The 56,161-nt window shown below is 66.4% G+C and carries 56 protein-coding genes and 1 riboswitch (2 of these 57 running past the window's edge); of the genes, 29 read left to right on the forward strand and 27 right to left on the reverse strand.

From position 1 onward, the window contains the following. Positions 1-674: the 5' portion of an IF2 family translation initiation factor gene (locus J3S28_RS17685; RefSeq protein ID WP_207842029.1), read on the reverse strand. The gene continues 4 nt to the left of window position 1, outside the view; only the first 674 of its 678 coding nucleotides appear in the window; it begins with the start codon at positions 672-674; its stop codon lies off the left edge, out of view. A 26-nt stretch (positions 675-700) separates the two neighbouring features. Continuing rightward, a complete protein-coding gene (locus J3S28_RS17690; RefSeq protein ID WP_207842030.1) occupies positions 701-1,258 on the reverse strand; it encodes a CsbD family protein in 558 nt (185 codons plus the stop codon). A gap of 368 nt (positions 1,259-1,626) precedes the next feature. Here J3S28_RS17690 and J3S28_RS17695 point away from each other — a divergent pair, with 368 nt between their 5' ends. Next, the gene (locus tag J3S28_RS17695) at positions 1,627-3,132 is read left to right on the forward strand and encodes an aldehyde dehydrogenase family protein (protein WP_207842031.1); all 1,506 of its coding nucleotides are present in this window, start codon (positions 1,627-1,629) and stop codon (positions 3,130-3,132) included. Then, on the forward strand, positions 3,132-4,703 hold the full coding sequence (locus J3S28_RS17700) for a GMC family oxidoreductase (RefSeq protein WP_207842032.1): 1,572 nt from the start codon (positions 3,132-3,134) through the stop codon (positions 4,701-4,703). The genes J3S28_RS17695 and J3S28_RS17700 overlap by 1 nt, the downstream gene beginning before the upstream one ends. Here the strand turns inward: J3S28_RS17700 and J3S28_RS17705 are convergent. Further along, on the reverse strand, positions 4,700-5,866 hold the full coding sequence (locus J3S28_RS17705) for an alpha/beta fold hydrolase (protein WP_207842033.1): 1,167 nt from the start codon (positions 5,864-5,866) through the stop codon (positions 4,700-4,702). The two genes, J3S28_RS17700 and J3S28_RS17705, sit on opposite strands and share 4 nt — an antisense overlap. Before the next feature lie 136 nt (positions 5,867-6,002). Here J3S28_RS17705 and J3S28_RS17710 point away from each other — a divergent pair, with 136 nt between their 5' ends. Continuing rightward, positions 6,003-6,938, forward strand: coding sequence for a formylglycine-generating enzyme family protein (locus J3S28_RS17710; protein ID WP_207842034.1), 936 nt, complete (start codon positions 6,003-6,005; stop codon positions 6,936-6,938). Between the two features lie 5 nt (positions 6,939-6,943). Here J3S28_RS17710 and J3S28_RS17715 read toward each other — a convergent pair whose 3' ends face one another. Next, the gene (locus tag J3S28_RS17715) at positions 6,944-7,513 is read right to left on the reverse strand and encodes a hypothetical protein (RefSeq protein WP_207842035.1); all 570 of its coding nucleotides are present in this window, start codon (positions 7,511-7,513) and stop codon (positions 6,944-6,946) included. 197 nt (positions 7,514-7,710) lie between these two features. On the opposite strand from J3S28_RS17715, the gene J3S28_RS17720 reads away from it, so the two are divergent. The 3 genes from J3S28_RS17720 to J3S28_RS17730 are packed head-to-tail and all read left to right on the forward strand — an operon-like array spanning position 7,711 to position 8,981. Further along, entirely contained in the window at positions 7,711-8,085 is a 375-nt protein-coding gene (locus tag J3S28_RS17720) for a TraR/DksA family transcriptional regulator (RefSeq protein WP_207842036.1), read from the forward strand. A gap of 54 nt (positions 8,086-8,139) precedes the next feature. Beyond that, positions 8,140-8,487, forward strand: coding sequence for a PNPOx family protein (locus J3S28_RS17725; protein WP_207842037.1), 348 nt, complete (start codon positions 8,140-8,142; stop codon positions 8,485-8,487). 59 nt (positions 8,488-8,546) lie between these two features. Further along, a complete protein-coding gene (locus J3S28_RS17730) occupies positions 8,547-8,981 on the forward strand; it encodes a hypothetical protein (protein ID WP_207842038.1) in 435 nt (144 codons plus the stop codon). 76 nt (positions 8,982-9,057) lie between these two features. On the opposite strand, the gene J3S28_RS17735 is transcribed toward J3S28_RS17730, so the two are convergent. The 3 genes from J3S28_RS17735 to J3S28_RS17745 all read right to left on the reverse strand — a co-directional run bounded on the left by J3S28_RS17735 (position 9,058) and on the right by J3S28_RS17745 (position 12,738). Next, entirely contained in the window at positions 9,058-10,395 is a 1,338-nt protein-coding gene (locus J3S28_RS17735; protein WP_207842039.1) for a lipase family protein, read from the reverse strand. A 55-nt stretch (positions 10,396-10,450) separates the two neighbouring features. Beyond that, positions 10,451-12,037 carry a GMC oxidoreductase gene (locus tag J3S28_RS17740; RefSeq protein ID WP_207842175.1) on the reverse strand — a complete coding sequence of 529 codons (1,587 nt, stop codon included), beginning with the start codon at positions 12,035-12,037 and terminating at the stop codon, positions 10,451-10,453. 149 nt (positions 12,038-12,186) lie between these two features. After that, on the reverse strand, positions 12,187-12,738 hold the full coding sequence (locus J3S28_RS17745) for a TetR/AcrR family transcriptional regulator (protein ID WP_207842040.1): 552 nt from the start codon (positions 12,736-12,738) through the stop codon (positions 12,187-12,189). A gap of 44 nt (positions 12,739-12,782) precedes the next feature. On the opposite strand from J3S28_RS17745, the gene J3S28_RS17750 reads away from it, so the two are divergent. The 6 genes from J3S28_RS17750 (at position 12,783) to J3S28_RS17775 (ending at position 18,555) form a co-directional block, all read left to right on the forward strand. Then, positions 12,783-13,577 (forward strand): alpha/beta fold hydrolase, encoded by a 795-nt coding sequence (locus J3S28_RS17750; protein ID WP_207842041.1) that lies wholly within the window; start codon positions 12,783-12,785, stop codon positions 13,575-13,577. Then, entirely contained in the window at positions 13,574-14,767 is a 1,194-nt protein-coding gene (locus tag J3S28_RS17755) for a PP2C family protein-serine/threonine phosphatase (protein WP_372436024.1), read from the forward strand. The genes J3S28_RS17750 and J3S28_RS17755 overlap by 4 nt, the downstream gene beginning before the upstream one ends. A gap of 53 nt (positions 14,768-14,820) precedes the next feature. Further along, the gene (locus tag J3S28_RS17760) at positions 14,821-14,973 is read left to right on the forward strand and encodes a hypothetical protein (RefSeq protein ID WP_207842042.1); all 153 of its coding nucleotides are present in this window, start codon (positions 14,821-14,823) and stop codon (positions 14,971-14,973) included. 52 nt (positions 14,974-15,025) lie between these two features. Further along, positions 15,026-15,907 (forward strand): hypothetical protein, encoded by an 882-nt coding sequence (locus tag J3S28_RS17765; protein ID WP_207842043.1) that lies wholly within the window; start codon positions 15,026-15,028, stop codon positions 15,905-15,907. Between the two features lie 311 nt (positions 15,908-16,218). After that, on the forward strand, positions 16,219-17,190 hold the full coding sequence (locus tag J3S28_RS17770) for a dioxygenase family protein (RefSeq protein ID WP_237341719.1): 972 nt from the start codon (positions 16,219-16,221) through the stop codon (positions 17,188-17,190). 246 nt (positions 17,191-17,436) lie between these two features. Continuing rightward, positions 17,437-18,555 carry an XdhC family protein gene (locus J3S28_RS17775; RefSeq protein ID WP_207842178.1) on the forward strand — a complete coding sequence of 373 codons (1,119 nt, stop codon included), beginning with the start codon at positions 17,437-17,439 and terminating at the stop codon, positions 18,553-18,555. A gap of 81 nt (positions 18,556-18,636) precedes the next feature. Here the strand turns inward: J3S28_RS17775 and J3S28_RS17780 are convergent, their stop codons facing one another. Together J3S28_RS17780 and J3S28_RS17785 are read right to left on the reverse strand one after the other, a co-directional pair. Next, the gene (locus tag J3S28_RS17780) at positions 18,637-19,884 is read right to left on the reverse strand and encodes an alkane 1-monooxygenase (RefSeq protein WP_207842044.1); all 1,248 of its coding nucleotides are present in this window, start codon (positions 19,882-19,884) and stop codon (positions 18,637-18,639) included. A gap of 366 nt (positions 19,885-20,250) precedes the next feature. Next, positions 20,251-21,864, reverse strand: a complete 1,614-nt coding sequence (locus J3S28_RS17785) for an FAD-dependent monooxygenase (RefSeq protein ID WP_207842045.1) — start codon at positions 21,862-21,864, stop codon at positions 20,251-20,253. 212 nt (positions 21,865-22,076) lie between these two features. On the opposite strand from J3S28_RS17785, the gene J3S28_RS17790 reads away from it, so the two are divergent. After that, the gene (locus J3S28_RS17790) at positions 22,077-22,628 is read left to right on the forward strand and encodes a YceI family protein (protein WP_207842046.1); all 552 of its coding nucleotides are present in this window, start codon (positions 22,077-22,079) and stop codon (positions 22,626-22,628) included. Between the two features lie 113 nt (positions 22,629-22,741). On the opposite strand, the gene J3S28_RS17795 is transcribed toward J3S28_RS17790, so the two are convergent. Next, positions 22,742-23,356 (reverse strand): TetR/AcrR family transcriptional regulator, encoded by a 615-nt coding sequence (locus tag J3S28_RS17795; protein WP_207842047.1) that lies wholly within the window; start codon positions 23,354-23,356, stop codon positions 22,742-22,744. Positions 23,357-23,468: 112 nt separating this feature from the next. Here J3S28_RS17795 and J3S28_RS17800 point away from each other — a divergent pair, with 112 nt between their 5' ends. Together J3S28_RS17800 and J3S28_RS17805 are read left to right on the forward strand one after the other, a co-directional pair. Then, a complete protein-coding gene (locus J3S28_RS17800; RefSeq protein ID WP_207842048.1) occupies positions 23,469-25,151 on the forward strand; it encodes an adenylate/guanylate cyclase domain-containing protein in 1,683 nt (560 codons plus the stop codon). Between the two features lie 51 nt (positions 25,152-25,202). Further along, positions 25,203-26,087 carry an oxidoreductase gene (locus tag J3S28_RS17805; RefSeq protein WP_207842049.1) on the forward strand — a complete coding sequence of 295 codons (885 nt, stop codon included), beginning with the start codon at positions 25,203-25,205 and terminating at the stop codon, positions 26,085-26,087. A gap of 32 nt (positions 26,088-26,119) precedes the next feature. Here J3S28_RS17805 and J3S28_RS17810 read toward each other — a convergent pair whose 3' ends face one another. Continuing rightward, complete coding sequence (locus tag J3S28_RS17810) at positions 26,120-26,785, reverse strand: alpha-ketoglutarate-dependent dioxygenase AlkB (protein WP_207842050.1); 666 nt, start codon at positions 26,783-26,785, stop codon at positions 26,120-26,122. 234 nt (positions 26,786-27,019) lie between these two features. Here J3S28_RS17810 and J3S28_RS17815 point away from each other — a divergent pair, with 234 nt between their 5' ends. Then, the gene (locus tag J3S28_RS17815) at positions 27,020-28,381 is read left to right on the forward strand and encodes a hemolysin family protein (RefSeq protein WP_207842051.1); all 1,362 of its coding nucleotides are present in this window, start codon (positions 27,020-27,022) and stop codon (positions 28,379-28,381) included. After that, positions 28,374-29,387 (forward strand): hemolysin family protein, encoded by a 1,014-nt coding sequence (locus J3S28_RS17820; protein ID WP_207842052.1) that lies wholly within the window; start codon positions 28,374-28,376, stop codon positions 29,385-29,387. Before J3S28_RS17815 ends, J3S28_RS17820 begins: the two co-directional genes overlap by 8 nt. 71 nt (positions 29,388-29,458) lie before the next feature. Here J3S28_RS17820 and J3S28_RS17825 read toward each other — a convergent pair whose 3' ends face one another. Continuing rightward, on the reverse strand, positions 29,459-30,634 hold the full coding sequence (locus tag J3S28_RS17825) for a pyridoxal phosphate-dependent aminotransferase (protein ID WP_207842053.1): 1,176 nt from the start codon (positions 30,632-30,634) through the stop codon (positions 29,459-29,461). Between the two features lie 143 nt (positions 30,635-30,777). Between J3S28_RS17825 and J3S28_RS17830 the strand changes: the two genes are divergently transcribed. Then, positions 30,778-31,602: an LppU/SCO3897 family protein gene (locus J3S28_RS17830; protein ID WP_207842054.1), complete on the forward strand. Its 825-nt coding sequence runs from the start codon at positions 30,778-30,780 to the stop codon at positions 31,600-31,602. A gap of 15 nt (positions 31,603-31,617) precedes the next feature. On the opposite strand, the gene J3S28_RS17835 is transcribed toward J3S28_RS17830, so the two are convergent. Together J3S28_RS17835 and J3S28_RS17840 are read right to left on the reverse strand one after the other, a co-directional pair. Continuing rightward, the gene (locus J3S28_RS17835) at positions 31,618-33,270 is read right to left on the reverse strand and encodes a DNA repair helicase XPB (protein ID WP_207842055.1); all 1,653 of its coding nucleotides are present in this window, start codon (positions 33,268-33,270) and stop codon (positions 31,618-31,620) included. 91 nt (positions 33,271-33,361) lie between these two features. Beyond that, positions 33,362-35,665 carry a helicase-associated domain-containing protein gene (locus J3S28_RS17840; RefSeq protein ID WP_207842056.1) on the reverse strand — a complete coding sequence of 768 codons (2,304 nt, stop codon included), beginning with the start codon at positions 35,663-35,665 and terminating at the stop codon, positions 33,362-33,364. Positions 35,666-35,698: 33 nt separating this feature from the next. On the opposite strand from J3S28_RS17840, the gene J3S28_RS17845 reads away from it, so the two are divergent. The 5 genes from J3S28_RS17845 to J3S28_RS17865 all read left to right on the forward strand — a co-directional run bounded on the left by J3S28_RS17845 (position 35,699) and on the right by J3S28_RS17865 (position 38,118). Beyond that, complete coding sequence (locus J3S28_RS17845; RefSeq protein ID WP_110469776.1) at positions 35,699-35,887, forward strand: hypothetical protein; 189 nt, start codon at positions 35,699-35,701, stop codon at positions 35,885-35,887. Between the two features lie 64 nt (positions 35,888-35,951). Further along, a complete protein-coding gene (moaC, locus tag J3S28_RS17850; protein WP_237341761.1) occupies positions 35,952-36,398 on the forward strand; it encodes a cyclic pyranopterin monophosphate synthase MoaC in 447 nt (148 codons plus the stop codon). Further along, entirely contained in the window at positions 36,391-36,867 is a 477-nt protein-coding gene (locus J3S28_RS17855) for a MogA/MoaB family molybdenum cofactor biosynthesis protein (protein ID WP_207842058.1), read from the forward strand. The genes moaC and J3S28_RS17855 overlap by 8 nt, the downstream gene beginning before the upstream one ends. Next, positions 36,867-37,304 carry a molybdenum cofactor biosynthesis protein MoaE gene (locus J3S28_RS17860; RefSeq protein ID WP_207842059.1) on the forward strand — a complete coding sequence of 146 codons (438 nt, stop codon included), beginning with the start codon at positions 36,867-36,869 and terminating at the stop codon, positions 37,302-37,304. The genes J3S28_RS17855 and J3S28_RS17860 overlap by 1 nt, the downstream gene beginning before the upstream one ends. Before the next feature lie 52 nt (positions 37,305-37,356). Then, on the forward strand, positions 37,357-38,118 hold the full coding sequence (locus J3S28_RS17865; protein ID WP_207842060.1) for a PGAP1-like alpha/beta domain-containing protein: 762 nt from the start codon (positions 37,357-37,359) through the stop codon (positions 38,116-38,118). Positions 38,119-38,219: 101 nt separating this feature from the next. Here J3S28_RS17865 and J3S28_RS17870 read toward each other — a convergent pair whose 3' ends face one another. From J3S28_RS17870 to J3S28_RS17890, 5 genes are all read right to left on the reverse strand, one after another. Continuing rightward, entirely contained in the window at positions 38,220-38,828 is a 609-nt protein-coding gene (locus J3S28_RS17870) for a transglycosylase family protein (protein ID WP_207842061.1), read from the reverse strand. Positions 38,829-38,834: 6 nt separating this feature from the next. Beyond that, a riboswitch (cyclic di-AMP (ydaO/yuaA leader) is annotated at positions 38,835-39,022 on the reverse strand. Between the two features lie 310 nt (positions 39,023-39,332). Further along, a complete protein-coding gene (locus J3S28_RS17875; protein ID WP_207842062.1) occupies positions 39,333-39,581 on the reverse strand; it encodes a MoaD/ThiS family protein in 249 nt (82 codons plus the stop codon). A gap of 1 nt (position 39,582) precedes the next feature. After that, the gene (gene moaA, locus J3S28_RS17880) at positions 39,583-40,605 is read right to left on the reverse strand and encodes a GTP 3',8-cyclase MoaA (protein ID WP_237341762.1); all 1,023 of its coding nucleotides are present in this window, start codon (positions 40,603-40,605) and stop codon (positions 39,583-39,585) included. A gap of 169 nt (positions 40,606-40,774) precedes the next feature. Next, positions 40,775-41,302 (reverse strand): flavin reductase family protein, encoded by a 528-nt coding sequence (locus J3S28_RS17885; RefSeq protein WP_207842063.1) that lies wholly within the window; start codon positions 41,300-41,302, stop codon positions 40,775-40,777. A gap of 13 nt (positions 41,303-41,315) precedes the next feature. Beyond that, positions 41,316-41,561, reverse strand: coding sequence for a hypothetical protein (locus J3S28_RS17890; protein WP_207842064.1), 246 nt, complete (start codon positions 41,559-41,561; stop codon positions 41,316-41,318). 156 nt (positions 41,562-41,717) lie between these two features. On the opposite strand from J3S28_RS17890, the gene J3S28_RS17895 reads away from it, so the two are divergent. Then, positions 41,718-42,134: a cold-shock protein gene (locus J3S28_RS17895; protein ID WP_084893485.1), complete on the forward strand. Its 417-nt coding sequence runs from the start codon at positions 41,718-41,720 to the stop codon at positions 42,132-42,134. Between the two features lie 11 nt (positions 42,135-42,145). Here J3S28_RS17895 and J3S28_RS17900 read toward each other — a convergent pair whose 3' ends face one another. Together J3S28_RS17900 and J3S28_RS17905 are read right to left on the reverse strand one after the other, a co-directional pair. Continuing rightward, on the reverse strand, positions 42,146-42,676 hold the full coding sequence (locus J3S28_RS17900; RefSeq protein ID WP_207842065.1) for a DUF2771 family protein: 531 nt from the start codon (positions 42,674-42,676) through the stop codon (positions 42,146-42,148). Continuing rightward, positions 42,673-44,622, reverse strand: a complete 1,950-nt coding sequence (locus J3S28_RS17905) for an MFS transporter (RefSeq protein ID WP_307797232.1) — start codon at positions 44,620-44,622, stop codon at positions 42,673-42,675. The genes J3S28_RS17900 and J3S28_RS17905 overlap by 4 nt, the downstream gene beginning before the upstream one ends. An 81-nt stretch (positions 44,623-44,703) precedes the next feature. Here J3S28_RS17905 and J3S28_RS17910 point away from each other — a divergent pair, with 81 nt between their 5' ends. From J3S28_RS17910 to J3S28_RS17920, 3 genes are read left to right on the forward strand one after another with little or no spacing between them, the layout of a single operon-like run. Next, positions 44,704-45,495 (forward strand): DUF3027 domain-containing protein, encoded by a 792-nt coding sequence (locus J3S28_RS17910; protein WP_372436025.1) that lies wholly within the window; start codon positions 44,704-44,706, stop codon positions 45,493-45,495. Positions 45,496-45,500: 5 nt separating this feature from the next. Beyond that, the gene (locus J3S28_RS17915; protein WP_207842066.1) at positions 45,501-48,239 is read left to right on the forward strand and encodes a sacsin N-terminal ATP-binding-like domain-containing protein; all 2,739 of its coding nucleotides are present in this window, start codon (positions 45,501-45,503) and stop codon (positions 48,237-48,239) included. After that, a complete protein-coding gene (locus tag J3S28_RS17920; protein ID WP_237341720.1) occupies positions 48,223-48,888 on the forward strand; it encodes a phosphatase PAP2 family protein in 666 nt (221 codons plus the stop codon). The genes J3S28_RS17915 and J3S28_RS17920 overlap by 17 nt, the downstream gene beginning before the upstream one ends. Here J3S28_RS17920 and J3S28_RS17925 read toward each other — a convergent pair. Continuing rightward, positions 48,776-49,096, reverse strand: coding sequence for a DUF2530 domain-containing protein (locus J3S28_RS17925; protein ID WP_372436026.1), 321 nt, complete (start codon positions 49,094-49,096; stop codon positions 48,776-48,778). The genes J3S28_RS17920 and J3S28_RS17925 overlap by 113 nt on opposite strands. 145 nt (positions 49,097-49,241) lie before the next feature. Here J3S28_RS17925 and J3S28_RS17930 point away from each other — a divergent pair, with 145 nt between their 5' ends. Then, positions 49,242-49,673 (forward strand): Rv0880 family HTH-type transcriptional regulator, encoded by a 432-nt coding sequence (locus tag J3S28_RS17930; RefSeq protein WP_307797233.1) that lies wholly within the window; start codon positions 49,242-49,244, stop codon positions 49,671-49,673. Between the two features lie 77 nt (positions 49,674-49,750). Here the strand turns inward: J3S28_RS17930 and J3S28_RS17935 are convergent, their stop codons facing one another. Next, the gene (locus tag J3S28_RS17935; RefSeq protein ID WP_207842067.1) at positions 49,751-50,977 is read right to left on the reverse strand and encodes a GNAT family N-acetyltransferase; all 1,227 of its coding nucleotides are present in this window, start codon (positions 50,975-50,977) and stop codon (positions 49,751-49,753) included. Positions 50,978-51,051: 74 nt separating this feature from the next. On the opposite strand from J3S28_RS17935, the gene J3S28_RS17940 reads away from it, so the two are divergent. Next, positions 51,052-51,888, forward strand: coding sequence for a TrmH family RNA methyltransferase (locus J3S28_RS17940; RefSeq protein ID WP_207842185.1), 837 nt, complete (start codon positions 51,052-51,054; stop codon positions 51,886-51,888). Here the strand turns inward: J3S28_RS17940 and J3S28_RS17945 are convergent. The 4 genes from J3S28_RS17945 to J3S28_RS17960 form a co-directional block, all read right to left on the reverse strand. Beyond that, positions 51,885-52,643 (reverse strand): DUF6928 family protein, encoded by a 759-nt coding sequence (locus J3S28_RS17945; RefSeq protein WP_207842068.1) that lies wholly within the window; start codon positions 52,641-52,643, stop codon positions 51,885-51,887. The genes J3S28_RS17940 and J3S28_RS17945 overlap by 4 nt on opposite strands. Positions 52,644-52,719: 76 nt before the next feature. Further along, positions 52,720-53,745: a septation protein SepH gene (gene sepH / locus J3S28_RS17950; protein ID WP_207842069.1), complete on the reverse strand. Its 1,026-nt coding sequence runs from the start codon at positions 53,743-53,745 to the stop codon at positions 52,720-52,722. Positions 53,746-53,890: 145 nt separating this feature from the next. Beyond that, positions 53,891-55,024 (reverse strand): phosphoserine transaminase, encoded by a 1,134-nt coding sequence (serC, locus tag J3S28_RS17955; RefSeq protein ID WP_207842070.1) that lies wholly within the window; start codon positions 55,022-55,024, stop codon positions 53,891-53,893. Positions 55,025-55,121: 97 nt separating this feature from the next. Beyond that, positions 55,122-56,161 carry the 3' portion of a citrate synthase 2 gene (locus J3S28_RS17960; protein ID WP_207842071.1) on the reverse strand. It continues 88 nt past the right edge of the window, so the window shows 1,040 of its 1,128 coding nt (coding positions 89-1,128); the start codon falls outside the window, past its right edge; the stop codon is at positions 55,122-55,124.

The raw sequence follows: 56,161 nt of genomic DNA on the forward strand, positions 1-56,161 counted from the left end.
GCCTTGTCGGCGCGTTCGGCCTGACGCTTTTCCTTCTCCGCGTCGGCGAGCTTTTCCACCCGATCGGCCTGCGCCCGGGTAGCCGCCGCGTCATCGCGCTTGGCGGCGGCGTCCTTTTGCTTGGACGCAGCTGCAGCGGTTGCCTGATGCTCGGCGGCACGGATCTTCGCCTGCTCGTCGCGCTTGGCGGCGTCGACCGACTTCTTGCGCTGGGCCGCGACTTCGTCAGCTTGCTTCTTGGCGGCAGCGGTGCGCTCGGCCGCAGTCTTCTCGGCTTCCTGCTGGCGCTGCTCGGCGGTCTGGCGTGCTTCGGCGACTTCCTGCTCTTTCGCCTCGCGTGCCTCTTTCTGCTCTGCGACAGCCTTCTCGCGCTTCGCCTTCAGTTCGGCGTCGGCGGCCTGACGTTTGGCTTCCGCCTCGGCATCGAGCTCTGCGGCCGCGGCCAGGGCATCACTGCGTTCGGTGAGCGCGGTCCCGCGCTTGGCCAGTGTGGAGTCGCCGAGGACGCCTCCAACAGTGGCATCGAGCGTTCCCAGCGAACGCTCGTAGAACAACCGGGCGGGAGCCTCGGGATCCCACTTGGATACGACTTGATCTTCGATGAACTGCAGCGGGAAGCGGGCAATCCGGTAGTTGAAACGTAGAACTGCGAACGGAATAGCGGTGACACTCATCAGTGGCTCCTGGTGGTTGTGGTTGGTCAGGGCAGGTCGGCTTCGTTGGACAGGCGTTCGGTCTGACGCCTGATCCGGTCGGCCTCGGCCTGGGCGCTGGTTGCTTCCGCCGTGGTCTCTCGGTGTTCGTCCGCCGCTTCGGCGACCTCCCGCGCCGCGTCGGTGACCTCTTCGCGTTCAGCCGCCTGCGCCTGAGCAACCTCGCGCTCGGCGTCGATCTCGGCCTGGGTCTTCTTGCGCGCGGCTTCCTGGACGCCGGCCTGTTCCGCAGCGTGCTTCTGGGCGGCCGCGCGCGCGTCCACCTCGTTCTTCACGCCCCCGGCTTCGACGCTGACCTCGGTGCGTTCCTTGGCGCTCTCGAGCTTTGCCTCGTTCTCCTCGGCACGCGCTTGCGCGGCCTCGGCATCGGCGACGGCTTCGACGCTGTTGGCCTTCTTCCGCTCGCTCGCCTGTGTCTGTTCGAGCTGTCCCTCGGCGGTCAGGGAATCATTGCCGATCACGGCACCGGCGACTTCTTTGGCCTTGCCCTTCACCGAATCGATCAAGCCCTTGCGTGCCTGGTCAGCCTTGTTGTGCTCCGTCATGTTCAGTCCCCTCTCGACAGCAATCTCGTCAGCTCGCGTTGAGCGCGCAGTTCTGATGTCTGACCCAGTGGTTCCACCGGTAGAACGTGTTCAAACGCAGATGTGACGGGCAACTCCGCCGCCGCCGACCTGCAGAACGTCCGTTGTGCGATCTGCGAGTAGGCAGGGCTGCCGATCGGTGATGGGTTCATCGGGTGGGGCGTCCGCATCGTGGGATCATCGTCTGGGCGGTGATCCCAGGACTTCCGGCTTCGTCTCGTAGGTGCCGATTCGACCGCGGTCGACGCCGGGCCTGTGCTCGACTGGTCACGGGACTTCGAGTCCATCCCCGCCGAGGACGTTGACGTCACAGCACGGAAAGAGGACGCATGACTGCTCAGACCCTGTTCATCGACGGAACGTGGGAGGCTGCGGCCGACGGTGGCACCCGAGACATCGAGTGCCCGGCAGATCGAACTCTTGTGGGAACCGTCAGCGAGGCCTCCCGCGGCGACACCGAACGTGCCATCGCCGCGGCGCGCAGAGCCTTCGATGACGGCCGCTGGTCGTCGGTGCCTGCACCCGACCGCGGGGCCTTCCTCCTGCGGGTGGCCGGTGCCCTGCGTGAACGCAAGGCCGAGTTCGCGCGTGCGGAATCGTTGGATACCGGTAAGCGTCTGGTGGAGTCGGAGATAGACATCGACGACATCACCGCGTGCTTCGAGTACTTCGGTCGCGCGGCCGCCCAGGACGCCGGCCGCCTGGTGGATGCGGGCAGCGACACCGTCATCAGCCGCGTTCAGTACGAACCGGTCGGCGTCTGCGGCATGATCACGCCCTGGAACTATCCACTGCTACAAGCCGCCTGGAAAATGGCGCCCGCGCTGGCCGCCGGGTGCTCGTTCGTTCTCAAACCCGCGGAATTGACCCCGCACACCGCGATCCTGATGATGCAGGTCTTCGACGACCTCGGTCTGCCTGCCGGGGTGGCGAACCTCGTCACCGGCGCGGGCCCGGGCGCGGGCGCGCCGCTCTCGGAACACCGCGACATCGACATGGTCTCGTTCACCGGGGGACTGGTCACCGGAAAGGTCATCGCCGCGGCGGCAGCGGCCACCGTGAAGAAGGTGGCTCTCGAACTCGGAGGCAAGAATCCGAACGTCATCTTCGCCGACGCAGACTTCGACGCCGCGGTGGACAACGCCCTCAACGGAGCTTTCGTGCATTCCGGGCAGGTGTGTTCGGCAGGCGCCCGAATCGTGGTGCAGGACAGCATCGCCGAGAAGTTCACCGACGCACTCGTCGCCCGGGCCGAGCAGATTCGGCTCGGCGGGCCGTTCGACGACAACGCCGAGACGGGTCCACTGATCTCGGCTGCACACCGCGACAAGGTGGACGCCTATATCCGTAAGGGCGTCGCCGAAGGTGCCCGCCTGCGGTGTGGCGGCACATTCGGTACCGGTATATCCGGGGATTCCGACCTCGACGCGGGGTATTACTACACGCCGACGATCCTCGACCAGGTCCGCGGCGGGATGTCGGTGGTCGTCGACGAGGCGTTCGGTCCGGTGGTCACCATCGAGACGTTCACCGACGAAGAAGACGCCGTCGCGATCGCGAACGACACCGACTACGGCCTCGCCGGGGCGGTGTGGAGCCAGGACGCCGGCAAAGCCCAACGCGTCGCGAATCGGTTGCGGCACGGCACGATCTGGATCAACGATTATCACCCCTACCTGCCTCAGGCCGAGTGGGGAGGCTTCGGTCACTCCGGTGTCGGTCGCGAACTCGGCCCGACCGGTCTCGACGAGTATCGCGAGGCCAAGCACGTCTACCAAAACATCGCACCCGCGGTCACCGGTTGGTTCGACAACAACTCTCAGGAGAGCATCTGATGAGCACCGAGCAGACATACGACTATGTGGTGATCGGCGGCGGGTCTGCCGGATGCGCTGTCGCCGCGAGATTGTCGGAGGACCCATCGGTCAGCGTGGCGCTGATCGAGGCCGGGCCGGACGACCGCGACGTCCCGGAGGTCCTGCAGCTCGACCGCTGGATGGAATTGCTCGAATCCGGTTACGACTGGGACTATGTCGTCGAACCGCAGGAGAACGGGAACTCGTTTCTGCGACATGCGCGGGCCAAGGTGATGGGCGGATGTTCGTCGCACAATTCGTGTATCGCGTTCTGGCCGCCCGCCGAGGACATCGACGACTGGGAATCGGTCCACGGCGCCACGGGCTGGAACAAGGCGGCGGTCTGGCCGCTGGTCAAGCGTTTGGAAACCAATGAGGACGCCGGACCCGATCACCCGCACCACGGGGACAGCGGCCCCGTGCACCTGATGAACGTCCCTCCGGCCGATCCCTGCGGCGTGGCCCTGCTCGAGGCCTGCGCGCAGGCAGGCCTGCCCACCACCAAGTTCAACACCGGCTCCACAGTGGTGCAGGGCGCCAACTTCTTTCAGATCAACAGGCGAGGCGACGGGACCCGCTCGTCGTCGTCCGTCTCCTACATCCATCCGATCTCCGACCGTCCGAACTTCACCCTGCTCACCGGACTGCGGGCCAAGAAGCTGATCTTCGACGAGCGACGGTGTGTCGGCGTCGAGGTGGTGGACGGACAGTTCGGTCGCACGCACGTCGTCCGGGCGAACGCCGAAGTGGTGCTCTCGGCGGGCGCGGTCGACTCCCCGAAGTTGTTGATGCTCTCCGGAATAGGGCCGGCAGAACACCTACGGGAGATCGGGATCGACGTACTCGTCGACTCGCCCGGCGTCGGGTCGAACCTGCAGGATCACCCCGAGGGGGTCATCTCATGGGAGGCGAAGCGGCCGATGACCGAGACCTCCACGCAGTGGTGGGAGATCGGGATCTTCGACACCGTCGACGCGGGCCGTGATCGCCCCGACCTGATGATGCACTACGGCTCGGTGCCGTTCGACATGCATACGGTGCGGCAGGGTTATCCGACCTCGGAGAACGTGTTCGTGCTCACCCCGAACGTCACGCACGCCCGGTCTCGTGGCACTATCCGGTTGCGCACCAGAGACTTTCGGGACAAGCCTCTTGTCGATCCGAAGTACTTCACGGACCCGGATGGCTACGACATGCGCATCATGATCGCCGGGATCCGGCGTGCACGTGAGATCGTGGCGCAACCTGCGATGGCGGAATGGGCCGGCGACGAACTCTTCCCCGGCATTGGCGTGCAGTCCGACGAGGACCTCGCCGAGTACATCCGGCTGACCCACAACACCGTCTATCACGTCGCGGGGAGTGTTCGGATGGGCGCGGTCTACGACGACGAGTCACCGCTTGACCCCGAACTCCGGGTCAAAGGCGTCGACGGCCTCCGCGTCGCCGACGCCTCCGTGTTTCCCGAGCACACCACCGTCAACCCGAACATCACGGTCATGATGGTCGGCGAGCGGTGCGCCGATCTGATCAAGGCCACGCGAGACTAGGGAGTTCCGCGCTCACGTCCGGAGGCGGCGTCGGCAACGGCCGAATCACCGTCGCGCAGTTCGAGCTCTGCGAGAAACGGATCGACCGCGTCCTCGATCGCCCGGTTGTACCGCTCCGGCTGCTGCCCAGGATTCGCGTGCCCGGTCCCGGGCATACGAACAACCAGCAGGCGTCCGTCGGGGCCGCCGGTGAGGTCGAAGAGCGCCCGTTGGCTGTAGTCGACGTCGACCACCGGATCAGCTTTGCCGAAGGCCGGCCGGAGGAAGATGAACGCGGGATTGTTTGTGTCGTCGGAGGTCAGGGTCTCGAGGTCGTCCTGAGCGCCGGAGGCGACGATCGCCCGGAACTGGGATTCGATCAGACCGTTGCTGGCGGTGTTCTTCGAGAGGATCTTCTTGTGCAGCACCTCGTCGACAACCCGGGTGAGCTCGCCCACGTCCACGAAGCGATTGTGGCCGGACGACGGGAACAGGTAGCGATCCTTGCGTGCCACGGTCTCGACCAACAGGCGCAGTGATCGACTCTCTCGGGCTCCGGGTAGCCAGCCCATCCAGCGCAGCATGTCTTCCCCGGCATCTCGGCTCCGCGCGCGGACGGCGTGCAGATTGATCGGAGTGCAGTCGAGCACCACGGCCTGCAATTCGAGGTCGGTGTCTTCGGCGATGTGCTCGGCGACCTCGAGGGCGATGATCCCGCCCATACTGTGGCCGGCCAGCACAATTCGATCGACTCCTTCACGCAGGGCGTGCTGGGCGATGATCCTGCTGATCACCGCGGTGTCCAGACCGGAGTTGTCGTACTGCACCGCCCAGACCTGACCGATCCTGGTGAACGAGGGCAACGCTGTGGCGGTGGCGCTTGCGTCGAGATTGCCGAGACCGACGAGATCGACGACTGCGGTGTCCTGATCCAGCGGGTCCTGCGCGTCGTAGATGTGGTGTACCTGCGGCCGCGTCGACGCCAGCCGGGCGCGCTCGGGTGCGACGTCGTACACCCAATACTGAGTGCACACGATCGCCACGGCCAGCAGCGCGACACCGAGCCGCAACACTGAGCGGCGAGGTCCGCCTTTGTTCACTCGGGACTCGCGCAGCCGTTCTTTGCGGCGGTCATCGTCCCATTCGGTGACCGGCCGCTGAGCAGGGCGCAGGTCGGAAGCCATTGCCTCCAGTCTAGGCGCGCGTGGGCTCCACCGAGGTGGGCGTCGAATCGTCTGATGGCCAACACATCACGCTCACCGGCTTCGCGGGTGACCTTCGGCAACCGGCAGATTTGGCCGCTGCCAATACAGTGGCCCCATGACAGATGGTTGCTGTTCGCCGAGCCGCGGCCCGGCCGAGGGTGAATCCGCCGCTGCTCTGCCCCCGCGCGCGAACCCGATGGTGTCCGATTCACTGACCACCGTGCCGGCACAGACGTTCCGGATGGGCGATGACTCGCAGTGGGCGTATCCCGCGGACGGGGAGGGGCCCGTGCACGAGGTGTCGCTGTCTGCGTTCCGGCTCGACCGGTACGCGGTGTCCAATGCGCGCTTCGCCGAGTTCATCGCCGCGACCGGATGGCGTACCGACGCGGAGAAGTACGAGTGGTCGTTCGTCTTCGCCGGCTTCTTACCCGCTGACTTCCCGCCCACCCGCGGGGTCGAGGGCACCCCGTGGTGGCGGCAGGTGTTCGGTGCGGATTGGAAACACCCAGAGGGTCCACAGTCCGACATCGACGGCCGGCCGGATCATCCGGTGGTCCACGTCTCGTGGAACGATGCCCGCGCGTTCTGTGCCTGGTCGGGGACCCGGTTGGCGACCGAGGCCGAGTGGGAAGCGGGCGCGCGCGGCGGGCTGCGCGGCATGCCGTTTCCGTGGGGTGACGAACTCGAACCCGCGGGTACGCACCGGATGAATGTCTTCCAGGGCGTGTTCCCCGGCGAGAACACCGCGGCGGACGGGTTCCTCGGCACCGCTCCGGTCGACGCGTATGAGCCGAACGGGTACGGGCTGCACAACATGACGGGCAACGTGTGGGAGTGGTGTGCCGATTGGCGCGACCTCGCGTACTACGCGACCTCGCCCGCGCAGAATCCCACCGGACCGGCCACCGGGTCGGAGCGTATCCAGCGCGGGGGGTCGTACCTGTGCCACGCGTCGTACTGCCGGCGATACCGGGTGTCGGCGCGGATCGGCAGTGCGCCCGACAGCTCGTCGGGCAACGTCGGGTTCCGGGTCGCTGCCGACGTCTGACCCGGTCAGTGGGTGAGGTACACCTTGATGATGGTGATGATCGTCGCCACGGCCGCCACGCCGACCCCGGATGCGATGGTGCGCCAGGACACTGTGCTCGACTGCAATCGCTCGACCACCAGGCCGAGAAATCCGATCCGGAGGATGATGACCGCCGCCGCGCACAGCTGGGCGCCGGGTGGGTCGAACAACTCGATCACCTCGAACGACCCGATCAGCAGGATGATGAACGGCAGCGTCCCGGACGTGATGATGGGCAGCGCGTCGCGTAGTGCCGCAGCGAAATCCATCTTCGACGGCCCCGGGCCTTCGGCCTCGCCGGGCCGTCGTGCGGTGACACCGTGGGACAACCACTCGGCGAAGAGATGGGCGAAGAACGTCGACAACGTGGTTCCGAGTACGAGCCATGCCGCCTCGCGTTCCTCGACTGCGCGTGACTCGGACACCACCACGACCGACAGCACGAGGATGTTGCCGTAGGCGAACGCCGATATCCGGCGGGCGGCGCGAGCGGGTGGCAATCTGCGGCCACCGTCGCGGCGGGTCAACGACGTGAAAAACCCGGGTTCTCTCACGATCTGGTGGTCCTTCTCGTCCGAGTGCTGCTGTGGCGAGGACGCGTACTGCCGCCCCGGTTGATGTCGACACATCCTACAAAGGCCGGGCCGGTACCCGCGCAGTATTGTCGGTGCGCGGCGCCCCGTGTTGTTCGTGCGAGCTTGTGTTGTTCGTGCGAGCCCGTGTTGTCGCAGGGTGTCCGTATCATCGCGCCATGGACCCCGATGTCGCTCGCGAAGCTCTATCGACCGAGCGTTCCGAGGCCGCGGAGCTGATCGAGACGATGTCGGTTCGCCTCCGGTCGGTGGTCGAGGCCGGTGCCGGCGAGAGCTCTGACGACGAGCATGATCCGGAAGGATCGACTTTGGCGTTCGAGCGTGGCCAGCTCGTCGCGCAGATCGAGAGATCGAAGGCACTGGTTCTCGACATCGACGCTGCCCTGCTCCGGGTGGACGGCGGGACGTACGGAATCTGTGAACGGTGTGGATCCGCGATCGCCGAGGCCCGACTGGAGGCACTTCCCGCAGCGCGGCTGTGCATCATCTGCGCTTCAGCGGCGGACTCATCGCGGCGCTGGGGGATACGCTGACGCCCGGAGCCTTGCGGCGACGCGCCGCGACACCATCCGCGGAAAAGGGGGATCATGAGCACGTATCAGAAAATTGCAGCAGTGGTGAACACGGGATTCGGGGTCGTCGCGCGTATTCCCGTGCTCGACAAGATCATCGGCAAAGCGATCACCACCATCACCTACACCGGTCGCAAATCGGGCAAGACCTTCTCCATCCCGGTCGCGTACAAACGTTCCGGCGACGACGTGATCATCGGGGTCGCGATGCCCGACAAGAAGACCTGGTGGCGCAACTTCTCAGGCGATGGCGCACCGATCTCGATCGAGCTCGACGGCGTCGACCGCCCGGGGCACGGGGTGAGCCGCCGCAACGACAAAGGCCAGGTGTCGGTGAAGGTGACACTGGATTCGTCCGTCTGAGAAAAGCTTTACCCGCCAGGTAATCGCCGAGCTGGGCTCGGGCGGGGCAGCCTTGTCTCATGGACTACGGGGTGCAGGAGCTCAGACCAGATCCGAGACAGCCGGCGCTGCTGCGACACGCGTATGTTGTCGCGGCCGCCGGACGTATCGCGTGGGGCGGTGCCGCGCTCGTGTCGCCGGGAGCGAATCTACGCGCTGCCGGGGTCGGCGAACTCCAGACGCCGGAGGTGATCTACCTGACGAGGGTGTTCGGCGCCCGTGCACTGGCCATCGGAGTCGGTTACCTCCGGGGAGATCCACCGGCGCGAGCGCGGTGGCAACGGCTCGGGCTTCTGGTCGATTCTCTCGACACGATCAGCGGGCTCACTGCTCTGCGAACAATTGACGACGCACCGCGGCGCCGTGCGGCTTCGCTCCTGGTGGCCATCACCGGCGCTTATGCGGCACTAGGGGTTGCCGGTTCGGTCTACGCATTGCTGTCCGAACGCCCCTGAAAACCGGCCTATACGAAGGCTTCGAGGGAAGATATCCCCCGGAGCTCCCGTATAGACCGGTTTTCAGGGCGCCGGATCAGTTGAACGTGCAGCCGTTGAGCGGCTTGTCTGCGAAACGGTCCAGCAGGTAGTCGATCACCCCGTTGGTGACGATGCCGTCGATGACCTCGGGCCCGAAGTGGTTGGGAATGACCAATCCCGGTCCTATCGGGGGTAGTTCGTTGGTACGGAAGGTGACGTCGGCGCCGTCCTCGCACCAGCCCGTGGCGAGTGCCTTCACCTGGTTGTGAGGAATGGTGTCGTCGTTGATGCCGGCGGTGAGCAAGACGGGTGTGCTCGGCGTCAGCGTTCCGATTCGTTGCTGCTCGAAAATGGGTGCGGCCTCGGGGATGGTCTCGAGATTCGCCAGTAATGATCGGCCGTCTCTGGTCAGCGAGCTGGTCCGCAGGAAGGGATGTTTGATGATCACATCGCCTATGCACTCCGTGCTGAGTTGATCCAGCATCACCTGACCCGCCGGTGATGTGCGTTCGCGCAGGGGCTCTTCCAGGTTCGGATGCCGAGCGACGAATCCGTTGATGGCGAAGCCGATCGCACCCCCGATCAGGTTTCCATCGATCTTGGTCAGCACGGCGAGTAGATCGGCAGGCGGCGCGCCCGACCAGGTCCCCTTGAGGTTCAGCTCGGGTGCGTACGTCGGCTGTAGTTCGGCTGCGGCGGCTGTGGCACCACCACCCTGCGAGTAGCCCCAGAACGCGATCGGCGTCTGCGGTCCGGTGCCGCTGATCGCGTTCGCGGCCCGTGCTGCGTCGAGGACCGCGTGGGCCTCTTCGATGCGGTTGACGTACGTGTGAACGCCCGGGGTGCCCAGCCCGATGTAGTCGGTGACAAAGACCCTTGCTCCCAACGCGTTCCACCTCGCCGCCGCGGGGGCTTCCTGATTCGCGGACAGGGACAGCTGATCGGGGTCCAGGAGCAGGCCGGTGGAAAATGCCAGGGAGGGCGCGCAGTGGTCGCCTTGGCCCATGGTGCCGGGTGCGATCACGATGGTGGGCCGCTCGCCTGAGCCCTGCCACGGTTGGGTCGAGTCGATGAATGTTCCGGTCACCACGGTGGGATCCCCGGTCTCCAGCTGCGAGGTGTACATCACCCGCTTCGCCGAGCCCGGCCACGGACCGTTGAGTCCGGGGACGGACACGAGCAGCGGCATCGGTTCGGTGCGAACCACCGAACCGGGTGTGCTCGAGACTGCCGTGGGCGGTTGATAGAACTCGGTCACCGGTGCCGCGGTCGCCTGCGGGACTGCGGCGTTGAGACCGACAGCGGTCGCGACCGAGAGCAACACGGCGAGTGCGCCTGCTCGGCCGCGCCGGCGACGTGGCGACCGGTTGTAGTTCGAATCATCGTTGGTCATGGTGCTTCCTGTCCGCGGTCAGCTGGTGCAGATGGTGCTCGATCACGCAGGGCCGTCATATCGCGACACCTACGTCGCGGACGACGATCTGGTCGAGTGCACGTTCGGCCACCGCAGCGATGGTCATCGAGGGGTTGCAGGCCGCAGAGTTCCCAGGCATCAGGGCGCCGTCGAGAACGTACAACCCGGGTTGGCCCTGTACCCGGCCCTCGAGGTCGCAGACCGATCCCATGCTCGCGCCACCGAGGGGATGCCAGGTGGAGGGGAACGCCAGGTTGGTATCGGTGAGAATGCCCGCGGGTCCGGCGATCTTGCGCACGGCGGGTCCGATGTGACCGTTCTGGATGGCCGAATCGGCGTCCGTCGGCCAGCGCAGGCGGGCGTCGTCGGCGGCGGAGTCGTAGTAGAACCGGCCACGCCCTCGGCTGACCCCGTATCCGACCATCATCGTGCTCCGGGCGTCGAACGACAGCGGTGGCACGGAGGCCTGGATGACGGTGAACGCGGATTCCGGGTCGTCCCAGTTCTTGCTGCCGTAGACGACCGGACCGCCCTGTGGTGCACCGAATTCGGTCTCCAGGTTGGTCCAGACATAGATCCGGTCGGCGTTGGAACCCCAGTTGCCGCCCAGATCGTCCGGCATGTCGGGGATCTGACCTTTGGCGGCGGCGCGCATCAGCAGTTTGGTGGTGTTCATGCTGCCCGCGGCCATGATCAGCGCCTTGGTGGTCAGGATCTTGTTCTCGAGCACCTGTCCGGAGGTGTCCGTCCGTTCGACGTGGACGATCCATCGGCCGTCCTTGGCCCGCTCGACATCGGTGACCTGATGCAGCGTCTGCACCGTCGCGAGACCGGTCGCCTCCGCTGCGGCGATGTAGGTGACGTCCACCGAGTGCTTGCCGCCGTTGTTGACCCCGAGTGCACCGGACCCGTTCGAATACGACGGCTTCATCTTGCCCGCCACCTCGTCGAGGGCGAAGTTCCAGTCGATCGGCATCGGGATCTTCGACACCGGGAGCCCGGCTCGCCTGACGTTGTCGGCGAACACTCTCGGCGCCCGATAGTTCGGGCTGGCGATCAACTCGTCCGGAGCGACCTGCAGCTGCAGCATGCGGGCGACACGCGGGTAGTGGACCCGGTTCATCAGCGCCCAGTCGAGCTCCTGAGGGAAGTGTGCGTTGAACACGGCTTCCGCGGGTTGCAACGTCATTCCCTGATAGACCAGGGACCCGCCACCGACGCCTGCTGCGCACAACGTCGTCATGTTGTCGCCGACAACAGCTTCGAGGAGCCCGACGTAGGGGTCGAACACCGCGGGCCTGCCGAAGAGCTGCGGGGCGGACTTGTGCCAGAGAATGCGCTTGTCCGGGGCGGTGGCGTCGGGGAAGGTGTTGGCGTTCGGGCCAGTGCGCCAGCGCTTTCCGCGCTCGAGGACCGTCACCGGAACACCGGCCTCGGCCAGGCGCAGCGCCGCGACACCGCCGCCGAAGCCGGACCCGATGACCACCGCACGGTGGTCTTCGCGGGTCAACGGGATCGTGGCGGGATTCGGCGCCGCCTGTGCAAGCACCCGGGACCCGGCCAGCGCAACCCCCGCGGCGGCCGCACCGGTCAGAAAGGTGCGGCGTTTGATGACAGAAATGACATGACCCCCATTGGCTGTCGCGATTCGCTGCGTTCGGAGACCCCTGCGGCCCCGACCCTCACAGCGTGCTCAAACCTAGACACTCTGGGTGGACAGTGTCAAGAATTACTCGACGAACCTGTTGTGCCCGGTGTCACGGCAAGCGGTTACGGATATGAGGGCAGCGCAGGCCCGAGCCAGCGCGTCAGGAAGCGTCGTAGATCGTCATCGGAATGGATCGCCTCGTCGTCGAACAGCACGACGGACAGTCCCAGTCGCAGCGCGATCTCGACGATGTCGTCGAGATCCGCCTTCACTGCGGCGTTGCGTTCGGCCAGGGGTGAGAGGAGTTCGTGCGCAATGGGTCTTGCGCGGGTCATCATCCCGGTGTCGAAGACGGGATTGCCCTCACCGGCCGTCCAGAGCGTGGCGAGGAGTTGATCGTCGCGGACGAGCGCGCGACCGCTGACGATCAGTTCGACGACGTATTCGACCGGTGACTCGATCGATTCCATTCGAGACCGGATGGCGGACAGGATCTCCAGCGCGACTCCGGCGATCGCCTGCGACACCAGGTCCTCACGCGACCCGAAGATCGAGTAGACGGTCTGTCGTGAGACCCCGGCGGCCGACGCGACCGCCGCAATGTTCACCGCCTCGAATCCGCCGGTCCCGATCAGGCCGAGGGTGGCGTCGAGGATTTTCTGGCGCGACCGCATCCGGTCATTATCAACCACGTCGGGCCGGGTGAGAGGATGGTCGCGTGGATGTGCGGGTGCGAAACAACGTGACGATCACCGGGGCGGACGACGCCCCGACCGTGATGCTTGCGCACGGATTCGGATGTGACCAGCATCTGTGGCGCCTGGTCGCTCGGCAGCTGGAGCCGCACTTTCAGGTGGTCATGTTCGATCACGTGGGGTCTGGTTCGTCCGATCCGGCGGCCTGGGACGCGCAGCGCTATGCCTCACTCGACGGCTATGCGCAGGACGTTCTCGAACTCGTCCGAGTCCTGGATCTACATGATGTCGTGTTCGTCGGTCACTCGGTGGCCGCGATGATCGGGGTACTGGCCGTGGCGTCGGATGCAAGCCGCTTCTCGAAGTTGGTGCTGCTGACGCCGTCACCGCGCTACCTCGACGACGAGGGGTACCGCGGCGGTTTCACCGGTCCCGACATTGATGAACTGCTCGAATCCCTGGAGAGCAACTATCTGGGTTGGTCGCGGCAGATGGCCCCGGTGATCATGGGAACCCCGGAGCGTCCGGAACTCGGCGACGAACTGACCGATAGCTTCTGCCGCACCGATCCGTCTCGCGCCCGCGTGTTCGCGCGCACCACGTTCTTGTCCGACAACCGGGCAGACCTCGGCCGCGTGAGGGTGCCCACCCTGGTGATCGAATGTGCTCACGACTCGCTGGCTCCTCGCGAGGTCGGTGCCTACGTCCACGAGCACATCGCCGGGAGCCAATTGGTCACCCTCGATGCCACCGGACACTGTCCGCAGCTCAGCGCGCCCGACGCAACCGCGGACGCGATTGCGGTCTTCGCCAGGTGATCGCCGGCGAGGGTGGTTCCGACGAGCTCGAAGACCTCTTCGAAAACGCGCCGTGCGGCTTCCTGTCGATGTCGCCGGAGGGCCGCATCATCAAGGTCAACACAACCTTGTGCGGGTGGTTGGACCGTCCGTCGAGTTCGCTGATCGGTGCACCGTTCACCACGATCCTGAGCGCCGGTGGCCGGATCCACTACGAAACCCACTTCCGGCCGGTGCTGCAGATGAGCGGACATCTCGACGCTATTTCGGTCGATCTGGTGCGCGCCGACGATTCGCGGCTGCCGGTCTTCGTCGATGCGAACGCGAAGACCGACGCGGCCGGCAACGTGGTCCTGATCCGGGTGACCGTGCAGGATGCCCGCGAAAGGCGCTCGTACGAGAAGGAACTCCTCTCCGAACGGCGCCGGGCCGAGCACGAGCGTGCGCGGGTGGGGGTTCTTGCCGCCACCCTGCAGCGAGCCATGCTGCCCCCGTCCCTGTCGCCTCCGGATGGGTTGGAAGCCGCTGCGTACCACCTCCCGGCCTCGGACGACGATGTCGGTGGCGACTTCTACGACCTGTTTCCGCTGTCGTCCACGCAGTGGGGATTCTTCCTGGGCGACGTGTCGGGCAAGGGTGCCGGAGCGGCGGCGGTGACGTCGCTGACCCGCTACACCCTGCGCTCCGCTGCGGTGTATGACGCCGATCCGATTGCGGTGCTACACAACCTCGACACCGTCTTGAGCCACGAATACCACGGGGACGACCCCCACTTCTGCACTGTGATCTTCGGGGTGCTGACCGCACGCGAGGGCAAGGCCGACCGCAGCGGGGGATGGGACGTCGAACTGGCCAGTGGCGGCCACCCACCGGCGCTGCTGTTGCGGGCCGATGGCACGGCGCGACACATCAGCACCGCGGGTGGTCAGTTCGTCGGAATACTCTCCGAGGCCAAATTCGTCTCTGCGCGAGTTCAACTCGGTGCCGGAGACACCCTGGTGCTCTACACCGACGGGCTCACCGAGGCCCGTACCGGCGTCGGCACCCAGCGGTACGACGACGATGGTGCGCTGCTGGAGTTCGCGAAGGCACAGGCCCCGGCATCAGCCGCCGATATCGTGGCGGCGCTGCAGCGACTACTCGCCGGTTTCGGTTCGGGTCTCGATGACGACACCGCGATACTCGCAGTGGGTGTGCCGACCGATCTGTGAATCCGGCTGTACTCGACGAGTGGCATGCGTGTTTGCGGGCGTAACCTGGGCCGATGACCTCCAAGAAAGAGCATCCCGAATCCGGCGAGCCCACCGAAGAGCCCAAGGGCGGGCGACCGGGGCCTGTCGACGAGGGCGGCACAGGCGGCATGGCGACCCGCGAGGTCGCGCCGGAGATCGTGCACAAGAAGGACAGAAAAGACTGACAGCTGCCCCGACGGCATCACTGCGTCAAGGGGTACGCAGTAGCGTTCCCTCATGACTCAAGCGCTCGCGTCGGTGGTGGAATCCGGCGCCGCCCGGATCCGGTCGGTCCCGGGTGGTTCGCTGGTCCTGCAGATCGTGTCGGATCTCGCCCGCAGCGAGATCGCCGACCGGGCGATGACCCTTGCGGGACAGGCCTTCACCTCGATTCTCCCGGTGATGATCCTGCTGTCCGCGATCCCGGGCAAGGGCGTTCTCGACGACGCGCTCGAGGGGTACGATCTCACCTCCGGCGACCTGGCGCTCGGATCCTCGGGGACGCAGGATGCCGCCGTGACCTTTGGGGTGATCGGCGCGGTGATGACCCTCGTGAGCGCCACCTCGTTCTCACGCGCCCTGGACCGGATGTACTCCCGGGTCTGGGGCGTGCCGCGGCTGTCCCTGAAACAGAGCTGGCGTTGGCTGGTCGTCATCGTCGCTGTTGCGATCGGTGTGGCGATCCAGACAGTCCTGCCCTCGCTCCGCGACGTCTGGTCGATCCGCGCGGCCGTCGACTTCGGTATCGAGCTGGCGCTCGGGTACCTGCTGTGGGCTGTCCTGTGGTTCGGGATCGCCTGGCTGCTCACCTCGGGCCGCATCAATACGCGGTGCCTGCTGCTCAACGCCGGCATCACAGCCGCGGGGCTCACCGTCTTGGTCGTGGCGACGCATATCGGGATGTCCCGGGTGCTGGCCTCGGCGACGGATCAGTTCGGCATTCTCGGCGTCATCTTCACAGTGATCAGCTGGCTGTTCGTCTTCTCTGCGATCGTCATCGCCGCGACCGTGATCGTCCATGCACTGTTCGTCGAAGAAGGTGTGGTCGGACGGTGGTTACACGCCGCCGACGATCCGGGCCCTCGGGTCGACCCGCCACGGGCGGTGGCCGTCGACTGAGGTGCGGGCCCACGAAAAAGCCGCCGACCAGATGGTCGGCGGCCTCCTCGATGCCAGGGACGGTGCCCGCCAATGCGCCTCTCGGCAAGTGGCCGCTCTCGGCGGCTTATGGGGTGGTACCCGGGGCTTGATCCGGACACCGTCAGATCTCTCAACCGGATGATCGAGCGATCTATTCCATCGTAGAGGTGAACCGGCCCGGGATGCGTGTGACTGCTCCCAGCGAACCCACAGGGTGTGTGCAGGGTGCGCCGGGGTTGCCTCGATATCAATGGAGACACAGGAACAACAGCCCCTTGAAGGAGTCATCGATGAGCAAGCGTCGGATGTTCGGTCGCGACCCGGAGGTGCACGAGCACGACCTCGGCCTCTCCCACGATATGAAGACGATGTCGCGACGCGGAGCCTTGGCCCTGTTCGGCGCGGCAGGCGCCACCGCCGCACTCGCGGCGTGCGGTTCGTCGTCTTCGTCGACGACGGCGGCATCCTCGTCGACGGCCACCGCAGGTACCAGCACCTCGACCGCTGACGCGGTGGGTGAGTGCGTCACCGCAGCGCCCGGCGAAACCGCAGGTCCGTACCCGGGCGACGGCTCGAACGGCCCCAACGTCCTGGTCGAATCGGGGATCGTCCGTAAGGACATCACCGGTAGCTTCGGTGCGTCGACGGGTACAGCCGAGGGTGTCCCGATGACCATCACGATGGCGCTGCAGGATCTGACGAAGAATTGCGATCCGGGCACCGGCATGGCGGTCTACCTCTGGCATTGCGACCGCGACGGCGAGTATTCGCTGTACGGAAAAGCGATCACCGACCAGAACTACCTGCGCGGCGTGCAGGTCGCCGGCGCCGACGGCACTGTGTCGTTCACCTCGATCTTCCCGGCCGCGTACTCCGGCCGGTGGCCCCACATCCACTTCGAGGTCTACGACTCCCTCGAAGTCGCGATCGCGGGAGAGAACGCCCGGCTCACGTCGCAGATCGCGCTGCCGCAGGAGGCCTGCGACGCGGTCTTCGCCGGTGCGGAAGGGTATGAGAAGAGCGTCACCAACATGACCCGCACCACCTTGTCGTCGGACAACGTGTTCGGTGACGGCTGGGATGCCGAACTCGCCACCGCCACCGGCAGTGTCTCCGCCGGCTACGACATCGCGATCACTATCGGTGTAGCCGCGAAATCGGAGAACGCCCAGGCTGCCCCGCCTGCAGGTGGCGGCGGACCGGGCGGCGGTCCCGGTGGTGAGGGTGGCCCCGGCGGCAGCGAACCCCCGGCGATGCCCTGACCCCGCCCATCCTGCCGAGACAGCCGCCCATCGTGCCGAGGATGTCAGGTCGCGAACGACAGACTTTGCCGAGCCGGAGCTGGAACTCGGTTGTCGGACCGGGCTCTTCGATCGCCACCGTGAGACGTCCTTTGCGTTCGAGTGGACTGCGCACCGAGGTGGGTGCCACGATCGGAGTTCACGTTGGACGTTGCCGGCGCGGTGCCGGTCGCAATTCACTGGCCGGGCACCGGCATGGAGGCCACGATGCAGGATGTACTCGCAGAGCTGATGCAGATCTGGCGCAGCGGCGGGACAGCCGGTGTCGGCACCGTTGTCCGGACGTTCCGTTCGGCGCCTCGGCCACCCGGTGCGTCGATGGTGGTCGCACCGGACGGCACCGTCAGCGGGTCGGTGTCCGGCGGTTGCGTCGAGGGAGCGGTCTACGAGTCGGCGTCCGCCGCGGCCGAGTCCGGGACACCGTTGCTCGAGCGTTATGGGGTGAGCGACGACGACGCGTTCGCGGTCGGTCTGACCTGCGGCGGAATCCTGGACATCTTCACCGAATCCGTGTCGCAGACAACGTTTCCCGAACTCGGCGACATTGCCGACGACATCGAACAGCACCGTCCGGTGGCCATCGCGACCGTCGTCTCGCATGTCGACGCCTCCTGGGTTGGTCGCCGGCTGATCGTCCGCACCGACACCGCTCAGGGGTCACTCGGTTCCGGTCGGATGGACAACGCGGTGATCGACGACGCGCGTGGTTTGCTGGCCGCCGGCCGCAGCGAGGTACTGACTTACGGTCCTGACGGTCAACGCCGGGGTGAGGGTATGGCCGTGTTCGTCGCGGCCCACGCCCCCCGCCCGCGGATGCTGGTGTTCGGGGCCATCGATTTCGCAGCGGCGGTCGCCCAGCAGGGCTCCTTTCTGGGCTACCGCGTGACGGTCTGCGATGCCCGCGCCGTCTTCGCGACGCCCGCACGTTTCCCTACCGCCGACGAGGTCGTCGTCGAGTGGCCACACCGGTATCTGTCAGACCAGATCGCGACCGGGTCGCTCGACGCCCGGACCGTCATCTGCGTCCTCACCCATGACCCGAAGTTCGACGTCCCGCTGCTCGAAGTGGCGTTGCGGATGCCGGAGGTCGCGTTCGTCGGCGCGATGGGGTCGAGGCGTACCCACCTCGACAGACTCGACCGGTTACGCGAGGCAGGGTTGACGCATGAACAGATCGATCGACTCTCCAGTCCGATCGGACTCGACCTCGGCGCCCGGACGCCCGCGGAGACCGCGGTGTCGATCGCGGCCGAGATCATCGCACAACGTTGGGGCGGCGGCGGTCGTCCGCTCACCGAGATCGAAGGCCGGATTCACCACGAATAGGGTGGGCGTCCCCAGGACGGCTCCGAATGCATCGTCGACGATGTCGCTGCAGTGCCGGGCAGGGACAATCGCCGTGCCCGGTCACCGGACATCCCTGCCGGGCGTCGCCAAAGGGTGGTGTCCGTAGCGCCGGGCCATCGCGTCGGCCTTGGCTGGGTGCACGTTGACGCGAGACAGGTCGCCGCCGTAGTGCGCCATCACTCGGCGGTCCATGACCGCGCGCCACAGTGGCGGCACAGTAGCCAACAAAACCATCAACGCGTACCCGGCGGGGAACTGCGGCGCCTCCTCGCAGCTGCGCAACACCTGATAGCGCCGCCGAGGCCGGGAATGGTGGTCGGAGTGCCGCTGCAGGTTCAGCAACACCACGTTGCTGAACACATGATCTCCATTCCAGCTGTGCTCGGGGTGCACTTTCCCCGGCCGACCGCCGGCTCGAGGGATTCGCAGCAGCCCGTAGTGCTCGATGTAGTTCACCGCTTCGAGAACCAGCATGCCGATCACCGCCTGCAGTACGAACCACGGCGCCGCGCCCCAGCCGAACACGGCCACAATGACAATGACGATCACCAGGCTCGCCGCCCACGACTGCGCAATATTGTTACGCCAGTGCCAGAAGCGCAGCCCCCGTCGGTGCAGGCGAGCAGACTCCAACCGCACTCCAGAGACGAAGCCCCCGACCAGCGCCCGCGGATAGAACCTCCACAACGACTCACCGAGCCGCGCGCTCGCGGGATCCTGTGCGGTGGCGACTTTGAGGTGATGTCCCACGTTGTGCTCGACCAAAAAGTGTCCATACCACGAAGGCGCCAGGGCCAGCTTCGCCAGGGTCTGCTCACACGTGCCGCGTTTGTGACCCAATTCGTGCGCAGCGTTGATGCCGATTGCCGCACTCATTCCCATCGTGATGCACAGGCCCACCCGCTCGCCGGTGGTCATCGGTTCATGCGCCAGACACCAGAACCCGAAGAACAGCCCTGCGTACTGGACGGGAACAAAGAGATGAGTACACCAGCGGTAATAATTGTCAGCCGACAACGCCGGCACCGCCTCATCAGGCGGTCCGCTTCGGTCAGGCCTGCACACCAGATCGAGGAACGGCACCACGACCAACAGCAGGTACCCGCCGAATCCCCACAGCAGACCGGACACAGTGTGGGCCAGTAACCAGGCCACAAAAGGCCCAGCGGGCACCAGAAGGCTCAGCGGCCACAGATAGCGCTTCGTGTCGCGCCAGCGATGAGTGTCCGAGTTCGCCGCGCCGGCGTCGACCGGACCAGAACGCTTCAGCGCAAACCCGGCGCCGCCGGCCCCCTTACGCCCACCCATCAGCCGATTCCCCTCCATAGACCAGGCCGACCGGGAAAGCTCTTGTCCTCGGCGCACCTGTTACACATCAAGCAAGAATAAATCGGTCGGCGATCGACATGACGCCAGACCTATTCCCATTCTCTACACTTCAGTTCTCCACGGGAGTGGATATTGTTACACCACACCGGACCTGTTTTCGAAAGCACCTTAAAGACACTTCGAATATTAGAGAGCTGTCCAGAATTACCACTTGTATAAATTTTGACACCGATGCGTAATCGTCACCATTTCTCGGATCCGGCACCAATTGGCGGTAAATCTGCGCGCACATGAAATCGCGGATCCGACATGGCGGTTCCGTTGAGGATCAACGGAATCCGAGAGCTATCGGAAGGTCTTCTTCAGATGAGCAATGAGATCGTCGCCGGAGACCGTGCCTGCGCTGTAGCCCAGATAGCCGTCCGGCCGGATCACGAAGAGCGAATGATCCTGAGCGCCATAGGCTTCGACAAAGGTCCCAGCGGTGTCGCGGATGACCGGTAGCACGGTCGGCGAGACGTCGGCGCCGGGGGAGGCGACGAGGTAGATGTCGAGTTCGTCGTGTGCAGCCGACTGCGCGGTCGCGACCAGGCCCTCGATATCGAGGAGGGTGTCGGTGGTCGATGTCCCGTCCAGGTAGATGACGACGGTGTGCCGTAGCCGGTCCAGTAGCGAGAACAACCGGATCGGGTCGGTGACCATGTCCCTGGTCAGACCCTTGGCGTCTGGAGCGCGCACCCCTGGCCGGAGGAGCGTCTCGTCGGAGGACTTTTCGATGATGGGGCTGTCCGCGTATTCGATGAGGAGCTGGGCCTCGCGGCGCATGACGTAGGCGGGGTCGTTTTCTCCCGCGCCGATACCCTCACGGGCGCTGCGGACGGTACGGCCGACAACCTCCTCGCCGACGGGTCGGCGTTCGGTGTCGTAGCTGGCGGTCAACCCGTCCGAGGCTTTGCCCTGGACGGCCAAGGCCACCTTCCAGGCGAGGTTGTGCGCGTCCTGGATGCCGGTGTTCATGCCCTGCCCGCCGGTGGGGGGATGAATGTGCGCGGCGTCGCCTGCGACGAAGACGCGACCGTGACCGTAGGAATCGACGATGCGGTGGCTGATCCGGAACACCGACGACCAGCGCAGGTTTCTCGCCGTGGTCGGTTCGGGCGACAGACGATCGATAACGGCCTGGATGTGGGAGAGTTCGGGCTTCTTTTCGCCCTCGAACCCATGGGCGACGGCGCCGCGTTCGGGTTTCGCGGTGGCGAGTTCGTCGGGCACCAGCATCGACATCCGGTAGCGGCCACGGCCTGCGAGAGGGATGCAGACCAGGAGATCGTCGGTCTTGCCATCTGTCTGGTGCATGGCCCGGATCCCGTAGCCGCTGGGCTGCGACCAATCGACCTCGACGTCGCCGAGCATGTACTGCTCTTCGAAGGCCGCGCCCTCGAAGGTCAGACCGAGGGTCTTCCGGGTGACGCTGTGCGCTCCGTCCGCGCCGATGAGGTACTGGGCGGTGACCGTCTCTTCGCCGTCGGGAGTGGACAGGGTCGCGGTGACGCCGTCGGTGTTCTGCTCGAAACCGGTCAGAGCCTTGCCGCGCTCGATCGGCAGCCCGAGGGTTGCGAGTCGTTCTCGCAGGATGCGCTCGGTGACGTATTGGGGGATGGAGGCGAATCCGAACGGTACGTCCGATGGGAGCCCGAGGTCGAAACGCCCTGCCGCCTCGCCATTGACATAGACGATCTGTCCCCGCATCTGCGTCGAGGCGTCGAGGATCTGGCGCAGAACTCCCATGCCCTCGAAGACCTCGAGCGTCCGGGGCTGGACCCCGACGGCTTTCGCATACTGCGGTGGCTCGAGCAGGGGGTCGACGATCCGGCACCGGACACCACGCCGTCGTAGCTCGATCGCGGCGGTCAACCCGACCGGTCCGGCTCCGATCACGAGGACTCCTGTTTCTGCCACTGCGCTACCGCCTGTCTCGAGTTTCGCTCACCGTCCCGACTCAGAGTATGCAAGGAAACGGACAGTCGGAAGTGGTTCCGGTCACATTCCGGCCGCGTCGGTGCAGGTCAGTAGGGCGTGGATGTTAGGTCGCGGATCCCGGGAATGTATTCGGACCAAGGTCCGTTTAGACTCTCTGTAGGCCACAACGCAGTTCACCAAGGAGCAATCACATGAGCACCACTCTCACCACCACCGATCTGGAAGCCGGCACCTGGACCATCGATCCGGTGCACTCGTCCGTCTCCTTCTCCGTTCGTCACCTCATGGTCAGCAAGGTGCGCGGTAAGTTCGAGACCTTCTCGGGTGCCATCACCGTCGACGAGAGCGGCGTTCCGTCCGTCACCGCCGAGATCGACGTCAATTCGATCAACACCGGCAACGAAGGCCGCGACGGCCACATCAAGTCTGCTGACTTCTTCGAGGTCGAGAAGTACCCGACAGCCACCTTCACGAGCACCTCGGTCAAGGCCGACGGCGACGACTACGCCCTCGAAGGTGACTTCACCCTTCACGGCGTGACCCGCCCGGTCACCCTCAAGCTCGAGTTCAACGGTGTCAACCCCGGCATGGGCAACGGCCCGGTCGCAGGCTTCGAGGCCTCGGTTGTGCTGAACCGCAAGGACTTCGGCATCGACCTCGACATGCCCCTCGAGACCGGCGGCAGCGTCGTCGGCGACAAGGTCACCATCACCCTCGAGATCGAAGCCGGCAAAACTGCCTGATCTCGCCTGAAAGCACCTGGTCCGATCCCCCCGTCGGATCAGGTTCAGCGGCGGCCGCGCGTACCGGAAGATCCCGGTGCCGCGGCCGCCGTTTCCATATCCGCCCGCGTTCGTCAGTGTGCGATGAGGCCGGCCAGCAGCAGATCGACGAGGCCGCCCAAGTACTGCTCGTCGACGGGTTCGCGACTGAGCAGCACTCGCGTGTAGATGGGTGCGTGGAGCACCTCGAGTGCCATCGCGAAGTCGGGTTGCGCAGTGTCGACGATCTCGCCGCGAGCGATGGCCCGCGCAAAGATCACTGCCAGCACGTCGAGCCTGGCCTCGACCATGCGCCGCCGTGCCTCGTCGAGAGGGTCGATGTCCACCGGCATCGCGGCCAGGCGCAGGAGTGCCTTCATCTGCGGACTCGTCAGGGAGGTGTGCAGATCGGTGCACATCGCGATGAGATCGCCGCGGAGCGAACCTGTGTCAGGGGAGGCGATCGATGGATCGAAGTGATCGATGAGGGCGTCTGTGACCAGCTGCTCTTTGGTCTTCCAACGCCGGTAGATCGAGGTCACGTGGACGCCGGCACGCTCGGCGACGTGAGCGATGGTCAGACCGTCGAAACCGACGTTGAGCAGCTCGTGAACCGCGGCTGACATCACGCCGTCGCGGACGGCGGCCCCCCGGCGATGCGACCGCGTCGTGCTCGGTCGCTCCGGTGCGGGGGGAGGGGGCTGCGTCACCTGCCCACTCTAACGCAACTCTAGTTGCATTATGTATACTCACCGGCGAGACTTCCGTTGCGGTCAGGGCCATGTCCGGGGCACGATCAGCGGCGAGAGAAGGCGGACCTCGATGCCACGACCGAGCGCTCGACGATCCGGGGTCTCCGGTGCGCTGAGCGCGGTCATGCACCTCGACGATTTTCTGATCGGAGTCCCCGATCCCAGTCAGGACGGCCCGGACAGTCGCAGACACGTCGCGAACCGGTTCATCATCCTGGCGGTCCTCGGACTCGCGATCAGCAACATCATCGCCGCGATCGAGACCGTGGTGATGATCCAGCTGGTGATGACCGGCGGCGAGCTGAGCGTCTCGGGGATGATCAGCGGGTCCAACCTGACCGTTCTCATCATCGCCGTGGTGGTGGCGCTCGCCGTGGGCGGCGCCCTCAGCATCTACCTGCTGTACCCACAGCTGACCTGGTTCGTCAAAGCCGTACCCGCCACCCCGGCCAAGCGTCGATCGATTCAATTGATGCCGCTGCAGCAGGCGGGAGCAGCGCTGCTCACCTGGGCTGTCGGTGCCATCGTCTACATCCCGGTCGGGCTGGGCGGTTCGGCGGTCGAGTTCGTCGTCTACGGTTCCGCATTCCTCATGGCGGGCACGTCGGCCGGTTGCCTCAGCTACTTGTTCGTGGAGCGGATGTCGCGGCCGCTGGTCGCCATCGCGCTGCGCGGCGGGGTGCTCGGCGGCGCGATACTCGGTGTGCGCGAACGTCTGCTGGCGGTGTGGATCGTCTTCTGTGCCATCCCGCTGTTCGGCATCATCGCGATCAACGTCGGCCGGTTGGCGGGTTGGCTGCCGGACAACCGCATGCTGATCGACACGCCGACGGTGGTGCTCGCCATCTTCTGCCTGCTCGGCGGAATCCGGGCCACTGTCTTGGTGTCACGGTCGATCACCGACCCGCTGCGCGAGATCCGGACCGGTATGGAGCAGGTGCAGTCGGGTCAGGTTCACCCTGTGGTGGACGTCTACGACTCGTCCGAGCTGGGAATCCTGCAACAGGGCTTCAACGACATGGTGGCCGGGCTCGCCGAACGAGAGCAGATCAGGGAACTCTTCGAGCGCCATGTCGGGGACGGCGTCGCGCGACTGGCGTTGGAACAGGGTGCGGGCTTCCACGGTGAGAACGCGTTCGTCGGTGTGCTGTTCGTTGACATCCAGGGGTCGACCACGCTCGCCGAGCGCGAGAAACCCGAAACCGTGGCCACCCTCCTGAACAGCTTCTTCGCGATCGTCGCAGAGGTCGTCGACCGTCACGACGGCTTCATCAACAAGTTCGAGGGCGACGCCGCACTGGCCATCTTCGGCGCTCCCAGCGCGGTCGACGACCCCGCGGGCGCAGCACTGGCCGCCGCCCGTGATCTCTATGCGGAACTGGAGGTTCTCAGGCCGCTTCGTTTTTCGATCGGCGTCTCCGCGGGCACCGTCTTCGCGGGCAACATCGGTGCGGTCACCCGATACGAGTACACCGTGGTCGGTGACGCCGTCAACGAGTCGGCCAGGCTGTCCGAGGCCGCCAAATCAGTGCGTTCGCACGTGCTGGCCAGCGGATCGGCGATGGATGCGTCGGAAGACGAATCCCCACAATGGAATTCGATCGGTTCGCTGGTGCTGCGTGGTCGCGCGGTGCCGACCAAGCTCTACACCATCGCCGCCGGCGCCGACCCGGCCGGATGGAGCCTGAAATCGCTCGTCGGCAGCGCGATCAAGATCCCCGGCATGATGCTCGGACTACGTGAACGTCGGTGAAGACCTTCCAACACAAGGAGACATGCACACGAACACAGGTACGTTGAAGCGATGACGTGGACTACTGCCGACATCCCAGACCAGACCGGACGCACGATCCTCATCACCGGGGCCAACAGTGGCCTGGGCAAGGAGGCTGCCCTCGCGCTCGGCGCCGCGGGCGCCGAGGTGATCCTCGCCTGCCGCACCGTGTCCAAGGCGGAACCGGTGGCAGCCCGGATCGGAGCGGGCGCGTCGATCACCGAACTCGATCTCGCCGATCTGAGTTCGGTGCGGGCGTGTGCCGAGCGCACCGGACCGATCGATGTGCTGATCAACAACGCAGGCGTGATGGCGGTGCCCGAGGCTCGTACGGCCGAAGGTTACGAGATGCAGTTCGGCACAAATCATCTCGGACACTTCGCCCTGACGGGACTGCTGCTGCCCAAGATCTCCGATCGGGTGGTGACCATGTCGTCGGCCATTCACCAGATCGGCAAGATCAACCTCGAGGATCCCAACTACCGCGAGCGCAGGTACCGCCGCTGGCCGGCGTACGGACAGTCGAAGCTGGCGAATCTGTTGTTCGGTTACGAACTCGCGGCTCGCCTCAGGGCATCCGGGTCGCCGGTGAAATCCATTGTGGCTCACCCGGGATACGCGGCGACCGAGCTGCAGTCCCATACCGAGACGTTCTGGGACCGGTTCATGGGGATCGGAAATCTGGCGGCCCAGTCCGCGGCCGATGGTGCACTGCCCGAACTGTATGCCGCGACCTCCCCGCAGGCCCGTTCGGGCGCGTACTACGGGCCCACGAAGCTCGGCGGCATGCGAGGTGCACCGGGACCCGCGAAATCGAACAAGCGCTCACACGACGAGCTTGTCGCGGCCGGTCTGTGGGACCTGTCCGAGTCGCTCACCGATGTGCGCTACGCCTTCTCTGGTGCCGAGCGCTGACCGGCGTCGGCCACCCGTTCCGAGACCCTGCCTCAGCGCACGCCGTGGGGCCGGAATTGCACACTGATCCTGGGTCCGACCCCGGTGGTCTTCGGGACGGCATGCTGCCACGTGCGCTGGCAGCTGCCGCCCATCACCAGTAGGTCGCCGTGACCCACGGTGAATTTCAGCGATCGGCCACCGCCCGTGGGCCGCAGCAGCAGCGGTCGCGGTGATCCGAGGGAGAGGATCGCGACCATCGTGTCCTCGGTCTTGCCGCGGCCGATGGTGTCGCCGTGCCAGGCGACACTGTCGTTGCCGTTGCGGTACAGACATAACCCGGCTGAGCTGAAACCCTCGGGCAACTCGTCGCGGTAGAAGTCGGTGAGAGCGCCGCGGCACGTCTCCAGCAACGGATGTGGGAAAGTGCGGCGATCCTCGTAGTGGCTGACCAGTCGCGGTACCGGCAGGACGCGGTCGTACATGACCCGCCGTTCTTCGCGCCATGCAGCGTCGGATTCCAACCGGTCGAACAGTTCGTCGGCGCCGGTGACCCAGCCCGGCCTCAGGTCCACCCAGGCGCCGGCGGTGAGTGTGCGCCGGGCGACGGCACCATCGAGCGGAGCCAGTCCGGGGGTGTGGTCGCCGACTGCCGAGCTTCGTTCGGCCCCCTCTGCCGCGTCCTCCTCGAACAGCGATGCCTGGCGACCGGGGTGCATGCGTCTCAGGCTACCTGCTGTCGAACATACATGCGAACAGTTGCGAAAACACCTTCGGCACCACGCACGAGCCAACCGGGCTCCGTGGGCGGCGACTCTAATGTAAAATATCCTTTACTATCAGGGTCACGTTTCCCGATCGTCGTCGACAACAGAAAGAGCCATGGTCAGCGCCCCGTGCAGTAGCACACCGCCCGAATCCCTCACGAAGATCGAAGCGGGGTCGAGCCCGCGTTGACGATTCTGACCATCGCGTTCGGAATTCTCGTAGTACTTCTCATCACGGCACTCACGGGGTACTTCGTGGCCCAGGAGTTCGCGTACATGTCGGTCGATCGCTCGCGGCTCAAAGCCGGAGCCGAGGCCGGCGATGCCGGCGCCGCGCGGGCACTGTCGGTGACCCGACGCACGTCGTTCATGCTCTCGGGTGCCCAGCTCGGGATCACAGTGACCGGCCTGCTGGTCGGCTACGTCGCAGAGCCGCTGATCGGCCGGGGCCTCGGCGAGTTGCTCGGTGGGGTCGGGATCCCGACCGCGGTCGGGATCGCCGTCGGCGCCGTCCTGGCCGTGCTGTTCTCGACGTTCGTGCAGATGCTCTTCGGCGAATTGTTCCCGAAGAACCTGGCCATCGCGCGACCCGAACCGGTTGCCCGGTGGCTCGCGATGTCCACCACCATCTACCTCCGGTTGTTCGGCTGGCTGATCTGGCTGTTCGACCAGTCGTCGAATCTGTTGTTGAAGGCGTTGCGGATCGAACCCGTGCACGACGTGGAGCACTCTGCGACGGCCCGCGACCTCGAACACATCGTGGCGCAGTCCCGCGACGCCGGGGAACTTCCCGCCGAACTGTCGACCCTGCTCGATCGGATTCTCGACTTCCCGACGAGGACCGCCGAACACGCCATGATTCCGCGCTCACGCGTCGATACCGTCCGTGCCGACACCCCGGCATCCGAGGTGCTGGCGACGATGGGGTCCGGGCACACGCGCTACCCCGTGATCGGGGAGGGCGCCGATGAGTTGTGCGGCGTCATCCATCTCCATGATCTCCTCGGCAGCTCAATCGACGGTACGGCCGCCGGGCGGATGCGGCCCGCGGTCGTCGTACCCACGACGTTGCCATTGCCGCAGGTACTGGCGCAGCTCTCGGAGCGATCGGAGGAGATGGCGCTCGTGGTGGACGAGTACGGCGGTTTCGCCGGGGTGATCACCACCGAGGACATGGCCGAGGAACTCGTCGGCGAGATCGTCGACGAACACGATCCCGAAGGTGTGGCCGATGTGCAGGGTTCACCCGAGTCGGGGTGGACGATGTCCGGGGACATGCATGTCGACGAAGTGCAGCGAATGCTCGGATTCAACCTGCCCGAAGGCGATTTCGAGACCCTGGCCGGTGCGGTCGTGGCCACGTTCGAGGGCCTGCCGACGATCGGTGAGGTCGTCCGGATCTCTCTGCCGGCCGACCCGTCGGATCTGCTCGACGAAGGCGCGGCGCCGCAGCGCACCCTGGTCGCCGAGGTGCTGGAGATCGACAAGCACGTGCCCGCATCGCTGTTCGTGATGCTGGCGACCGACGAAAGATCTGACGATGAGTGACCCGTGGATCGTTCTCGCCGTCACTGTCGGGCTCATCGCTGCGAGTGCGTTCTTCGTCGCGGTCGAATTCGCGCTGATCGCGGCGCGACGGCATCGCCTCGAAGACGCCGCACCGGACAGCCGGTCGGCGCGCGCGGCGCTACGCAGTTCCAGTGAGCTCTCGGTGTTGCTCGCCGGCTCGCAGCTCGGTATCACCGTCTGCACGCTCGCGCTCGGTGCAGTCACCAAACCTGCTGTGCACCATTGGCTCACCCCTGTTTTCGACGACTGGGGTGCGCCGCTCTGGCTGGCCGACGTGCTCGGATTCGTGCTCGCGCTGATCATCGTCACGTTCTTGCATCTCGTGGTCGGGGAGATGGCGCCCAAGTCCTGGGCGATCGCTCATCCCGAGAAGTCGGCGACCCTGCTGGCCATCCCGATGCGCGGGTTCATGTGGCTGACGCGGCCATTGCTCAACCTGCTGAATCAGATGGCCAACGGCCTGCTGCGCAGGGTCGGCGTGACGCCGGTGGATCAGGTTGACACGGGCCAGGATTCGGCCGCCTTGAAGCACCTCGTCGAACACTCGGCGACGGTGGGAACGCTCGACGAGCGGTATCACGGACAGCTTGCGGTCGCGCTGGAGCTCGAGCACCTGACCGTCGGCGAACTCGTCCCCGCAACCGGTGCGCCGAGCACGGTGGATGTCGGTGCGAGCGCGGCAGACGTGCGCGGCGCCGGTCACCGCAGCGGACATCTGCGGCTGCTGGTCCGCGGCGCAAGCGGCATCGAGGGTGTGGTGCACGTGCGGGACAGCGTGGATGCGCCCGCGCATACGACCGCGTCGGACCTGATGCGTCCGGTGCTGACGTTGACCGCGGCGACTCCCGTGTACGAGGCACTCGGCACGATGCGGGAGAGCCGCAATCACCTCGCTGTCGTCATCGACGACGCCGGGTTCCGCGGGGTGCTGACCATCACCGACGTCCTGGCCAAGCTGATGCCCACCCCAGCAACGCCCGTCTAGATCTTCGCCGACCGTGCCGATAACGCCGGCGATGTGCCAAAACTCCTCGGCCGAGGTCGATGGCGCCTGGGTCAGGCGAGCGCTCGGAGTCGGTCTGCCGCCTGCGCGATCACGTCGTCTTTCTTGGCAAAGGCGAAGCGGACCAGATGATTCCAGGGTTCGGGGTGATCGACGAAGGCGCTGACCGGCACCGCGGCCACACCGATGCGGCCGGGGAGGTCGCGGCACAACGCGGCGCCGTCGTGGTAGCCGAGCGGCCGCGGGTCGGCACAGACGAAGTAGGTTCCCTCGCTCCGGTGAACGCCGAATCCGACGTCCGTCAGTGCTGCCGAGATGAGGTCGCGTTTGCGTTGCAGTGCCGCCGCCGATTCGGCGACCCAGTCCATCTCCGAGTCCAGTGCGACCGCCACCGCCGGCTGAAACGGGCCGCTGCCGACGTAGCTCATGAACTGTTTCGCAGCCCGGGCTGCGGCAACGAGTTCGGCCGGACCGCTGATCCAGCCCACCTTCCAGCCGGTGACGTTGAACGTCTTACCCGCCGACGAGACCCGCAACGTCCGTTCTCTCATGCCGGGCAGGGTGGCCAGCGGGGTGTGCTCGCGGCCGTCGAACAGCAGATGCTCATAGACCTCGTCGGTCAGCGCGACCACGTCGTTGTCGATACAGACCGCGGCTATGGCGGCGAGGTCGTCGGCGGAAAGAACGGTCCCCGTGGGGTTGTGGGGACTGTTGATCACCACCAGCGCGGTCTTCGGGGTCACGGCTGCCGCCAGCGCGTCGCGGTCGAGGGCGAAGCCGTCGCCGTCTGCGACCAAGGGCACCGTCACCCGTGTGGCTCCCGCCATGGCGGTCGCGGCGGCGTAGGCGTCGTAATAGGGCTCGATCATGACGACCTCGGAGCCCGGCTCCACGAGGCCGACGATGGCGCCCGCGATCGCCTCGGTGGCGCCGACGGTGATCAGCACCTCGGTATCCGGGTCATACTGCAGCCCATAGTGATCGAATTGGTGCCTGGCCACGGCAGTCCGTAATGCGGGGATCCCGGGGCCGGGCGGATACTGATTCTGGCCGGTGCCGATCGCCTCCTGCGCGGCGGCGAGCATGGCGGCGGGGCCGTCGGTATCGGGGAAACCCTGGCCGAGGTTGATGGCGTCGTGCGCGACCGCCAACTGCGACATCTCGGCGAAAATGGTGGACGAAAACGGTTGTAGCCGTGCGACGGTCCGTGTGTCACGCTCAGCAGTCATCCGGCCAGCTTACCTATTTGCGATCGCGATCAATTGGTTTGGTAAAGCAGAATATCCTGGACACCAGGGTGGAATTGACCGGCAGGAGGGCTGTCCGGCCAGTACGCTCACAGCGCAGGCATCCACGTCACCGGAGGTATCTCGTGTCCGATCAAGGCCCATATCCCGGTGCGCCCGGGCCGTTCAATCAGCCCGGCGGCGCAAACCCGTACAACCCTCCCGGCGGCGGAAATCCCTACAATCAACCGCCGGGTCCGCAAGGACAGCCCGGTTACCCACCGCCCGGCGGCCAGCCGTATCCGTCCAACCCGCAACAGGGCGGGCAGCCGTATCCCGCAGGCGGGCAGCACTACGGACAGGCGGGCCAGCCGTACGGCGGTGGACAACCGCCCTACGGCGGCGGCGTGCCGCAGTACGGCGGCTCGAACTACAACACCCCGCCGCCGAAGAAAAAGAAGACGATCTGGATTGTCATCGGATCGTTGGTGGCGCTGGTCGTCGCCGCAGTCGTCGCCCTGGTGGTCGTCGGCGTCGTGTTCACCGACGACATCAGCGACGTGAAGGCGGGCGACTGCGTGACCGTCACCGGCTCGAACTCCGACGCCGACTTCGACAAGGTCGACTGTGGGGATACGGATCCGCTGAACTTCTATGTCGCCGAGACGCTCGACTCCACCGACGGCTCGTGCGGGGGAGAGCAGTACTCCGAACTCACCCAGACGGGCGACGAGACCACCAAACTCTGTCTCGTCCCGAACTTCGAACAGGGGAACTGCTACGAGATCCCGATCTCGTCACTGACCGGCATGAAAGAGGTGGCGTGCGGTGCAGGCGACAGCAGTCAGCTCAACCGGACGGTGAAGGTCACGGCGAGGGTCGACTCCGTGACCGTCCCCGACTGCGACGACCCCGTCACCTTCGACAAGCCGAAGCCGCTGGGTTACTGCCTCGGCGACCCGACCGAATAGCGCGCGACGCAGCCGTCAGCCGACCGCCGGCCCGAGCAGGTCGTCGGCATCGGTGATCCGGTACGCGTAACCCTGCTCGGCGAGGAAGCGCTGCCGGTGGGCGGCGTAGTCGGCGTCGACGGTGTCACGGGAGACCACTGAGTAGAAGTGGGCTTGTCCACCATCGGCTTTCGGACGCAACAGCCGACCCAGTCGCTGCGCCTCCTCCTGGCGCGATCCGAAGGTTCCCGACACCTGCACGGCGACCGACGCCTCGGGCAGATCGATGGAGAAGTTGGCGACCTTCGAGACCACCAGCGTCTGGATCTCACCGGTGCGGAACTGCGCGAACAGCACCTCGCGCTCCTTGTTCTTCGTCGACCCCTTGATGACCGGTGCGCCCAGGGCTTCACCCAGTTCGTCGAGCTGATCGAGGTACGCCCCGATGATCAGCGTCTGAGAATCCTTGTGATTCTTGAGGATCGACTTCACCACGTTGATCTTGGTGTGCGCGGTGGAGCAGAGCTTGTACTTCTCTTCGGGCTCGGCGACCGCGTATTCGAGGCGCTCGCTGTCGGTCAGGGTCACCCGCACTTCGATGCACTCGGCAGGCGCAATCCAACCCTGGGCCTCGATGTCCTTCCACGGCGCGTCGTAGCGCTTCGGCCCGATCAGGCTGAAGACGTCACCTTCGCGGCCGTCCTCGCGGACGAGCGTCGCGGTGAGACCGAGGCGGCGGCGGGACTGCAGATCTGCGGTCATCCGGAACACCGGTGCCGGCAGCAGGTGGACCTCGTCGTAGATGATCAGACCCCAGTCGCGGGAATCGAAGAGGTCGAGATTGCGGTACTCGCCCTTCGATTTGCGGGTCATGACCTGATAGGTCGCGATCGTGACCGGCCGGATCTCCTTGCGCTCGCCGGAGTACTCGCCGATCTCGTCCTCGGTCAGCGAGGTCCGCGCGATCAGCTCTCGTTTCCACTGCCGCCCGGCGACGGTGTTGGTGACCAGGATCAGGGTGGTGGCCTGTGCGGTGGCCATCGCGGCGGCCCCGACCATCGTCTTGCCTGCACCACAGGGCAGGACCACGACGCCCGAACCGCCCGCCCAGAACGACTCGGCCGCGAGCTGCTGGTAGTCGCGCAGCTCCCAGCCGTTCTCATCCAGGGAGATCGCGTGGGCTTCGCCGTCGACGTACCCTGCGAGGTCCTCGGCGGGCCAGCCGACCTTGAGCAGGATCTGCTTGAGGCGCCCGCGCTCGGAGGCATGCACGATGACGGTGTCGTCGTCGACCCGGGCCCCGAGCATCGGCGCGACCTTCTTGTTGCGCATGATCTCGACCAGGACTGCCCGGTCATTGCTCACCAGCGTCAGACCGTGGACGGGACTCTTCACCAGCTGGAGCCGGCCGAAGCGGCCCATGGTGTCGACGACGTCCATCAGCAGGGGCTGCGGCACCGCGTACCGGGAGAAGCTGACGAGGGCGTCGACGACCTGCTCGGCGTCATGTCCGGCGGCCCGCGCATTCCACAAGGCCAGCGGGGTCACGCGGTAGGTGTGTACATGTTCGGGAGCCCGTTCGAGCTCGGCGAACGGTGCGATCGCCGCCCGCGCCTCCGCCGCCTGGGGGTGGTCGACCTCGAGTAACAGGGTTTTGTCGGATTGCACGATCAATGGTCCATCGGTCACAAGGATCCATTGTCCACGACAGCAGGTCGTGGTGGCTTCTGGCGAGCGCGACCTGGGGATTCACCCGTCACAACCCACCAAGATCGGGAGGTCAGTCGACGATTTCGACCGTGGTGATCCGGTGCAGCGAGAAACGGTGCTCTTCTTCGCTGCCGGGTTCGACCGCGACGACCTGCCCCGCGCCGATCATCCGGGGTGCGACGATGTGCTTGCTGGCGAACCCCTGTGCGTTGACGTACCCCAGACGCACGGTGCGTTTGGTGTTCAACGCGGTCTGCAGCAGCGCCGCGGCCGGCGTGCCGCCGCCGGTGACCGCAGAACCACCGGCGCCGATCCTGGTGGCCACGGCCGCGTTGGCCGCATCCTGTGATCGCATGTGGGTGACGACGGTGGCCAGCCGGTCCCGGGTCGGGGGCACGAGCGCCGACGTGCGCGCCGTCCGGCGCTCCCGGGGTGTCGGCAGCCGGGCGCCCCGCGAGCGCAGATCCACCAGTGCGCCGGTCGTGTCTTCCCCCGCCGGGGCGAAACCCGCTGCGCGGAGGGCTTCGAGGACCTCGATCAACGGGTCGGTGCTCACCGCGACCGTCGGTGCCAGAGCTCTCAGGGAGAGCTGCTCGGCGACAGGGGAACTGAGAACCGCTGCCAGCATGGTCGCGTCTTCGCACCGGATGAACGAGGTGGCGACGCCGACGCGCAACTGACCGTGCTTGCGTGCCACATCGTCGATCAGATAGGTGATCGATTGTGGAACGGGTGTTTTCGAGTGTGTGGTGAAGAAGGTGACCAGCTCGGTCCCGGTGCGGCCGGCGTCGAGTGCGCGCCGGACCGACGACTCGGAGACGCGATAGACCGATGCGGCGCCGCCGGATTCGAGGTCGGCGACCAGGGCGAGGTCGGCGGCGAGTTCGGGTGTGAGCGGCCCGGGCGCGGTGACCGTCTGATCAGCCTGGGCGAGAAAGAAATCGATGGGTGGCGGGATCGATCTGGCCATCGCCGCCACGGTGTGCTTCTCCACGTCGTCGGCGGCACCTGCCGCGACCAGGTGGCGCCCCGCCGACGTCAGTGCGCCGTGGGCGACCAACCCCAGAGCCTGTGCCTCGGAAAGGGTTTCGTTGATCGTCGTTCGCGGCATCCGGCGCACCCATCGCGGGTGTCGCCAGGCGATGTACCTGGCCACCGACACCGGCGTGACGTCGGCACCGGGCTGTGCCGCACCGAGTGCCTCGAGCACCAGCAGCCGTTCGGCCCGGGCGGCACCCTCGGCCATCTCGCCGACCAAGGCCCCGATGGGTGTGCCTTCGGGGGTGCGGCCGCCGATCTGCCACGGGCGCCGCTGCAGGTTCACCCACGCCGTCGCGATCGAGAACCACCGTCGCTCGGCGGCCTGATGGATCCAGCTGTCCGTCGAAGAGGTGGGCGCCCAGGACGGTTCGACCCCGTCGGAGATGTCGGGAACGGGGAATCCGGAGTCGATGAGCCGTAGCTCGGCCAGAACCTCCAGCACAAGGCCGATGCGTTTCTCGTCGACACCGACCAGCTTTGCCAGCCGGCGGATCTCCCGCACGCCCATTCCGCCCGCCCGCAGCACCGCCGCGGGCTGTGCTCCCAGGGTGCCGAGGGTGTCGGCGGCATGCCGGAGGAATTCCAGGGCTTCACCTGCAGCCGCGGCGTCGACCTCGCCGAGGGTGATCTTCCGGCCCCCGGCGCCGGTCAGTTCCGGTGGCCGGAGATCGGCCGGCTCGGACGGGTCTTCGCCGCGGATCAGCTGGCCGACGACCACCGGCAACTCCACCGTCTGATCGTCGACGACGACCAGCAGATCCTCGTGCACCAACCGCGGCACCGGACGATCCGAGTCGGGGCCGAGTGCGGCGTCGCGAGTGCGACCGAGACCGGGCCCGGAGGCCAGCGTGCCGAGCAGCTCTCGTTCACGCTCGGGCAGTGCGGCGAGCTTCTCCCGGATCTCCTCGAGGGTCAGCGTGTTGATCGCGGCCGTCGCCAGCCGTGAACGCCAGGGCCAGGCTGCGGCCAGGTGCGGGCCGCTGACCAGGGCCTCGGGAGGTCCCCAGAGCAGGGCGAGGTCGATCAGTCTGTCGATCCGGGCGCGGATGTCTGCCGGATCCAACCGGCCGGACAGCGCGTCGACGATGGCCGCGGTGGTCACCGGGGACGGGCCGAGTGCGCTCACCGTCTCGAGTATTGCGACCGTCGGCAGGTCCAGTTCTTCGCCGCTGCGGTTGACCGATGCGGCCGACAGGGCCCGTTGCGCGAGCACCGCGACCCCGGGCGGTGGTGGGCTCGCCAGGTCGGGACGCGAGTGCATGAGGTCGAGCAGCTGGTCGTCGTCGCGGCCCGCGAGGTCGTCGGCCAGAGTGGTTGGCGCCTCGGTCTTCATCCAGCCGATGATATGCCGGTGGTTCATGGCAGAATGACGCCCGTGGCTGAAAAGAAGAAGTACGTCGACAATGGCTGGCCGGTAGTTCCCGAAGGCGAGCACGCGGTCAGCGAGTTCGCGGCCAACGTGTCCGGGTCGCTGTCGCCGTTCGGTGATGTGGAGTTCCCACTGCCCGTCGAGGATCTCCCGTACATCCACCCGAAGACCTCCGTCAATCGCTGATCCGGTGACGACGTCGGCCGAGGGCGGACGCCTCAGTCATCTCGACGATGCCGGGGCGGCTCGCATGGTCGATGTGGGCGGCAAACCCGCGACGATGCGAAAAGCTGTGGCCACCGGCACTTTTCGGACCACAGCCGAAGTGATCACCTTGCTCTCGTCCAACGGGTTGCCCAAGGGTGACGCTCTCGCCACGGCCCGGATCGCGGGGATCATGGCGGCGAAGAAGACCTCTGAACTCATCCCGCTCTGTCACCAGGTCGCGCTCAGTTCCGTGACCGTCGACTTCGACCTCGGCGAGGAGTCGATCGAGGTCCGGGTCACTGCTGTGACCACCGACCGCACCGGTGTGGAGATGGAAGCCTTGACCGCCGTCGCCGTGACCGGTCTCACTCTCCACGACATGGTCAAAGCGGTCGATGCACGCGCATCGATGACCGACATCGGTCTGTACGAGAAGACCGGCGGGAAGAAGGGGCACTGGAAACGTGATCCTGAGGCGGGCGATGACTGACCCGAACGCCGTGGTGGTGGTTGCCTCGACCCGAGCAGCAGGCGGTGTCTACCCCGACCGCTGCGGACCGATCATCGTCACCTGGCTGCGGGAGCGTGGCTACGTGGTGCCCGACCCGATCGTCGTCCCCGATGGAGAACCGGTGGGGCGCGCCTTACGCGAGGCCATCTCGCAGGGGACCGCCGTCGTGATCACCACGGGTGGTACCGGATTGAGCCCCACCGATCACACGCCCGAACAGACCGCCGCGGTGCTCGACCGGCAGATCCCGGGCCTTGCCGACGCCATTCGCCGCAGTGGGCTGCCGAAGGTGCCCACCGCCGTTCTCTCGCGGGGCGTCGCCGGTACGGCGGGCCGCACCCTGATCGTGAACCTGCCCGGCTCGACCGGCGGGGTGAAGGACGGCCTCGAGGTGCTGGACCCGGTGCTCGCCCATGCCGTCGATCAGATCAACGGAGGCGACCACTGATGGCTGCCGTCGTCGCGCGGGCGGCGGTCACAGAAGAGCTGTTGTCGACCGCTTTTCACGAGCAACTCGCGACCGATGCCGCGGGTGGCACAGCAGGGGCGATCGTGAGCTTCGTCGGTGCTGTACGCAACCACGACGGTGGCCGGGACGTCACCGCACTGAACTACAGCGCCCACCCCACCGCGGCCGATGTCGTCGCGAGGGTGGTCGCCGACGTGGCGGCCGGCGCCGACGGGGTACGGGCGGTCGCGGTGTCGCATCGGATCGGTGACCTCTCGATCGGTGACGCCGCACTGGTGGTCGCCGTCGCCGCTGACCATCGTGGCGCCGCCTTCGCCACCTGTGCACTCCTCGTCGATGAGGTGAAAGCCCAACTCCCGGTGTGGAAACACCAGATCTTCGCCGATGGTTCCGACGAGTGGGTCGGATCGGCCTGACGTTCTCCGGGTTGCGATTGAAGATCGCGCGGTAGACCGGTACGGTCCGAGCATGAAAACCAAGGCTTACCTAACGCGCATGCTGTCTGCCGTGGTCCTGCTGATTGCAGTCGGCTCTCTGTCCACACCGGCCGCATCGGCCGGCGGAGTTGCGACGGGGGAGCGCATCGTCGTCCTGGTGCCCGGCCAGCAGGCCACTCCCGGGACCACGAGCCGGGATCAATACCGCGACATGGCAGCTGAGCTCACCGCGCAGGGGTACACCGTCCACACGGTGGATGTGAAAGGCCTCGATCTCCCCGCCGACACCCGCGTGGTCAAGGCTGCGGTCGCGAGAGCCACCGCAGGTGCCGACGTCGAGTCGGTGGCGATCGTCGGCCACAGCTACGGCGGACTTTCGGCCCGCAGTTATCTCAAGACCCTCGGTGGATCGGACCTGGTCGACACCTACATCGCCATCGGCACCCCGCAGTACGGATCTCCTGGCGGCTGCGCGCAACTGCCCGGATTCGGTTGGGACGGCTGCCCGGTGACACCGTTCATCGCCGATCTCGTCGCCGGAGACGACACCCCGGGCGACACGGCGTACTACTCGATTCGTAGTGACGAGGAACTGGCGGACGGACGTCTCGACGGTGGCCAGTACCGGGTGGCCCCGATTCCCGACCTCGTCCATGAGGTCGAACCGGCGGACCCCCGGGTCATTGCTGCGGTCTCGGAGATCCTCGCCGGCCACAGCCTTGCCGAGTTCGTCGACGAAGCCGAGGGTGACATCACGCTCGAGAAGACGCTCTTCCCGGCACCCACCCGCTGACCAGTTTGGGCGGAACCGCGCCGGAGGGATGGAAAAGGGCCCCGCACGGACTCAGATGTCGCGTGCGAGGCCCTTCGTCTGGGTCTCCGTGAAGTGCAGGATCAGGAGAGGGGCAGAACGTCCTTGTACTGGTTGAAGAAGGCGATCTGGCCGGCATCGAGATCGCCGGCGGCGTTGGCCTGGTCGATCAGGGCCTGGATGGCGGGATCGGTGATCGAGGCCTTGAGCTGGTTCGCGATCTCATCGGTCTGTGCTGCGAGGTCCGGGAGCTGGACCTGGGGCAGGGCCGGGATCTCGAGGCTGGGGGCAGCCTCGGGAGCAGGCGCGCTGCGCTCGGTGGCGCCGCTGAGGCCGGTGCCGCAGGTGGGCCATGCGCCCTTGCCCTGGTTGGCGAGCACGCGCTCGGCAACGGCGATCTGCTGCTCACGGGTGGCCTGGTCCGCGGACGGTGCGAACTCGGTGCCACCGTGGCCCGCCCAGGTGCTGGGGGAGAACTGCAGTCCGCCCTGGTATCCGTTGCCGGTGTTGATGGCCCAGTTGCCGCCCGATTCGCACGCGGCGACGGTGTCCCACTCGGCGTCGGTTGCTGCACCGGCGTTGCCGCCGCCTGCGAACGCGAGGCCTGCTCCGCCACCGATCACGGCAGAGGTGACAGCGATCTTGGCAAGGGTGCGACCGGTGCTGGTCGACTGACGATGACGTCCTGACATGAGTTTGCTTCCTCTCTCCACGCGCCTACGAAGTCAGCTGTCGGGTTCGAGCGAGAGGTTGCTCGGTTCCAGTGGAACTACACCCCAAGGACTCCGTCGGATGAAAGCGTGACGCTTTCGATCGTCGGCAGCCCGGTGATCTCCAGGAGATGTTTGGGTCCCCCGTCCTCGTCCCTGAATTGCGTTTGTTGTGTTCTCGGTTCGCGGGACGAGGTTGGGCGCGGCGAGCCGGGAATATTCAATTGCGTTGCGGTCGATCAGATCAACCGAGTCAGACGGTACGTGTTAATTCGGGTCGACACACATCTTTGCGAAGTGAGGTGTTTGACGTGTCGGGACGCCATTTCGCGTTCATATGCTATTCGCGCTGCTCATCGCTATGACTGTCGTCCCGTGTCCGTACCGTGACCGTACCGTTATGTGATGAAGGTCACTACGTCATTCGAAGGATTGAGGCGCCGATGTGGGTCGATCGACCCGATCGCCGACCACCCGTCGGTGGTCTCAGCCGCCCGCGAAGGGTGGGAGCACGTCGACGGTGTCCCCGCTCGACAGCACCCGCGAACGGTCGCGAACGGCGATCGACTCATGCAGATACGAGCATCGGTTCAGTACGTTGGCCAACTCTGGATTCTGTTGACCCAACGCAATTTCCAGATCGGCAAGAGTGGCTTTGTCAGTGAGCTTCACCACAGTTTGTTCGGTCCCCGCGGCGGCTTGGGCTGCGGCGAAGAAACGGACGCAGATCTCCATCTCAGCCGCCGATCGCAGACATCGGTCGGGACGGCTGCAAGAAGCCCGGTTCGTTGACGCCGTGGCCTGGAAGTTTGCCCCAGGTGGATTCGCGCCACCGCAGCGCGATTTCTTCATCTGAAGACGAAGTTGACTTCAGTAAACCAGCCAAGTCTGTCTCATCGGTGGCGAAGAGGCAGTTGCGCAGCTGTCCGTCGGCGGTCAGGCGGGTGCGGTCACAGTCTCCACAAAACGGCCGCGTGACCGATGCGATGACCCCCACGCGAGCCGGTTTCCCGTCGGCACCGAGGTACCCCTCGACGGTCCAGCGCTGAGCGGGCGCAGCGCCTCGTGGTGCGGTATCCGGGCGCAGATCGAATTCCCGTTGCAGTCGCTCCAAGATCTGATCCGCGGTGATCATCGTGGTGCGCGACCAGTGATGCTCGGCGTCGAGAGGCATCTGCTCGATGATGCGGAGCTCGTAGCCGCGATCCAGGCACAGTCGGAGCAGGGCGGTGGCATCGTCGAGACCGTGCTCGGTGTCGAGGACAGCGTTCACCTTCACCGGGAACAGGCCGGCCGCTGCCGCCGCCTCCAGGCCGGCGAGCACATCGGGGAGCCGGTCACGACGCGTGATCGCGGCGAATCTGGCCGCGTCGACCGTGTCGAGCGATACGTTCACCCGGTTCAGCCCGGCGTCGGCCAGCGTCTTGGCCTGATGTTTCAGACCCAGGCCGTTGGTGGTGAGCGCGACCTCTGGACGTGGGTCCAGTGCGGCGACGGCCTCGATGATGTCGGGCAGGTCTTTCCGTAGCAATGGTTCACCGCCGGTGAAGCGCACCGCCTCGACGCCGAGATGCCGAACGCCGATCGAGACCGCCCGAACGATTTCCTCCGCGGTCAGAACTTTGTCCCGCGCAAGCCAATCGAGTCCCTCTGCGGGCATGCAGTAGGTGCAGCGCAGGTTGCAGCGGTCGGTGACCGAGACACGCAGATCACGTACGGCCCGCCCAAAGGTGTCGACCATGGGTCCGCTGGTGGGCATGGCGGCGTCGCGCAGAACGGGCTTCTGCGCGGACAAGCCGCTCGGCATGCCGAGAGCGATGACAGTCACAGCTCCCAGCCTACGGTTTGTGCCGGCCGACGGTCGGGGCGACGGGGGTGATGACCACGACCACATCCGCACGTGCGGGCGTCGTCTGTCACTGGGTCCGCTAATGCGGCGCTGACGCCTTCTTTCGTTCCAGGGCGCGGAAGGTGCTCGCGTGAAAGACCAGCGGTTCCTGGACCGGGTCGGCGCGTAGGGCGTTGACCTTGAGCAACACCAGGCTGTGGTCGCCTGCGGGGATCTCGTTGTAGATGGTGCAGGAGAGCTGGGCGACGGCGCCGCCGATGAACAGCGCCCCGTCCTCGGTCGTCTCGAGTTCGAGCCCGGTGAAGCGGCGATCCGCGGCTCCGGCGAGTTGTTTGCACTCGGCGTCCTGATCGTGGGCGAAGACCGACACCCCGAGGACCGGCGCATTGCGGAGTTTCGGCCACGTGGTCGACTCGTTCTGCACGCACAGTGACACCAGCGGCGGGTCGAGGGAGACCGTCGCAAATGAGCTGGCGGCCAGGCCGATCGATTGATCACCGGACTGATGGCAGACTGCCACCACACCGGTCGGGAAACAGCTGTAGGCGCGCCGTAGGGCCGATCCATCGCTGGTCGGCGTGAGGGCTCCGTCGATTGGTGTCGTCATGTCAGTGATCAGCCTAGTTCGCCCGGGTGTCGCCGGTCGGGTTGCGCCGCTCGGCACGCTGCCGTCGGCCTGATCGCAGGGCAAAAATCAGCCCGAGTAAAAATCCGAGCGGCGCGCACATGGTCAGTAGATAGACGAACAGCGGTGCGCTCTCACCGGTGATCGGCGTCATCAGAAACAGCACGGCCAGTGCGACGAGCCCGATCGCGAAGAGCCCCAGTGCCACCCGCAGGAGCAGGTTGCCGTCGGTTTTACGCATGTGGTCAACGGTAGTGCAGTCCGCCGGGGGCCGGAAAACCCCTGTGCTGCCCGCCGGGGCCAGGGGCTAGACTGACTCCAAACGCGTCTGGCTGGACCTACCGTCACAGCGGGCGCTTTCGTTTTGTTTGATGACGAGCAGATGAGGGTGAGCGCAGTGCCCAGCGGCAAGGTGAAGTGGTACGACGCGGAGAAGGGCTTCGGCTTTCTCTCGCAAGATGAGGGCGAAGACGTCTACGTGCGTTCGTCCGCGCTCCCTGATGGGATCGAGGCTCTCAAACCCGGCCAGAAGGTCGAGTTCGGGATGGCCGCGGGACGTCGTGGTCCGCAGGCGTTGTCGGTGAAGGTGCTTGATCCGGCGCCGAGCGTCGCCAAGAACACGCGCGAGGCCGCTCGGAAAGATCAGCCGAAGAAGCACACCACCGACGAACTGCACGGCATGATCGCCGACCTCGTCACGCTGCTCGAGGGCAAGGTGCAGCCGGATCTGCGCAAGGGGCGTTATCCCGATCGCAAGACGGCGCAGATGATCTCCGAGGTCGTACGGGCCGTGGCCCGCGAGCTCGAGAACTGACGCCCGCCCGCTCAGCTCTGAGCGGGCACCTCGACGCCGTCCGGGAGGGTGTCGATTCCCCAGATCCCGCGGGGTACGAAGCCGAACTCGTCCTCGACCTGCGAGGGTTGTTTGATCTCGACGGCGGCGAGGATTCTGTCGCGGGTCGAATCGAGCGTGATCGTTCGTGCCGAATCGCTGGGGTAGAAGACCTCGTCGCCGATGTCGGAGCCCTCCGCGGTGAGGTACTGCACCACCAGGGTCCACGGGCCGACCGCCAGTTCTGATGAGAGCGACAGCATCATGGTCTCGCCGACCTTCACCGGAACTCGGGCCGGCGGGTCGAGGACCTCCCTGTTGCACTCGGCGAGGTCGATGCTGCAGTACTTGAGCGGCTCGACCCGGACGAGCTTGTCACCGCTGGCCACCTGCACGTACGGGGTGTCGTCGGCCTCGTGTCCGGACGTCAGCACAGCCACCGAACCGGCGACGATGACGACGAAGAGGACGGCGACGATCGAGAAGATGGCGAAGAATTTCTTTTCGCCGGAGGACAAGGTCATGCGCCGTGTGCACCTTTGTTCCAGGCCTCGCGGGTTGTGGGATCGATGTGGATCGCACCGGTCGGCATTGTCATGTCTGGTCGTCTGCCGCCGAAGCCGGGGACGAGGGTCGATCCCCGGTTGGTGGCGAAGGTCTGGATGAATCCGAGTGCCAGCAGTCCCGCGACCACACCGAAACCGATGGTGAGGTTGGGCGGCAGCAGGACTCCGAGCGATGCGCCGAACACCCAGCTCATCTGCAGCACGGTTTCGGAGCGACCGAAGGCAGAGGCGCGGGACTCGTCGGGCAGGTCATCCTGGATCGAGGAGTCGAGGCACACCTTTCCGATGGCGCTGGTGCCCGAGGCGATCAGTGCCGCGATGGCGATGAGCAGCAGGTTGCTGAAGATGGCGGCCACGGCCGCGACGACCATGCAGGCCCCGGTCACCATCACGATGATGTTCTGCGGGTTCTTCAGCTCGAGGCGGGTGCCGGTGGCGTTGCCGATGAAGTTGCCGATGCCGGCCGCGGCTCCGACGGCGCCCAGCATCGCCACCTGCGCCCATCCGCTGCCCCCGCCTTGCTGCGATTTGGCGTAGAACGCGATGAACAGGGTCAGGAAGCCGGTGAGGATGCGAATCGTGCCGTTGCCCCACAGGCCCACCAGGACATTGCGGCCCAGGGGTTGGCGGATGCTGGCCGCGAGAGCTTTGACCGGCGACTGCTTCTCACTCGGCGCCTCGGTGGGAGCGGGGCCGGAGTTGTTGCGCGGCTGTGAATGCCGGGCGGGTTCGCCGTGGTAGGTCAGCGTGGTGGGGACTTCGCCGGCGGTGACCTCGACCCACGAGGGGATCCGCATGCACAGGACGGCGCCTACGACGGTGATGATGGCCAGCCACACCATCGCGCCCGGGAGATGGAGTGGCAGCACCTTGCCGAGCAGGACCTCGCACAGCGCGGCGACACCGCCGCCGATGATGGTTCCGCCGACCAGTCCGAAGGTGGTCAGCCGGGAGTTCACCCGCACCAGGTCGATCGACGGCGGCAGTACCCGAGGCGTCACCGCGGACTTCAGGACGCCAAAGGATTTGGACAGCACCAACATTCCGAGTGCGCTGGGATAGAGCACCCACGGGTCGTACGTCAGCTGACCCGCGGCGGCGTCCCACCCGCAGTTGGTCATGATCAACACGGCCAGGAGCGTGCGACCGACGAACGTCCCGGCCATCGCGATACGGCGGCCGCGCTGCAGCTTGTCGAGCATCGGCCCGATCAGCGGTGCGATGATCGCGAACGGCGCGATGGTCAGCAACAGATAGAGGCCGACCTTGCCCTTGGACTCGGCGCTCGCCGCGGCGAAGAACAGGGTGTTCGCCAAGGCGATGGTCATGGCGGCGTCGACGGCGAAGTTGACGACGGTCGGGTAGGTGAGCGCGGTCAGACCCGAACGGTCGGCGCCGTCGGCCGTGGCGGCCTGGTGGATCTTGCCGATGCCCTTGGACGTCAGTTCGCGCCCTCGCAGCGCTGCCACCCGCGTCACTGTGAGCTTGCGGGGCATCGCGCGCTGCTTGTCGTCGCGGTGGTAGTCGGTCTCGTCGAGTGGTGGCAGGTGCGGATTGTGCGAGGTCTGCTGCCGGGTCTCGTGGCGGGTTGCCCCTGGCGGGGGATACGCCGCAGTCGGTGGGTTTCCGGGTGCCGGATTACCGGGCGGGGGTCCGGCCGGAGGGGGTCCCGGCGGTCGCTGCCGCGGCGGCGGGGGGCCCTGGCGCGGTGGCAGCCTCGGGCCGGCAGCGCCGTCGACCGGGTAGTTCGCGGCCCCCGGATGCGCGGCAGGCGACGGCCGAGGAGCCTGCCGCGGGTCGCGCCGAGTGGGGTCATTCTGCGAGGAACCGGAAGGGTCTCGCGCGGCTCTGCCCCGATCCGAGGAGGTCGCACGAGGATCACGTGGTGCATTTCCTCGGTTCACTTCCACGATTGTTCCCTATCTCCGGTTGGCCGACCAACCCTCGGGCGCCTGCGGCGAGTTGCGATACGGCACACTGGAGGGGTGAACGCGGTAACCGAGCAGGCAGACACAGCAACTGATCATGAGCAGGCAGATCAGCAGCGCGTGGCCACGTTGCTGGCCGGGGCCGTCTCGCAAGCGCGGGAGGCCATCGACGCAGAGGGTGACGAGGTCGGTGAGCATCTCGACGCGGTGACCGAGGCGAGCTACACAGTCACCCACTACTTCGCCGCCGACGTCCCCGGTTACCGGGGATGGCAGTGGTGCGTTGTGCTCGCGGGCTGCCCCGACAGCGACGATGTGACCGTCAACGAGGTCGCCCTGCTCCCCGGATCTCAGGCGCTCACCGCGCCCGACTGGGTGCCGTGGGCCGAGCGGCTCAAACCGGGCGACCTCCACCCCGGCGACCTGCTCGCCAGCCCTCCCGACGACCCCCGCCTGGAGCCGGGCTACGTCGACAACGGCGACGTCGATCCCGTCGATCCGGCAACGCAGGTCGTTGCGGAACTGGGCCTGGGCCGCGACCGGCTGATGACTCGCGAAGCCCGCCTCGACACCGCGCAGCGTTGGGCCGAAGGCGAATACGGCCCGGATTCGCCCATGGCGCAAGGCGCTCGCCACAACTGCGTCAGCTGCGGTTTCTACCTCCCGATCGTCGGTGCGCTGCGCGCGGCGTTCGGGGTGTGCGCCAACGAGTTCTCCGCGGACGGGCGGGTGGTGCACGCCGATCACGGGTGCGGGGCCCACACAGACGTCAAGGCGCCGTCGGGTGCCGGCAGTCCGGCGTACGACGCGTATGACGACGGTGCGGTCGAAATCCACGCCAACTCCTGACGCCGGTGCCTGCCGCGGCCGATCTCCGATCGGGACCGGATCCGTTCGGTATCAACGAGGTCCGGGATTCGACCCTGAAATCCTGGCTGACCTCGCCGACCCGGCTGCGCGAGGACGTCGCAGCTGAGTCCGACCTCGTAGGGGTCGGGTACCGCGATCGGCTCCTCACGGAGCTGGTGGCGAATGCCGCCGACGCGGCAACGGCCGCCGGGGTCTCCGGTGTGGTGAAGGTCTGGCTCGACGGCGGCGACCTGCACGTCGCGAACACCGGAAGTCCTCTCGACGCAGGCGGAGCCGCAGCGCTGACCGCGTTGCGATCGTCGAACAAGACCGGCTCCGGACTGGTGGGCCGCTTCGGGGTCGGGTTCACCGCCGTCGCCGCGGTCACCCGTCACGTCCAGATACGTTCGGGCAGTGGTTCTATCGAGTTCTCCGCCGAACGCACGCGACGCGAGTTGGCGGCTCATGGGATCGAGGCCGAGGAGGTCCCGACCCTGCGGCTCGCCTGGCCGGTTGATCTCGCGCCTGCGGCCGGCTTCGACACCGAGGTGGTGCTGCGCCTGGAACCCCACGTCGACACCGAGGCGATGATGCGGGAGTTCGCCGTGGAGGCGGTCGAACTGTTACTGGAATTGCCTGCGGTCGAGACGATTTCGGTAGCCGATCACAGGTTCACTCGGGAGCGCACCGATTCGGTGGTGTCGGTGGGGTCGCAGAGGTGGCTGGAATATTCGGCTCCCCATGCCCGCTGGCTGTTGCCGATGACGGGTGACTGGCTGGTGACCCGGCAGCGTGACGTGCTCCGCGCCCCGACGAGGACGGACGTAGAACTCACGGTCCCGGCGATCTGTATCGCCGCCGTGCGTCTGACCGCTGACCGTCGCGGCTTGCATCCCGATGCCGACATCGCCACCGCCGCAATCGGGTACGCGGACTTTGCCGCATCCCTGCCGATCGACCAGCGGACGATACTTGTTCCGGAACCGGGGTTCGCCGCGAGCCGTACCGATGAGCGCCTGCGCGGCGCCCTGGTCGATGAGTTGTCCTCGCGTCCGTGGCTTCCGGGTGCCGGTGGCGACGACCTGATCCCGGAGCGCGCCGAGGTCCTCCTCGACCTGACGTCCGGTCTGGCGGAACTCCTCGGCGAGATCATCACCACGCTGGTCCACCCCGACCTGTCCGACCGCAGTACCGTCACCCGGCTGCGCTCGGTGGGCGTGACGGAGATCGGCCTGGCAGACATCGCGTCGCGGCTCACCGGTATCGATCGCGAACCCCGGTGGTGGGGAAGGCTGTACACCGAGCTGTCGGTGGTCGCCCAGGGGCAGGTCGACGAACTCGGCGCCGTGCCGGTGCCGTTGACCGATGGCCGCACCATGCCCGGCGCGCGTGGCACCGTACTGCCTCCGCCGCAGTCCGACGACCCGGACACCGAGGTCGTCGCGCCGTCGTGGCTACCCACCGTTCATCCGCAGGCGGCCCATGAACTGCTCGGACGCCTGGGTGCGCGGCAGTTGTCGGTGTCGGAGATGCTGTCTGACCCGGCGCTGCGGGGTGAGATCGAATCCGACCCGGATGGTGATGACCTCGCCCGTAGCGTGCTGGGTCTGCTGCGCGCCGCGCCGGACGCGTCGGTACCGGCCTGGCTCGGACAGCTGTTGTTGCCGACCACCGACGGTGACGAGCGTCCCGCTGACGAACTGCTGCTGCCGAACAGCCCGTTGGCGTCGGTTTTGATCGACGATTCGCCGTTCGGCGTCGTCGACCCGGACTGGGTCGAAACGTATGGTGCAGAGGCCTTTCGCGCGCTCGGGGTGGGGTGGGGGTTCACCGTCACCCATGAGGAATACCCGACAGGCCCCGACCACGATCTTGCCGATGAAGCGCGGTGGTGGGACACGATCGGCGATCCGCCGCAGACCTTTTCGGCGGTCCGCGACCTCGACCTCGTCGACCAGGACCGGTGGCCGCAGGCCCTGAGCCTGCTCGCCGAATCCCCTGACTGTGCAGCGTTGCTGTCCGATCGCGGCGGTTACACGGCCTGGTGGCTTCGCCACTACGCGGAGATCGACGGCGCGCCGCTGGGTCACTGGCGCGCCCCGAGCGACGACACCATGGCGGGAATCTTGGATCCGCTGGATCATCCGCACGCGGATGAGCTGTCCGGGGCCCTGGGCGCGGCCGACGTCGAGGACACCGACCAGGCGTTGATGTTCCTGACCCACCTGGCCGATGCCGACCGGTCGATCAGCCCGTCTGTGGCTGCCATCACCCACACCGCACTGGCGGTGGCGCTCCGAGACGGGCGTATCGATCTCGGACGGATCGAGCCCCCGGCCGGGCTCCGCACCCTCGCCGGATCCGTCGCAGACGACGCGGTGGTGTTGGACGTGCCATGGCTCGCCGCGGCCCTCGACCCCGCCGTCGTGGTCGCGTTGGCTCCACCGGGATTTGCCCTCGCGACGCAACTGGCCGACCTCTTGGACATCCCGACGGCCACCGAGCAGTACTCAGGTGGTCCCACGGAGCCGGGGGAGGACACGACCTGGCAGGCGCATCCGCAGGCACTGAGGTCGGCGCTGATCCAGGACCGAGCTCTACCCACCGGTCCCATCCGCGTTCACGAGGCGCTGACGATCGAACTGCGCCACGGCGACGAGCGCAGCGAGCACCGGGTTCCCTGGTGGCGTGACGAGCATGGGATGGTCCACGTGGATGCGGGGTTCGATGTCCTCGGTGGCTGAGGTCGTCGAAACCGACAGGGTGTTCGGGCCCGATCAAGCGGTCCTCGATTGGGTGGTCGATCATCGGACCGGCTTCTGGGATTCGGCGATGAAAGCGGTCACGGTCCTGGGCAACACCAGCGTGCTCACGGTGGTCGCGGCCTTGGTGGCCGTGGTCCTCGCGAGCAACCGGCAGTGGCGGCCGGCGTTGCTGGTCTCGCTCGGCTCGCTGGTGGGGTCGCTCGTCATGTTCGGGCTCAAACAGCTCATCGCGCGACCGAGGCCGCCCATCCCGGAGCGGATGGTGGAGCTGTCGAGCTACTCGTTCCCGTCAGGGCACGCGATGTCGTCGACCGTGGTCTATGGGTCCATCGCGGTCTCGGCCTACTGGTGCAGCGGTTGGGTCCGCGCGCATCGTCGGGTACTGGTGGTGGCGCCGGTATTGGCCATCGCCATCGGCATCTCGCGGGTCTACCTGGGCGCACACTGGATGACCGACGTGCTGGCAGGGTGGGTCTTCGGATCGGTCTACCTCGCGGTGGCGGCGTTCCTGGTGCTCAGGACAGACCCTGCTGGGCCGCCCGGCTCCCGCGGCGCACCGCCCACTTCTGCAGAGACACCACGAAGCAGCCGAACAGACCGACTCCGAGGCCGACCAGACAAATCGTGAGCGTGTTGTCGGTTCCGAGGCCCCAGCCTGCGACGACAACCGTGGCGATCAACCACCCGAGCATGCCGACGATGATGACCGGCGCAGGCGAGGTCAGCCTGCGTGGCAATTCGGGGATGTGATCGGCCATGACCATCAGCCTAATTCGAATTGCGCGGACGGTGATTTTCGGGCCGTGAAAGTACATCTCCTTGTAAAAACTGCACATAGTTATACCTGCGAAAAATCCGGTGTGCGCAGGCACTCAGGTGATCGCCCGTGACCGTAAGTTAACCGTAATTCACTGGTGGGTCGAACAAATGAACATCACCCGTTTGGCATGCAATTTCAGAAAGCTGACTTATCCTGGCTGCGTGGACCAGAATGACGAAAAGCTCGCGAGTGACTTGGCGCTGGCCGTGGTCCGACTGACGAGGCATCTGCGGGGCCGCAGAAATGCGTCGCCGGTGTCACTCACGCAACTGTCGGCGTTGTCGACCCTGCGCAGAGAGGGGCCGATGACCCCGGGCGCGATCGCCGCCCGCGAGCGCGTTCAACCCCCGTCGATGACGAGGGTGATCGCCTCACTCGCGGACCTGGGGTTGGTGAAGCGCGATCCCCACCCCACCGATGGCAGGCAGGTGATCGTGACCCTGTCCCCGACGGGTGACGCCGTCGTGGTCGATGAGGCGAATGCTCGTGAAGAATGGCTGCGCGCCCAGCTCAAGCGCCTCGACGACGATCAACTCGCCACTCTGCGCAGTGCCGTCGGCATCATCGAATCGATCGTCGCCGAAAGCGACTGACCACCCCCGCCGATCGTGCCGAAGAAGCCGCTGACCGTGCCGAAGCGGCCGCTGACCGGGCCGAAGCGGCCTGAGAGTCAGAAGAATGTTCCCGCGTACGGCTTGCGGTCGGTGCTGAAGGCCTGATCGACCGCGTGCAGGGTGGGGGCATCGGCCGTCCAGAGACGCTCCGCTGCCGCGAAATCAACCGCCCGGTACCCGCCCAGGTACAGGCTGCCCAGCACCGAGATGTCCATTCGAACGGTCGGGTCGGCGTCGGTTGCGGTCACGGTGGCCCGGCTGTCGGTGATCGACACCGCGAACTTGCCGCCTGACTCGCGGTACGTGTCGGAGACCTCGAGGACGAACTCGGTGTCGTGGCCGTATTCCCGGAGGGTCAGGGCCTTCTCGACGTCGAGGATCCGTAGCCACATGCTGTCGCGGATGGCGGTGACGGCCGGGGCCCGCAGGTCCGTCAACTTCAGTGGCAGCGGGTCGTCCACCGGCGTGGTGGCGGTGATGGCCGGGATCAGGTCGAGTCCGACAAGCACGCGCCACAGGTCTGTGTGTGCCTCATCGGTGACTGCGAAGATCTCGTAAACCTCTGCGATCGAGGTGTTTTCGGTCTCGTGGTGGATTCGGTAGCTCGCGTACCCGTCGGCGTGCAGCAGGTAGTGCAGTCCGCTGCGACCGTTCCGCAGCATCGGCCGGTCGGCGAAGATCATGTTCCACCACACCGGAGCTCGCACGATGGCGCCGGGTCTGGTCGAGACCCACCGGTTGTGCAGCTCGGGTACGCGGTCACGAATCTGATCGGGCTCGCCGAACCGCACCCGTGAATCGGCAGGCGCCGGCGCGCGGAACTCGGCCCGGCGCAGATCAACTCGCCAGGAATGCTCGAATGAGGCGGGGCCGTAACCGAAGCGTTCGTAGATGGTGCCCTCTGAGGCGGTGAGGATGGAGAACACGGACTCCTCCTGCTCCCACTGCTCGAAGAGTTCGGTGATCATCATCCGCAGGATGCCGCGCCTGCGATGGGTCGACGCCACGGACACCCAGGACAGACCGGGCAGACTCGCGCGGTACCCGCCCGGCACCGACATCACCATGCGGTAGAACATCGCGATGCCGACCAGAACCGGACGATCAGGGTCGACGTTGTCGTGGACCACCACGACGTCGCCGTCGTCGACTTTGGAGCGGATGTCGGCCAGCGCCTCGTCGTCGAGCGGTTCGATGAAAGCGAACGCCCGGGCGTCGGCGGTCGCGATGTCCTGCCAGTCCGAATCGATTGCGCGACGAAGAGTCAGGTTGCCGTTGCTCACCCATCCAACTTGTCACACCCGACGTCGGGCAGACTAGCCGGATGCCCGGATCGCAACCTTCCCGCGCCGACGCCCTGCCCGAACTCGCGGTGACCGTGGTCGACATCGACGACCCTGCGGATCCGCGGGTCGACGACTTCCGAGACCTGAACTCCGTCGACCGGCGTCCTGATCTGCCGATCCTGCCCGGCGGCAGCCCCGGGAAGGGGCTGGTGATCGCCGAGGGGGTGCTGGTGGCCGAGCGGATGGTCGCCTCGCGCTTCGCGCCACACGCGTTCCTGGGCGTCGACAAGCGACTGCGCGAACTCGGTCCCACTCTCACCGACCCTTCCTTGGTAGGCGTCCCGTTCTATCGCGCCAGTGCGGCGGTGATGGCCGACATCGTCGGGTTCCATCTCAATCGCGGGGTCCTGGCGGTGGCCCGTCGGCCGGTCCCGCACGAGGTGCTGGACGTGATCGCGACGGCGCGGACGATCGCAGTGCTCGAGGGCGTCAACGACCACGAGAACATCGGCAGCATCTTCCGCAATGCCGCCGGCCTCGGTGTCGACGCGGTGATCTTCGGCGGCGCATGTGCCGATCCGCTGTATCGCCGCTCGGTGCGCGTGTCGATGGGGCATGCGCTGCTCGTCCCGTTCGCCCACGCCGCAGACTGGCCGGCAGACCTGGATATCCTGCGCGACAACAATTTCCGTATCGTCTCCATGACACCGGATGCCGCTGCGGTCCCACTGTCCGACGCGGTGGACGCCGAGCGGGTCGCGTTCATGGTGGGCGCGGAGGGGCCGGGACTTTCCGAGACCGCAATGCGAGCAGGCGATGTGCGGGCGAGGATCCCGATGGCCCGCGGCACCGATTCACTCAACGTCGCGACGGCGGCCGCGCTGGCGTTCTACGAACGAGCGCGTTAGTTTTTGTGGCCGAAGCCGAACCAGCGAGCGACACGTCCGGGGGCGCTGGGCTCTGATTCCTGCGCCGTGTCGACGTTGCTGGTGGGTGCGCCGGGTGTCGAAAGCCCCAGTTCCACATCGGCTTCCGTCGGCTGGTAGCCCTTCGGGCGGATTGCGAAGCCCGAGACGGTGATGGTGGCTGGATCGGTGTCGGAGTCTTCGAGCGGCGTGGTGAAGCGAAATCCCAGCCACTCGCGGATTGCCTGTTCGGCGAACTCCTGAGGGTGGAAGGGAAGGGCCTGTGGATCGGGTTGCGCGCCTTCGGCATACACCAGCGGATGTTCGCCCGACCAGAACGGACCCTCGAAAACGAAGGGCAGGCCGTTGTTTTCGAGGATGTCGACGGGGTTCGCCGAGAACGACCGGCGCAGTTCACCGGCGTCCCAGCGGGCGAAAGCGCCCAGTGATGACTCGGGGTCCGTGTGCAGCATGATCGTCGAATCCGACGGAAGCGCAGCGATCCAGGACTCCGGCAGGGTCGACGGTGTCGTCGAGGCGAGCACGGGGCTCGTCACCACCGTCAGTGCGCCGTAACTTCCGATGAACAGCTGGTCGGTGTCGGGATTCGCGGCATCTGCCAGCGTGGTTTCGCCGATCGGCACCGCGGTCAGATCTGGTAGCAGTGCGGCAGCGATCGCTCCGGCCGTTGCCGGGTCGTGGCGCAGGCCCTGCCTAATCTCCGCTGCCGGATCGCTGGAATTGACGAACCAGAGCATGGATGCTGCTTTCGCTGCCAATGCAAGCCTTTCGTGTGGTCCGACCGATTTTGCGTACCGATCAACTTAACCTGTGTCAGGTGTTGCCACTGCTGCGGACCCCGAGAAGTACGTCCTCCCACGCCGGGACGGACGGTTTCCGGTTGCCGCGACCGCGTTTGCGGGACGGGGGTGACTTCTCGTCGTGGACCGACGCTTCGCCGGTATCGTCCGCCGGCGCAGACTCTTCTGCGGACTCCACGTCCACCTCCACCTCGACCTCAGGCTCGGGTGGGGTCGGGCGAGGATCCGGCCTGGGCGCAGTACGACGGGCCTGGGCATCGGTCACCGTGTCGGCGTCGACGGTCACGGCCTCGGTGCCGTCGGACTTCACCGTCAGCCGCGCTGAGCGCGAGACGGGGGAGATCGGTGCCACCTGGGAGGCCTGCGGAGGGGTGTAATCGAACGCCAGCTCCGGATGGTCGGAGTCATCGTTGTCGACCGGCAGCGGTGCGACCGGCTGAACGCTGCGCAATGGTCTGCTGATGTCCGGATCGATGAGCTCATCGGCGACCTCGTCGATCGCCTCGACGGTGCCCGAGTTGGAACCCGGCACATACCGCCAGTGCGCCCGGTTCACGGACCGCCCGACGCGCCAGCTGACCTGGACCACCCATCGATTGTCCTCGGCCTTCCAGGCATCCCAATCGGTGTCGTCGGGGTTGTGTCCTCGCGCCCCGAGTGCGGCCGACACGACTTCGGACAGCGTCGAGAGCGCGGGACCGTCGTAGCGCAGCGGATGGGCGGCGGCGGCGAGCTCGGCGGCGCGGGCACGCTCGAGCAGCACGGGGTGAGCGAATCGTTCGATCCGATCCATACCGACGCCTGCCGCCGCTGCGACCTGGGCTACCGAGGCGCCTGCCCGGATGCGTGACTGGATCTCGCGGGGCCGCAATGTGCTTTCCATCTCGATCTCTATCTGACCCATGCGTGTCAGGTCGCCGCGTGCAGCGGCTCGCAATGTGTCGTCAGCAGGGATACGGAACTTCTCGCCCGACTCGGTGTCCTGACAGATCACCTTTTTGCCGTCCGGCTCCAGGCCGATGACTCGAAGCTCACGCATCTGCTCCTCCTTCACGTCTCGGAGCCAGCCTCTACATTTGCGTCGGTCTGCATTAGCGTCAGCGTAATGCAGTGTAGTGAAATCGCCTGCCGTGACACGCGGAAAAATGCCAGCTCAGCAGGGGTCTCCGCAGCCCGACCGACGGCTACAGCGCGCCGACCACGTAGTCGATGCTCGCGGTGAGCTTGCTGATGTCCTCGGGTTCGATGGCCGGGAACATGCCGATGCGCAGCTGATTGCGGCCGAGCTTGCGGTACGGCTCGGTATCGACCACTCCGTTGGCGCGCAACACTTTCGCGACAGCAGCGGCGTCCACGTCGTCGTTGAAGTCGATGGTTCCCACGACCTGGCTGCGGTAGGCGGGGTCGGTGACGAACGGCGTTGCGTACTCGCTCTTCTCGGCCCAGGTGTAGAGCCGTGAGCTGCTGTCGGCGGTGCGCGAGGTGCACCAGTCGAGTCCGCCCTGGCCGTTCATCCACTCGAGCTGGTTCGCCAGCAGCAGCAGGGACGCGACAGCCGGCGTGTTGTACGTCTGGTTCTTGCTGGAGTTGTCGACCGCAGTGGGCAGTGAGAGGAACTCGGGGCACCAGCGATCGGACTTGCCAATGGTTTCGATGCGCTCGAGCGCGGCCGGGCTCATCAGCGCAATCCAGAGGCCGCCGTCGGAAGCGAAGCTCTTCTGGGGCGCGAAGTAGTAGACGTCGGCGTCGGCGACGTTGACCGGCAGGCCACCCGCTCCGGACGTCGCATCGATGGCGATCAGTGCGTCACCTGCGAGCTCGGGCCTGCTCACGGGTACGGCCACGCCCGTCGAGGTCTCGTTGTGGGCCCAGCCGACGAGGTCGACGCCGTCGAACTGGTCGGCGCCGATGGTCGAGACCGACGGGGCGGTGCCGGGCTCGGTGGAGATCACGACCGGATCGTCGAGGAAGGGGGCCTTTTTGGCGACGGTGGCGAACTTGTTCGAGAACTCGCCGTAGGTGAGGTTGAGCGAACGCTTCGAGATCAGGCCGAACGCGGCGGCATCCCAGAAGGCGGTGGTGCCGCCGTTGGAGAGGACGACCTCGTACCCGTCGGGCAGGGAGAACAGATCGGCCAGGCCGCTGCGGATCGCGCCGACGACGTTCTTGACCGGTGCCTGCCGGTGACTCGTTCCGAAGACCGAGGCGCCGGTGTCGACGAGAGACTGCAGCTGCTCGGGGCGGACTTTCGACGGGCCACAACCAAACCGGCCGTCGGAGGGCAGAAGGTCGGCCGGAATGGTTATCGATTCACTCATGGGTCCAGTCTTCCAGACCGCCCCCGTACCCCCATAATGTGCCCTTTTGGCGAACAAAACCCCTGGTGATGGCCGCCAGAAGGGCACATTTCCGGATTTACTTCGGGGCGATGGTGTCCCAGCCCTCGACGTCCTCGGGGCGACGGGGAGCCGCGCCGACGTACAGCGCCGCGGGACGGACCAGCTTGCCCAGGCGCTTTTGCTCCATGATGTGGGCGCACCAGCCGGCGGTGCGGCCACAGGTGAACATCGCGGGCATCATGTGCGGCGGCACCTCGGCGAAGTCGAGGATGACCGCGGCCCAGAACTCGACGTTGGTCTCGATGGCGCGGTCGGGACGACGCTCGCGCAGTTCGGTCAGAGCGGCCTGCTCGAGCGCCGCAGCGACCTCGTACCGGGGTGCATTCAGCTCCTGTGCGGTGCGGCGCAGCACCCGGGCGCGGGGGTCCTCGGCGCGGTAGACGCGGTGTCCGAACCCCATGAGCTTTTCCTTGCGGTCGAGGATGCCCTTGACCAAGGCCCGCGCGTCGCCGGTGTTCTCGACTTCTTCGATCATCGGGAGCACACGGGCCGGGGCGCCGCCGTGCAGCGGCCCTGACATGGCGCCGATCGCCCCGGACAGGGACGCCGCGACGTCGGCGCCGGTGGAGGCGATGACACGGGCGGTGAAGGTGGAGGCGTTCATGCCGTGTTCGGCGGCGCTGACCCAGTAGGCGTCGATGGCCCGGATGTGCGCGGGGTCGGGCTCGCCCTTCCATCGGGTCATGAATCGTGCTGTGACGGTGTCACATTCGTCGATCGTCGCCTGGGGCACTGCGGGACGGTGGATGCCTCGAGCCGACTGGGCGACGTAGGACAGGGCCATCACCGAGGCGCGAGCCAGGTTGTTGCGGGCGGTGGTGTCGTCGATGTCGAGGAGCGGCTGGTAGCCCCAGATCGGCGCGAGCATCGCCAGGCCGGCCTGCACGTCGACGCGGACGTCACCGGTGTGGATGGGGAGTGGGAACGGCTCTGCCGGCGGCAATCCGTCACCGAACTTGCCATCGACGAGCAGCGCCCACACATCGGAGAAGGTGACCTGGTTCTCGACGAGGTCTTCGATGTCGACGCCCCGGTACCGAAGGTTGCCGCCGTTCT

The sequence above is a fragment of the Williamsia soli genome, from assembly GCF_017377795.1.
In the GTDB taxonomy this organism is placed as follows: domain Bacteria; phylum Actinomycetota; class Actinomycetes; order Mycobacteriales; family Mycobacteriaceae; genus Williamsia; species Williamsia soli.

Bases quoted from the DNA above. Each gene is read 5' to 3' on its own strand.
- J3S28_RS17885 (WP_207842063.1), bottom strand. From the start codon at position 41,302: ATGACGACACCAATCGACGGAGCCCTCACGCCGACCAGCGATGGATCG.
- J3S28_RS17805 (WP_207842049.1), top strand. From the start codon at position 25,203: ATGACGTGGACTACTGCCGACATCCCAGACCAGACCGGACGCACGATC.
- J3S28_RS17730 (WP_207842038.1), top strand. From the start codon at position 8,547: ATGGACTACGGGGTGCAGGAGCTCAGACCAGATCCGAGACAGCCGGCG.
- J3S28_RS17870 (WP_207842061.1), bottom strand. From the start codon at position 38,828: ATGTCAGGACGTCATCGTCAGTCGACCAGCACCGGTCGCACCCTTGCC.
- J3S28_RS17945 (WP_207842068.1), bottom strand. From the start codon at position 52,643: ATGCTCTGGTTCGTCAATTCCAGCGATCCGGCAGCGGAGATTAGGCAG.
- J3S28_RS17720 (WP_207842036.1), top strand. From the start codon at position 7,711: ATGGACCCCGATGTCGCTCGCGAAGCTCTATCGACCGAGCGTTCCGAG.
- J3S28_RS17765 (WP_207842043.1), top strand. From the start codon at position 15,026: ATGACTCAAGCGCTCGCGTCGGTGGTGGAATCCGGCGCCGCCCGGATC.
- J3S28_RS17705 (WP_207842033.1), bottom strand. From the start codon at position 5,866: ATGGCTTCCGACCTGCGCCCTGCTCAGCGGCCGGTCACCGAATGGGAC.
- J3S28_RS17710 (WP_207842034.1), top strand. From the start codon at position 6,003: ATGACAGATGGTTGCTGTTCGCCGAGCCGCGGCCCGGCCGAGGGTGAA.
- J3S28_RS17695 (WP_207842031.1), top strand. From the start codon at position 1,627: ATGACTGCTCAGACCCTGTTCATCGACGGAACGTGGGAGGCTGCGGCC.
- sepH (WP_207842069.1), bottom strand. From the start codon at position 53,745: ATGCGTGAGCTTCGAGTCATCGGCCTGGAGCCGGACGGCAAAAAGGTG.
- J3S28_RS17820 (WP_207842052.1), top strand. From the start codon at position 28,374: ATGAGTGACCCGTGGATCGTTCTCGCCGTCACTGTCGGGCTCATCGCT.
- J3S28_RS17875 (WP_207842062.1), bottom strand. From the start codon at position 39,581: ATGGAGATCTGCGTCCGTTTCTTCGCCGCAGCCCAAGCCGCCGCGGGG.
- J3S28_RS17800 (WP_207842048.1), top strand. From the start codon at position 23,469: ATGCCACGACCGAGCGCTCGACGATCCGGGGTCTCCGGTGCGCTGAGC.
- J3S28_RS17735 (WP_207842039.1), bottom strand. From the start codon at position 10,395: ATGACCAACGATGATTCGAACTACAACCGGTCGCCACGTCGCCGGCGC.
- J3S28_RS17745 (WP_207842040.1), bottom strand. From the start codon at position 12,738: ATGCGGTCGCGCCAGAAAATCCTCGACGCCACCCTCGGCCTGATCGGG.
- J3S28_RS17775 (WP_207842178.1), top strand. From the start codon at position 17,437: ATGCAGGATGTACTCGCAGAGCTGATGCAGATCTGGCGCAGCGGCGGG.
- J3S28_RS17825 (WP_207842053.1), bottom strand. From the start codon at position 30,634: ATGACTGCTGAGCGTGACACACGGACCGTCGCACGGCTACAACCGTTT.
- moaC (WP_237341761.1), top strand. From the start codon at position 35,952: ATGGTCGATGTGGGCGGCAAACCCGCGACGATGCGAAAAGCTGTGGCC.
- J3S28_RS17770 (WP_237341719.1), top strand. From the start codon at position 16,219: ATGAGCAAGCGTCGGATGTTCGGTCGCGACCCGGAGGTGCACGAGCAC.
- J3S28_RS17790 (WP_207842046.1), top strand. From the start codon at position 22,077: ATGAGCACCACTCTCACCACCACCGATCTGGAAGCCGGCACCTGGACC.
- moaA (WP_237341762.1), bottom strand. From the start codon at position 40,605: ATGCCCACCAGCGGACCCATGGTCGACACCTTTGGGCGGGCCGTACGT.
- J3S28_RS17855 (WP_207842058.1), top strand. From the start codon at position 36,391: ATGACTGACCCGAACGCCGTGGTGGTGGTTGCCTCGACCCGAGCAGCA.
- J3S28_RS17925 (WP_372436026.1), bottom strand. From the start codon at position 49,096: ATGTGCAGTTTTTACAAGGAGATGTACTTTCACGGCCCGAAAATCACC.
- J3S28_RS17780 (WP_207842044.1), bottom strand. From the start codon at position 19,884: ATGGGTGGGCGTAAGGGGGCCGGCGGCGCCGGGTTTGCGCTGAAGCGT.
- J3S28_RS17865 (WP_207842060.1), top strand. From the start codon at position 37,357: ATGAAAACCAAGGCTTACCTAACGCGCATGCTGTCTGCCGTGGTCCTG.
- J3S28_RS17845 (WP_110469776.1), top strand. From the start codon at position 35,699: ATGACGCCCGTGGCTGAAAAGAAGAAGTACGTCGACAATGGCTGGCCG.
- J3S28_RS17890 (WP_207842064.1), bottom strand. From the start codon at position 41,561: ATGCGTAAAACCGACGGCAACCTGCTCCTGCGGGTGGCACTGGGGCTC.
- J3S28_RS17840 (WP_207842056.1), bottom strand. From the start codon at position 35,665: ATGAAGACCGAGGCGCCAACCACTCTGGCCGACGACCTCGCGGGCCGC.
- J3S28_RS17860 (WP_207842059.1), top strand. From the start codon at position 36,867: ATGGCTGCCGTCGTCGCGCGGGCGGCGGTCACAGAAGAGCTGTTGTCG.
- J3S28_RS17760 (WP_207842042.1), top strand. From the start codon at position 14,821: ATGACCTCCAAGAAAGAGCATCCCGAATCCGGCGAGCCCACCGAAGAG.
- J3S28_RS17690 (WP_207842030.1), bottom strand. From the start codon at position 1,258: ATGACGGAGCACAACAAGGCTGACCAGGCACGCAAGGGCTTGATCGAT.
- J3S28_RS17810 (WP_207842050.1), bottom strand. From the start codon at position 26,785: ATGCACCCCGGTCGCCAGGCATCGCTGTTCGAGGAGGACGCGGCAGAG.
- J3S28_RS17900 (WP_207842065.1), bottom strand. From the start codon at position 42,676: ATGACCTTGTCCTCCGGCGAAAAGAAATTCTTCGCCATCTTCTCGATC.
- J3S28_RS17725 (WP_207842037.1), top strand. From the start codon at position 8,140: ATGAGCACGTATCAGAAAATTGCAGCAGTGGTGAACACGGGATTCGGG.
- J3S28_RS17700 (WP_207842032.1), top strand. From the start codon at position 3,132: ATGAGCACCGAGCAGACATACGACTATGTGGTGATCGGCGGCGGGTCT.
- J3S28_RS17920 (WP_237341720.1), top strand. From the start codon at position 48,223: ATGTCCTCGGTGGCTGAGGTCGTCGAAACCGACAGGGTGTTCGGGCCC.
- serC (WP_207842070.1), bottom strand. From the start codon at position 55,024: ATGAGTGAATCGATAACCATTCCGGCCGACCTTCTGCCCTCCGACGGC.